Origin of the sequence: Streptomyces sp. KL116D, assembly GCF_030766975.1 — a bacterium.
GTDB classification, from domain to species: Bacteria; Actinomycetota; Actinomycetes; order Streptomycetales; family Streptomycetaceae; genus Streptomyces; species Streptomyces longispororuber_A.
This window is the reverse complement of sequence record NZ_JASERH010000126.1, coordinates 114961-171259: the sequence shown is the minus strand read 5'-3', so window position 1 is coordinate 171259 and position 56299 is coordinate 114961. Positions and strand designations below refer to the sequence as shown.

52 protein-coding genes (2 of these 52 running past the window's edge) are annotated in these 56299 nt (G+C 72.6%); 17 read left to right on the top strand and 35 right to left on the bottom strand.

Features of this window, described 5'->3' with window-relative positions; all coding sequences use genetic code 11:
* Positions 1 to 1107, bottom strand: the 5' portion of a protein-coding gene (locus RBJ77_RS46845) for a M64 family metallopeptidase (protein ID WP_372350551.1). The gene continues 213 nt to the left of window position 1, outside the view; only the first 1107 of its 1320 coding nucleotides appear in the window; its start codon is at positions 1105 to 1107; its stop codon lies off the left edge, out of view.
* A 134-nt stretch (positions 1108 to 1241) separates the two neighbouring features.
* Here RBJ77_RS46845 and RBJ77_RS46840 point away from each other — a divergent pair, with 134 nt between their 5' ends.
* Entirely contained in the window at positions 1242 to 2600 is a 1359-nt protein-coding gene (locus tag RBJ77_RS46840) for a tetratricopeptide repeat protein (protein ID WP_372350550.1), read from the top strand.
* 261 nt (positions 2601 to 2861) lie between these two features.
* Here RBJ77_RS46840 and RBJ77_RS46835 read toward each other — a convergent pair whose 3' ends face one another.
* Entirely contained in the window at positions 2862 to 3023 is a 162-nt protein-coding gene (locus RBJ77_RS46835) for a hypothetical protein (RefSeq protein WP_255975000.1), read from the bottom strand.
* Between the two features lie 117 nt (positions 3024 to 3140).
* Here RBJ77_RS46835 and RBJ77_RS46830 point away from each other — a divergent pair, with 117 nt between their 5' ends.
* Both RBJ77_RS46830 and RBJ77_RS46825 read left to right on the top strand, forming a co-directional pair.
* The gene (locus tag RBJ77_RS46830; protein ID WP_372350549.1) at positions 3141 to 4949 is read left to right on the top strand and encodes a prolyl oligopeptidase family serine peptidase; all 1809 of its coding nucleotides are present in this window, start codon (positions 3141 to 3143) and stop codon (positions 4947 to 4949) included.
* Between the two features lie 59 nt (positions 4950 to 5008).
* Positions 5009 to 5779 carry an SURF1 family protein gene (locus tag RBJ77_RS46825; RefSeq protein WP_372350548.1) on the top strand — a complete coding sequence of 257 codons (771 nt, stop codon included), beginning with the start codon at positions 5009 to 5011 and terminating at the stop codon, positions 5777 to 5779.
* A gap of 3 nt (positions 5780 to 5782) precedes the next feature.
* Here the strand turns inward: RBJ77_RS46825 and RBJ77_RS46820 are convergent, their stop codons facing one another.
* The 7 genes from RBJ77_RS46820 to RBJ77_RS46790 form a co-directional block, all read right to left on the bottom strand.
* Positions 5783 to 6949: a hypothetical protein gene (locus tag RBJ77_RS46820; RefSeq protein ID WP_372350547.1), complete on the bottom strand. Its 1167-nt coding sequence runs from the start codon at positions 6947 to 6949 to the stop codon at positions 5783 to 5785.
* Positions 6946 to 7521 carry a SigE family RNA polymerase sigma factor gene (locus RBJ77_RS46815; protein WP_305128086.1) on the bottom strand — a complete coding sequence of 192 codons (576 nt, stop codon included), beginning with the start codon at positions 7519 to 7521 and terminating at the stop codon, positions 6946 to 6948. Before RBJ77_RS46815 ends, RBJ77_RS46820 begins: the two co-directional genes overlap by 4 nt.
* Before the next feature lie 471 nt (positions 7522 to 7992).
* Positions 7993 to 9072: an aspartate-semialdehyde dehydrogenase gene (locus RBJ77_RS46810; RefSeq protein WP_372350546.1), complete on the bottom strand. Its 1080-nt coding sequence runs from the start codon at positions 9070 to 9072 to the stop codon at positions 7993 to 7995.
* Entirely contained in the window at positions 9072 to 10355 is a 1284-nt protein-coding gene (locus RBJ77_RS46805) for an aspartate kinase (protein ID WP_255974994.1), read from the bottom strand. The genes RBJ77_RS46810 and RBJ77_RS46805 overlap by 1 nt, the downstream gene beginning before the upstream one ends.
* A gap of 222 nt (positions 10356 to 10577) precedes the next feature.
* Positions 10578 to 11300: a DUF5063 domain-containing protein gene (locus tag RBJ77_RS46800; RefSeq protein WP_372350545.1), complete on the bottom strand. Its 723-nt coding sequence runs from the start codon at positions 11298 to 11300 to the stop codon at positions 10578 to 10580.
* On the bottom strand, positions 11293 to 11892 hold the full coding sequence (gene recR, locus RBJ77_RS46795; RefSeq protein WP_255974992.1) for a recombination mediator RecR: 600 nt from the start codon (positions 11890 to 11892) through the stop codon (positions 11293 to 11295). Before recR ends, RBJ77_RS46800 begins: the two co-directional genes overlap by 8 nt.
* A gap of 62 nt (positions 11893 to 11954) precedes the next feature.
* On the bottom strand, positions 11955 to 12299 hold the full coding sequence (locus tag RBJ77_RS46790) for a YbaB/EbfC family nucleoid-associated protein (RefSeq protein WP_372350544.1): 345 nt from the start codon (positions 12297 to 12299) through the stop codon (positions 11955 to 11957).
* A gap of 230 nt (positions 12300 to 12529) precedes the next feature.
* Here RBJ77_RS46790 and RBJ77_RS46785 point away from each other — a divergent pair, with 230 nt between their 5' ends.
* From RBJ77_RS46785 to RBJ77_RS46775, 3 genes are all read left to right on the top strand, one after another.
* Positions 12530 to 13288, top strand: a complete 759-nt coding sequence (locus RBJ77_RS46785) for an SLATT domain-containing protein (protein ID WP_372350543.1) — start codon at positions 12530 to 12532, stop codon at positions 13286 to 13288.
* A gap of 362 nt (positions 13289 to 13650) precedes the next feature.
* The gene (locus RBJ77_RS46780; RefSeq protein WP_372350542.1) at positions 13651 to 14334 is read left to right on the top strand and encodes a GntR family transcriptional regulator; all 684 of its coding nucleotides are present in this window, start codon (positions 13651 to 13653) and stop codon (positions 14332 to 14334) included.
* A 115-nt stretch (positions 14335 to 14449) separates the two neighbouring features.
* Positions 14450 to 15100: a hypothetical protein gene (locus tag RBJ77_RS46775; RefSeq protein WP_372350541.1), complete on the top strand. Its 651-nt coding sequence runs from the start codon at positions 14450 to 14452 to the stop codon at positions 15098 to 15100.
* Between the two features lie 54 nt (positions 15101 to 15154).
* Here RBJ77_RS46775 and RBJ77_RS46770 read toward each other — a convergent pair whose 3' ends face one another.
* Positions 15155 to 16510: an aspartate aminotransferase family protein gene (locus RBJ77_RS46770; protein ID WP_372350540.1), complete on the bottom strand. Its 1356-nt coding sequence runs from the start codon at positions 16508 to 16510 to the stop codon at positions 15155 to 15157.
* 269 nt (positions 16511 to 16779) lie between these two features.
* Between RBJ77_RS46770 and RBJ77_RS46765 the strand changes: the two genes are divergently transcribed.
* Entirely contained in the window at positions 16780 to 18624 is a 1845-nt protein-coding gene (locus tag RBJ77_RS46765; protein ID WP_372350539.1) for a serine/threonine-protein kinase, read from the top strand.
* Positions 18625 to 18777: 153 nt separating this feature from the next.
* Here RBJ77_RS46765 and RBJ77_RS46760 read toward each other — a convergent pair whose 3' ends face one another.
* Entirely contained in the window at positions 18778 to 20061 is a 1284-nt protein-coding gene (locus tag RBJ77_RS46760; protein ID WP_255982442.1) for an adenylosuccinate synthase, read from the bottom strand.
* A 182-nt stretch (positions 20062 to 20243) separates the two neighbouring features.
* Here RBJ77_RS46760 and RBJ77_RS46755 point away from each other — a divergent pair, with 182 nt between their 5' ends.
* Complete coding sequence (locus RBJ77_RS46755; protein ID WP_372350538.1) at positions 20244 to 21098, top strand: diacylglycerol kinase; 855 nt, start codon at positions 20244 to 20246, stop codon at positions 21096 to 21098.
* Positions 21099 to 21177: 79 nt separating this feature from the next.
* Here RBJ77_RS46755 and RBJ77_RS46750 read toward each other — a convergent pair whose 3' ends face one another.
* The 3 genes from RBJ77_RS46750 to RBJ77_RS46740 form a co-directional block, all read right to left on the bottom strand.
* Positions 21178 to 23610, bottom strand: a complete 2433-nt coding sequence (locus tag RBJ77_RS46750) for a hypothetical protein (RefSeq protein WP_372350537.1) — start codon at positions 23608 to 23610, stop codon at positions 21178 to 21180.
* A gap of 159 nt (positions 23611 to 23769) precedes the next feature.
* Positions 23770 to 24189, bottom strand: a complete 420-nt coding sequence (locus RBJ77_RS46745; RefSeq protein ID WP_255979582.1) for a MarR family winged helix-turn-helix transcriptional regulator — start codon at positions 24187 to 24189, stop codon at positions 23770 to 23772.
* A 119-nt stretch (positions 24190 to 24308) separates the two neighbouring features.
* Positions 24309 to 24821 carry a GbsR/MarR family transcriptional regulator gene (locus tag RBJ77_RS46740; RefSeq protein WP_255979544.1) on the bottom strand — a complete coding sequence of 171 codons (513 nt, stop codon included), beginning with the start codon at positions 24819 to 24821 and terminating at the stop codon, positions 24309 to 24311.
* A gap of 101 nt (positions 24822 to 24922) precedes the next feature.
* On the opposite strand from RBJ77_RS46740, the gene RBJ77_RS46735 reads away from it, so the two are divergent.
* Both RBJ77_RS46735 and RBJ77_RS46730 read left to right on the top strand, forming a co-directional pair.
* Positions 24923 to 25888 carry an ATP-binding cassette domain-containing protein gene (locus RBJ77_RS46735; RefSeq protein WP_372350536.1) on the top strand — a complete coding sequence of 322 codons (966 nt, stop codon included), beginning with the start codon at positions 24923 to 24925 and terminating at the stop codon, positions 25886 to 25888.
* Positions 25885 to 27495 (top strand): ABC transporter permease, encoded by a 1611-nt coding sequence (locus tag RBJ77_RS46730; protein ID WP_372350535.1) that lies wholly within the window; start codon positions 25885 to 25887, stop codon positions 27493 to 27495. The genes RBJ77_RS46735 and RBJ77_RS46730 overlap by 4 nt, the downstream gene beginning before the upstream one ends.
* A gap of 11 nt (positions 27496 to 27506) precedes the next feature.
* Here RBJ77_RS46730 and RBJ77_RS46725 read toward each other — a convergent pair whose 3' ends face one another.
* The 8 genes from RBJ77_RS46725 to RBJ77_RS46690 all read right to left on the bottom strand — a co-directional run bounded on the left by RBJ77_RS46725 (position 27507) and on the right by RBJ77_RS46690 (position 36222).
* Positions 27507 to 28721, bottom strand: coding sequence for a cytochrome P450 (locus RBJ77_RS46725; protein ID WP_372350534.1), 1215 nt, complete (start codon positions 28719 to 28721; stop codon positions 27507 to 27509).
* A gap of 19 nt (positions 28722 to 28740) precedes the next feature.
* Positions 28741 to 29430, bottom strand: a complete 690-nt coding sequence (locus RBJ77_RS46720) for a response regulator (protein WP_372350533.1) — start codon at positions 29428 to 29430, stop codon at positions 28741 to 28743.
* Positions 29427 to 30764 (bottom strand): sensor histidine kinase, encoded by a 1338-nt coding sequence (locus tag RBJ77_RS46715; protein ID WP_372350532.1) that lies wholly within the window; start codon positions 30762 to 30764, stop codon positions 29427 to 29429. The genes RBJ77_RS46720 and RBJ77_RS46715 overlap by 4 nt, the downstream gene beginning before the upstream one ends.
* 94 nt (positions 30765 to 30858) lie before the next feature.
* Entirely contained in the window at positions 30859 to 31596 is a 738-nt protein-coding gene (locus tag RBJ77_RS46710; RefSeq protein WP_372350531.1) for a response regulator, read from the bottom strand.
* Positions 31596 to 32957, bottom strand: coding sequence for a sensor histidine kinase (locus RBJ77_RS46705; RefSeq protein ID WP_372350530.1), 1362 nt, complete (start codon positions 32955 to 32957; stop codon positions 31596 to 31598). Before RBJ77_RS46705 ends, RBJ77_RS46710 begins: the two co-directional genes overlap by 1 nt.
* Positions 32958 to 33054: 97 nt before the next feature.
* Positions 33055 to 34245 (bottom strand): acyltransferase, encoded by a 1191-nt coding sequence (locus RBJ77_RS46700; RefSeq protein ID WP_372350529.1) that lies wholly within the window; start codon positions 34243 to 34245, stop codon positions 33055 to 33057.
* Positions 34238 to 35194, bottom strand: coding sequence for an alpha/beta hydrolase (locus RBJ77_RS46695; RefSeq protein ID WP_372350528.1), 957 nt, complete (start codon positions 35192 to 35194; stop codon positions 34238 to 34240). Before RBJ77_RS46695 ends, RBJ77_RS46700 begins: the two co-directional genes overlap by 8 nt.
* 140 nt (positions 35195 to 35334) lie before the next feature.
* Entirely contained in the window at positions 35335 to 36222 is an 888-nt protein-coding gene (locus tag RBJ77_RS46690; RefSeq protein ID WP_372350527.1) for an alpha/beta hydrolase, read from the bottom strand.
* A gap of 167 nt (positions 36223 to 36389) precedes the next feature.
* Between RBJ77_RS46690 and RBJ77_RS46685 the strand changes: the two genes are divergently transcribed.
* Positions 36390 to 37025 carry a TetR/AcrR family transcriptional regulator gene (locus RBJ77_RS46685; RefSeq protein WP_372350526.1) on the top strand — a complete coding sequence of 212 codons (636 nt, stop codon included), beginning with the start codon at positions 36390 to 36392 and terminating at the stop codon, positions 37023 to 37025.
* Here RBJ77_RS46685 and kynU read toward each other — a convergent pair.
* The 10 genes from kynU to RBJ77_RS46635 all read right to left on the bottom strand — a co-directional run bounded on the left by kynU (position 37018) and on the right by RBJ77_RS46635 (position 46938).
* Positions 37018 to 38217: a kynureninase gene (kynU, locus tag RBJ77_RS46680; protein ID WP_372350525.1), complete on the bottom strand. Its 1200-nt coding sequence runs from the start codon at positions 38215 to 38217 to the stop codon at positions 37018 to 37020. The two genes, RBJ77_RS46685 and kynU, sit on opposite strands and share 8 nt — an antisense overlap.
* Positions 38210 to 39034 (bottom strand): tryptophan 2,3-dioxygenase family protein, encoded by an 825-nt coding sequence (locus RBJ77_RS46675; protein ID WP_372350524.1) that lies wholly within the window; start codon positions 39032 to 39034, stop codon positions 38210 to 38212. Before RBJ77_RS46675 ends, kynU begins: the two co-directional genes overlap by 8 nt.
* Positions 39035 to 39202: 168 nt before the next feature.
* Complete coding sequence (locus RBJ77_RS46670; protein WP_372350523.1) at positions 39203 to 39616, bottom strand: DUF3151 domain-containing protein; 414 nt, start codon at positions 39614 to 39616, stop codon at positions 39203 to 39205.
* Positions 39617 to 39646: 30 nt separating this feature from the next.
* Positions 39647 to 40831 (bottom strand): MalY/PatB family protein, encoded by a 1185-nt coding sequence (locus RBJ77_RS46665; RefSeq protein ID WP_372350522.1) that lies wholly within the window; start codon positions 40829 to 40831, stop codon positions 39647 to 39649.
* 55 nt (positions 40832 to 40886) lie between these two features.
* Positions 40887 to 41918, bottom strand: coding sequence for a class II fructose-bisphosphate aldolase (fbaA, locus tag RBJ77_RS46660; RefSeq protein ID WP_372350521.1), 1032 nt, complete (start codon positions 41916 to 41918; stop codon positions 40887 to 40889).
* 176 nt (positions 41919 to 42094) lie between these two features.
* Complete coding sequence (pyrE, locus tag RBJ77_RS46655) at positions 42095 to 42649, bottom strand: orotate phosphoribosyltransferase (protein ID WP_255979576.1); 555 nt, start codon at positions 42647 to 42649, stop codon at positions 42095 to 42097.
* A 24-nt stretch (positions 42650 to 42673) separates the two neighbouring features.
* Positions 42674 to 43468: an aldose 1-epimerase gene (locus tag RBJ77_RS46650; RefSeq protein ID WP_372350520.1), complete on the bottom strand. Its 795-nt coding sequence runs from the start codon at positions 43466 to 43468 to the stop codon at positions 42674 to 42676.
* Between the two features lie 26 nt (positions 43469 to 43494).
* On the bottom strand, positions 43495 to 44334 hold the full coding sequence (locus RBJ77_RS46645) for an SRPBCC domain-containing protein (protein ID WP_372350519.1): 840 nt from the start codon (positions 44332 to 44334) through the stop codon (positions 43495 to 43497).
* Between the two features lie 453 nt (positions 44335 to 44787).
* Positions 44788 to 46326 (bottom strand): polyamine aminopropyltransferase, encoded by a 1539-nt coding sequence (locus RBJ77_RS46640; protein ID WP_372350518.1) that lies wholly within the window; start codon positions 46324 to 46326, stop codon positions 44788 to 44790.
* 90 nt (positions 46327 to 46416) lie between these two features.
* Positions 46417 to 46938 (bottom strand): DUF2617 family protein, encoded by a 522-nt coding sequence (locus tag RBJ77_RS46635; RefSeq protein ID WP_372350517.1) that lies wholly within the window; start codon positions 46936 to 46938, stop codon positions 46417 to 46419.
* Between the two features lie 471 nt (positions 46939 to 47409).
* Between RBJ77_RS46635 and RBJ77_RS46630 the strand changes: the two genes are divergently transcribed.
* The 3 genes from RBJ77_RS46630 to RBJ77_RS46620 all read left to right on the top strand — a co-directional run bounded on the left by RBJ77_RS46630 (position 47410) and on the right by RBJ77_RS46620 (position 50206).
* Positions 47410 to 47691, top strand: coding sequence for a hypothetical protein (locus tag RBJ77_RS46630; protein WP_372350516.1), 282 nt, complete (start codon positions 47410 to 47412; stop codon positions 47689 to 47691).
* A 64-nt stretch (positions 47692 to 47755) separates the two neighbouring features.
* A complete protein-coding gene (locus tag RBJ77_RS46625; RefSeq protein ID WP_372350515.1) occupies positions 47756 to 48943 on the top strand; it encodes a pyridoxal phosphate-dependent aminotransferase in 1188 nt (395 codons plus the stop codon).
* A 72-nt stretch (positions 48944 to 49015) separates the two neighbouring features.
* Positions 49016 to 50206 (top strand): hypothetical protein, encoded by a 1191-nt coding sequence (locus RBJ77_RS46620; protein WP_372350514.1) that lies wholly within the window; start codon positions 49016 to 49018, stop codon positions 50204 to 50206.
* A 16-nt stretch (positions 50207 to 50222) separates the two neighbouring features.
* Here the strand turns inward: RBJ77_RS46620 and RBJ77_RS46615 are convergent, their stop codons facing one another.
* Positions 50223 to 50762 (bottom strand): YbjN domain-containing protein, encoded by a 540-nt coding sequence (locus RBJ77_RS46615; protein WP_255978132.1) that lies wholly within the window; start codon positions 50760 to 50762, stop codon positions 50223 to 50225.
* A 377-nt stretch (positions 50763 to 51139) separates the two neighbouring features.
* On the bottom strand, positions 51140 to 53737 hold the full coding sequence (gene clpB / locus RBJ77_RS46610) for an ATP-dependent chaperone ClpB (RefSeq protein WP_372350513.1): 2598 nt from the start codon (positions 53735 to 53737) through the stop codon (positions 51140 to 51142).
* 117 nt (positions 53738 to 53854) lie between these two features.
* Between clpB and RBJ77_RS46605 the strand changes: the two genes are divergently transcribed.
* Positions 53855 to 54274: a pyridoxamine 5'-phosphate oxidase family protein gene (locus RBJ77_RS46605; RefSeq protein ID WP_372350512.1), complete on the top strand. Its 420-nt coding sequence runs from the start codon at positions 53855 to 53857 to the stop codon at positions 54272 to 54274.
* A 134-nt stretch (positions 54275 to 54408) separates the two neighbouring features.
* Here the strand turns inward: RBJ77_RS46605 and RBJ77_RS46600 are convergent, their stop codons facing one another.
* Positions 54409 to 54759: a hypothetical protein gene (locus tag RBJ77_RS46600; RefSeq protein WP_372350511.1), complete on the bottom strand. Its 351-nt coding sequence runs from the start codon at positions 54757 to 54759 to the stop codon at positions 54409 to 54411.
* A gap of 340 nt (positions 54760 to 55099) precedes the next feature.
* On the opposite strand from RBJ77_RS46600, the gene RBJ77_RS46595 reads away from it, so the two are divergent.
* Both RBJ77_RS46595 and RBJ77_RS46590 read left to right on the top strand, forming a co-directional pair.
* A complete protein-coding gene (locus RBJ77_RS46595; RefSeq protein WP_372350510.1) occupies positions 55100 to 56125 on the top strand; it encodes a helix-turn-helix transcriptional regulator in 1026 nt (341 codons plus the stop codon).
* 47 nt (positions 56126 to 56172) lie between these two features.
* Positions 56173 to 56299 carry the 5' portion of a LuxR C-terminal-related transcriptional regulator gene (locus tag RBJ77_RS46590; protein ID WP_372350509.1) on the top strand. Its footprint extends 821 nt past the window's final position, so the window shows 127 of its 948 coding nt (coding positions 1–127); it begins with the start codon at positions 56173 to 56175; the stop codon falls past the right edge of the window.

Here is a 56299-nt window from a genome sequence, read left to right as displayed (position 1 = left end):
GCGGCTCAGCGGCGCGAGGTCGACGCGGAGCACGTCGGTCGCGCGCAGGGTGCGGTTCGTGGCGGTGCGGGCGGTGAGCAGGTCGGCGTCGCGGTAGAAGCCGGCGATCATCGCCTCCCGGCCGGGGAGGTTGAACTTGTCGGTGTCCAGGGCCCGCATGATGTTGTTCTGGGTGGGCCGGTAGATGCCGTACTCGTAGTAGCCGCCGCCCTCGTACGCGCCGACGGTGCCGCCCGACGGGTCGCTCTCGCCGAGCCAGCGGTACCACTTGGTCTTCGTGTTCAGCATGCCCTCGGCGGTCTGCTGCGTCGTGTTGGGCTCGACGGGCTCGGGGCCCGGGTAGGTGCCGTAGCCCGCGTACTGGTACTCGTCCGCCAACAGGCCTATGGAGTGGCCGAGTTCGTGGGCGCCTATCAGGTACGAGCGGTCGTTGTCGGACGACATGGTGGCGATGCCCGTGTGTCCGGCGGTGGAGGTCAGTCCGCTGTAGCCCGCGCCGCCGTACTTGGTGGAGTTCGAGACGACGAAGACGATGTCGGAGTCCGGGGCCTGCTGGGCGTACGCGTCGACCTTCTTCTCGTCGACGCAGACCAGCCGCTCGATGTCGTCGCAGAAGAAGTAGCTGCTGACGGCGGTGTCCTTGACGACGTCCTCGGTCGGGTCGCCGGAGACGCCCGATTCGTTCGAGACGGCGTCCACCAGCCAGAAGTTGAAGAGGCCCTGGTAGCTCTTGTACGGCTCGATGGCGAAGATCGCGTCCAGCTTGGACCGGGCGTCCGCCTGGAAGTCGGCCTGCTGGTCCGCGGTGTAGCCGTCGCCGATGATCACCAGGTCGAGGCGGCCGTCGGAGGGGCCGGTCCGCTGGAGCGGGGTGACGATGGTGGCGCCGGGCGTCTTCGCCGGGGCCTCCTTGGCGCGGGCGATCTTCGCCGGTACGGCGGCGGGCACCTGGGTGTGCCGGCCCTCGCCGCGGGAGTCGGGGAAGTACTCGACCGTGCGCCTGCCCTCGTCGGCGGCCGCGTGGGTCGCGGAGCCCGCGGCGCCGAGTGCGGCGATCGCGAGGGAGCCCGCGGCTATGGCGGTGAACAAGGGTGTGCGGACGCGCACGGGTACCTCGCAGTAAGTTGACGGTTAAGCGGACTTAACTTGCCTTAACTCGTCGCACAACCTAGGGGGTTGGCGGGACACGGGGCAAGAGGTGAAGATTTTGGGACCCCGTGCGAAAGGCGGCACCCCGCGCCATGCCAGACGAACCACCGGACGGATCCGCGGAGCCCGTCGGACGCCGCGTCCTGCGACTGCGCACCGAACGCGGCCTCACCCAGCGCCAGGTGGCCGAGCCCGCCTACACCCCGGCGTACATCTCGACGCTGGAGGCGGGCCGGGTACGGCCCTCCGAGGCGGCCCTGCGGCACATCGCCGAACGGCTCGGCGTCTCCTACGAGGAGCTGGCCACCGGCCGCCCCGCCCGCCTGGCCACGGACGTCCGGCTCCGGCTCACCGAGGCGCAGCGCTCCCTCGCCACCGGCGCGGCCGCCGAAGCGGCGCTGCTCTACGCCGAGCTGGCCGCGGAGGCGGAGCGGCTCGGGCTCGGCGCGGAGCGGGCCGCGGCCGAACTGGGCCTGGGCGAGTGCGCCCTGGAGACCGGCGAACTGCCCGTGGCCCGGGAGCACTTCGACAGGGCCGACGCGCTGCTCGTCGAGGCGGGCGCGCCGCTCCCCCAGCGGGCCCCGGTGATCCGCGCCCGGGCCGTGGCCCACTACCTGTCGGGATCCCTGCGGTACGCCTGCTACCTGCTGGAGACCGCGCTCGACGAGCTCAACACCGGCGGCCTGCACGACCCGGACGCGCTCGTGCTGCTGTACACCGCGTCCATCGCCCCCTACATGGACATGGGCGCCCACGCGCGCGCCGCGCAGGCCGCCGAGCTGGCGCTCGCGCTCGCGCCGCGCGTCGCGGACCCGGCGCTGGTCGCCCAGATGCACCGGTCGGTGGCGCGCACCCTGCTCGCCGAGGGCCGGGTGGCGGAGGCCGACGCCTCGCTCGCGAAGGCGGCCGAGCTCTACCAACACCTCCAGATCCGCACGGAATTGGCGCACTGCCACTGGATGCGCGGCTACGTCCACGCGCAGGCCGGGCGGCTCGCCGACGCGGAGACCGAGCTGCGGACGGCGCGCGACATGCTCTCCGCCAAGCGGGCCGCCCTGTACACGCAGCAGGTCGAGGTCGAGCTCGCGGACGTCCTGCGCCGGCTGGGCCGCGCGCAGGAGGCCGCCGCACTGCTGCGGTCACTGCTGGGGTCCATCGGGCCCGACCGCGGCGCCGTGCACGCGGCCGGCGCGCACCGCCTCCTCGGCCTCATCGCGCAGGAGCTGGGCGCCGCGGAGGAGGCGGAGGAGCACTACGTCCAGGCCCTCAGCCTGCTCGAACGGGCGGGCGCCGCGGGCGACTTGGCGGACCTGTGCCGACTCCTCGGCGACCTGTACCGGCGCACCGGACGCATCGAAGCGGCCCTCGACACCTACCGCACGGGCCTCGGCCACCGGGCGGCGCCGGGTACGACGACGCTGGGGCCGGCCCCGGCGCGGCCCCCTCTGTGACAGATATATGCACCGGGTATTCCGGGGCGGGCCTCAGAGGCGTAGATTCCCCACACCGTCCCCGCATGCGGGGACGGACCGGATGAGCGGTGTCGGCGCTGTTCATCCGACACCCGCCGCGCCGCCGTCGGCACAGGCAGGCGCAGTGCAGCGGGAGCACCTACGAGGGTCTGTTCCAGGCCCTGTTGAGGCGGGCCCGGCCGCTCCCCTCGGACGAAACGACCGGCCGGGTCACGCCGCACCACCGCCTGACGTGCGGCGTCAGCGGTTGCCCTGCCTGCGGGCCTGCGCCTTCTGCTGCATGCCGCGGGTCTTCGCCGCGATCGAGTCGATGCTCCGCTTGGCCTGCTGCGCGTGCTGCTGGGCCGCGTCGTTGCGGGCCCGCTGGGACTCTTCGCGCGGGTTCTTGGCGTGCTTGGCCATGACCGTCACTCCTCCTCGGGTGCCGGAAGACGGACCACTCCACTCTGCGCCCGCCCCGGCGGATCGGCATCCGGGGCGGCCGGACCGCTGTCGGTGCGGGCGGGCACTATGGGGCCTATGACTGAGAGCAACCGGGGCACGACACCGGCCGTGCCCGACTGGGAGAAGCGATTCCGGGCACCGCGGGTGTCCCTGCCCGACTGGGCGGAGGACGCACCGGACCGCTCCCTGTTCGTGTCGAACGCGACGGGGACGTACGAGCTGTACGCATGGGACAGGGCCACCGGCGAGCAGCGCCAGGCGACGGACCGGGCGAACGGGACGACGGACGGCGTGCTCTCCCCCGACGGCGACTGGATCTGGTGGTTCAGCGACAAGGACGGGGACGAGTTCGGGGTCTGGCTGCGCCAGCCCTTCGCGGGCGGCGAGGACGTCGAGGCCGTGCCCGGCCTCGACCCCTCGTACCCGGCCGGGCTGGCCCTGGGCCGGGACGGGCACACGGCGGTCGTCGGCCGCTCCACGGACGACGACGGCACGACGATCCACGTCGTGCGGCCGGGCTCCGACGCCCCCGCGGAGATCTACCGGCACCGGGAGTCGGCCGGGGTCGGCGACCTCAGCCACGACGGCACGCTGATCGCGATCGAGCACACCGAGCACGGCGACGCGATGCACTCGGCGCTGCGCGTGGTCCGCCTGGACGGGACGACGGTCGCCGAGCTGGACGACACGAAGGGCGGCGAGGAGGAGCTGGGCCTGGAGGTCCTCGGCTTCGCCCCGGTCGAGGGCGACACCCGGCTGCTCGTCGGGCACCAGCGGCGCGGCCGCTGGGAGCCGATGGTCTGGGACGTCGCGTCCGGCGCGGAGACCGATCTGGTCCTCGACCTGCCGGGCGACGTGTCGGCGGAGTGGTACCCGGACGGGTCGGCGCTGCTGGTCGCCCACGAGTTCGAGGCCCGCGGCGACCTGTGGCGCTACGAGTTCGCGACGGGCGCGCTGACCAAGGTCGACACCCCGCTCGGCACGGTCTCCGGCGCCTCGGCCCGGCCCGACGGCAGCATCGAGTACCTGTGGTCGTCGGCCGCGGAGCCCCCGGTCGTCCGCTCGACCACCGGCGCCGTCGTGCTGGACCCGCCGGGGGCGAAGGCGCCCGGGTCCGTGCCCGTCGAGGACGTGTGGGTGGAGGGCCCCGGCGGCCGCGTCCACGCCCTCGTCCAGAAGCCGGCCGGGGCGACGGGCCCGCTGCCCACCGTCTTCGAGATCCACGGCGGCCCCACCTGGCACGACTCGGACTCCTTCGCGGCCGGCCCGGCGGCCTGGGTCGACCACGGCTTCGCGGTGGTCCGGGTCAACTACCGGGGCTCGACGGGGTACGGCCGGGAGTGGACCGACGCCCTCAAGCACCGGGTCGGCCTGATCGAGCTGGAGGACATCGCGGCCGTCCGCGAGTGGGCCGTGGCCTCCGGCCTCGCCGACCCGGACCGGCTCGTCCTGGCGGGCGGCTCCTGGGGCGGCTATCTGACGCTGCTCGGCGTGGGCACGCAGCCCGGCGCGTGGGCGGTGGGCCTGGCCGCGGTGCCGGTCGCCGACTACGTGACCGCGTACGAGGACGAGATGGAGGCCCTCAAGGCCCTGGACCGCACGCTCTTCGGCGGCTCCCCCGAGGAGGTCCCCGACCGCTTCCACGTCTCCTCGCCGCTCACCTACGTCGACGACGTGAAGGCCCCGGTGTACATCTCGGCGGGGGTGAACGACCCGCGCTGCCCGATCCGCCAGATCGACCACTACGTGGACCGGCTCGCCGCCCGCGACGCGGTGCACGAGGTGTACCGGTACGACGCCGGGCACGGCTCGCTCGTCGTGGAGGAGCGCATCAAGCAGGTCGCGCTCGAACTGGACTTCGCGAAGCGGCATTTGCCGAGCTGACCGCGTCCAGGGCGGGGCCGCGGTACGGGTCCTTATATCGGACCCGTACCGTGGAAGGCGTGTACCGGTTCCTGCTGACTCCCCGCTGGTGGGGGATCAACATCTTCGTCCTCGTCGCGATCCCCGTCTGCATCTTCATGGGTTCGTGGCAGCTCAGCCGTTTCGAGGACCGGGTGCAGGACCACCGGTCCGCGTCCGAGCAGATCGAGACGAACGAGAAGACGGCCGCCGAGCCGCTCGCCGGCCTGCTGCCCGTCGACCAGGAAACCTCCGGCAGGCGGACCACGGCGACCGGTCACTACGCCAAGCAGTTCCTGGTCCCTGACCGCGACGTCGACGACCGCACCGGCTTCTACGTCGTGACGCTCCTGAAGGTCGACGGCGCCGGCAAGGCGCTCCCCGTGGTGCGCGGCTGGCTGCCCGGCACGGCGTCCGCCACGAAGGCCCCGGCGCCGCCGAAGGGCGAGGTCACGATCACCGGCACGCTCCAGGCGTCCGAGTCCCAGGGGTCGAACGGGGTGACCGCCGCGGGCGGCCTGCCCTCGGGACAGGTCGGCATGATCAGCGCGGCGTCCCTGGTGAACCTGGTGCCGTACGACGTCTACGACGCATGGGTCACGCTCGACAAGGCGGACTCCCGGATGACGGCGGTCCCCGCGTCCACGCCGCAGGGCAGCGGCCTGGACCTCAAGGCGTTCCAGAACCTCGGCTACACCGGTGAGTGGTTCGTCTTCGCGGGCTTCGTGGTCTTCATGTGGTTCCGCCTGGTGCGCCGCGAGGCCGAGGCCCTGCGGGACGCGGAGCTCGGCCTGGCGGAGGAGACCGCCTGACGGCTACGAGGCCGGCAGCACACCCGTCCGGTACACGGTCCCGGCGCACGCGTCGGGGATGACGGTCGTCGCGCTGGGCGCGCCCGGCTCCGCCGTGTGGGAGACGCTGACGCTGCCGTCGCCGGTGCCCTCGGAGCCGAGCTGCGCCGACAGCCCGGAGTCCGCGGTGGCCTCGCCCGAGTCGCCGGTCGCGTTCTCCGACGGGGTCGGGGAGGGGGACACCTCGCCCCCGCCGTTGCCGCCGTTGCCCCCGGTACCGCCGGTGCCGCCGCTCGGGGTGCACTGCCCGGACGGCACCCAGGCGAACTTCACCTCGTACGCCATCCCCGGTTCCAGGATCAGCTGGCTCTGCTCGGCCGACGGGTCGGGCAGCCCCGAGCCGTCGCCCGACGTGTGGTCGAGGACGCCGACCTTGGTGGGGTCGGCCGCGCCCTGCGCGACGGTCAGGACGCTGCCGCCGCCGTCCACCGTGCAGTTGCCGTCCGAGACGTTCGACACGCGGAAGCTGCCGTAGACCTTGCCGCTGCCGTCGGGGGCGCCGACGCTGGCCACCGCCGACAGCTCGTTCGCCGCGCAGAGCGGGGAGCTGGCGGCGGCCGTGGAGCCGGGGCCCGGGCCACCGGTGGCGCCGCTGGTCGCGCCCTTCCCCTGGTCGCCCTTCTTGCCCTTCTCGCCGTCCTTGCCCTTGCCCTTGTCCTTGGACTGGGAGGGCGAACCGCCGGAGTCCCGGCCGGCCCCGCCGTCCTTCCCGGCGGCGACACCGCTGTGCGTGTTCTGGCTGTTGCCCGCCATGGCGGGGTCCGCCGACGACCCGGAGTTCGTGACGTGGAGCACCGCGGGCACCGCCATCGCGACGAACACCCCGGCGGCGATGGCGCCGACGGCGGCCTGCCGCTTGCGCGCCCGGCGCGCGGGCACGGCCCGGCGCAGGTGCTCGAGGGCGACGTCGGACGGCTCGATCTCCGCGACGGCGGTGCGCATCATGCGCCGCAGCGCCAGCTCGTCGTCGCCGAGTCCGGTGCCGCCGAGGGTGTCGGGTCCACTCGCGTCGTCGGCCGCCGCATCGGCCGGACGGCGGGGTCCGTCGTTCACAGTTGCGTTCCCAGCGTGCTCGTCCTGCTCGTGCTTCCTGAACCGCTTGTCCGGCCCGCGGCCTGTCGTGGGGCTCATGCCGGCGCCTCCATGGCCACGCGCAGAGCCGCGATGCCGCGAGAACCGTACGCCTTCACGGACCCCAGGGATATCCCGAGCGCCTCGGCCACCTGGGCCTCGGTCATGTCCGCGAAGTAGCGCATCACGAGGACCTCGCGCTGACGCCGCTGGAGCCCCTTCAGGGCCTTCTTCAGGGCGTCCCGCTCCAGCAGGTCGTACGCGCCCTCCTCGGCGCTCGCCATGTCGGGCATCGGCTTGGTGAGCAGCTTCAGCCCGAGGATGCGGCGGCGCAGCGTGGACCGCGAGAGGTTGACGACGGTCTGGCGCAGGTACGCCAGCGTCTTCTCGGGGTCACGGACGCGTTTTCGCGCGGAGTGGACGCGGATGAACGCCTCCTGCACGACGTCCTCGCAGGAGGCCGTGTCGTCCAGGAGCAGCGCCGCGAGTCCGAGCAGGGAGCGGTAGTGGGCGCGGTACGTCTCGGTCAGGTGATCGACTGTGGTGCCGGTCGCCATCGCGTCGTCAGCGCCCTGCGCCTGCGCCGGAATGCGCGCCGGGCGCGCTGCTGGCATGGGGGCGATCACCGGCATGCCGCCGGAAGTGCCCCCACGGGAACGGCGCGTCCCGAGGGGTGCGAGGGGTGGGCGCAGGGCCGCGCCCCTCGCCTGTACCGCTGTGAAGTCGAGTACCTCTGCCACGCCTGTTGGACACGCTTCCCCCCGTCAGGGTTGTACGCGTCCGGCGCCCCATTTGCGACAGACTTCGTCATCCCCACCGATGACTCCGCCTCAGATGCCGACATGCGTACCTGCTCTTCCCCTATGCCCCAATTGTCCTGTGCGATACGACACCCCCGAGAGCGACCGCCCCCCTAAGGGCTATCGCAAGGACGCTCCCCGCCCCGCAAGCGGTTGCGGGACGGGGAGGAAATCTTCGAACGCTCAGAAGTTCCGGTTCAAGTGGTTCAGACCACCGTCATCACAGAACTTACACAGATCCTACGAGTGGATCCGGATATGGGAAGGGGCCGACCGTAAAGCGGACGGCAGGAGAGGCGCACATCACGCGCCGGTGAACTCCCCGGCGACCAGCTCGGCGATCTGCGCCGTGTTCAGCGCGGCGCCCTTGCGCAGGTTGTCCCCGCACACGAAGAGTTCGAGCCCGGCCGGATCGTCGAGCGAGCGCCGCACGCGCCCGACCCACGTCGGGTCGGTGCCCACCGCGTCGGCGGGCGTCGGGAACTCGCCGGCCGCCGGATTGTCGAAGAGCACGACGCCCGGCGCGGTCGCCAGGATCTCCCGCGCCCGGTCCACGGTGACCTCGCTCTGGAAGCGGGCGTGGACGGTGAGGGAGTGCGTCGTCACCACCGGCACCTGCACACAGGTCACGGCCACCTTCAGACCGGGCAGCCCGAGGATCTTGCGGGACTCGTCCCGCACCTTCATCTCCTCCGACGACCAGCCGTCCTCGCGCAGCGCCCCGGCCCACGGCACCACGTTCAGCGCGACCGGCTCGGGGAACGGGCCGGTCCGGTCGCCCACCACCCGCCGCACGTCACCGGGGCTGGTGCCCAGCTCCGTACCGGCGACCAGGGCCAGCTGCTCGCGCAGCGTCTCGACCCCGGCCCGCCCGGCGCCGCTGACGGCCTGGTAGCTGGAGACCACCAGCTCCCGCAGGCCGAACTCGGCGTGCAGCGCGCCGACCGCCACGATCATCGAGAGCGTCGTGCAGTTCGGATTGGCGATGATGCCGCGCGGCCGCACGCGCGCGGCGTGCGGATTGATCTCCGGGACGACGAGCGGGACGTCCGCGTCCATCCGGAAGGCGGGCGAGTTGTCGACGACGACGGCGCCCTTGGCGGCCGCGATCGGCGCCCACCGGGCGGCCACGTCGTCGGGCACGTCGAACATGGCGACGTCGACCCCGTCGAAGACGGACTCCTCCAGGGCGACGACCTCGACCTCCTCGCCGCGCAGCGTGAGCTTGCGCCCCGCCGAGCGCGCCGAGGCGACCAGCCGGATCTCCCCCCAGATGTCCGCGTGCTGCGACAGGATCTGCAGAAGAACGGCGCCGACGCTCCCGGTCGCTCCCACGACCGCGAGCGTCGGACGCCGCACGGGTTCCCCGGCTGGACGGGCCATCAGCGGCCGGTGCCTCCGTAGACCACGGCCTCGTCGGAGTCCGAGTCGAGTCCGAAGGCGGAGTGCACGGCGCGCACCGCCTCGTTCACGTCGTCGGCCCGCGTGACGACCGAGATCCGGATCTCCGAGGTCGAGATCAGCTCGATGTTCACGCCCGCGTCGGTGAGCGCCTCGAAGAACCCGGCCGTCACACCCGGGTTCGTCTTCATACCGGCGCCCACGAGCGAGATCTTGGCGATCTGGTCGTCGTAGCGCAGCGACTCGAAGCCGACGTTGGCCTTCTGCTTCTCCAGGGCGTCGATGGCCTTGCGGCCCTCGGTCTTGGGCAGCGTGAAGGAGATGTCGGTCAGACCGGTGGAGGCGGCCGAGACGTTCTGGACGATCATGTCCAGGTTGATCTCGGCGTCCGCGACGGCCCGGAAGATCTTCGCGGCCTCGCCCGGCTTGTCCGGAACGCCGACGACGGTGACCTTCGCCTCGGAGGTGTCGTGCGCGACACCGGAGATGATCGCCTGCTCCACGGACTCTGCCCCTTGCTTCTTCACGAGCGGTTCGTTGCTGACCCAGGTCCCCTGCAGTCCGCTGAAGCTGGACCGCACGTGGATCGGGATGTTGTAACGACGGGCGTACTCCACGCAGCGGTGGAGCAGCACCTTCGACCCGGAGCTGGCCAGCTCCAGCATGTCCTCGAAGGAGATCCAGTCGATCTTCCGCGCCTTCTTCACGACGCGCGGGTCGGCGGTGAACACGCCGTCGACGTCCGTGTAGATCTCGCAGACCTCGGCGTCGAGCGCGGCGGCCAGCGCCACGGCCGTGGTGTCGGAGCCACCGCGCCCGAGCGTGGTGATGTCCTTCTTGTCCTGCGAGACGCCCTGGAACCCGGCGACGATCGCGATGTTGCCCTTGTCGAGCGACTCACGGATCCGGCCCGGCGTCACATCGATGATGCGGGCTTTGTTGTGGACCGAGTCGGTGATGACGCCGGCCTGACTGCCCGTGAACGACTGGGCCTCGTGGCCCAGGTTTTTGATCGCCATGGCCAGCAGGGCCATGGAGATCCGCTCTCCGGCGGTCAGCAGCATGTCGAACTCTCGTCCGGCAGGGATCGGGGATACCTGCTCGGCGAGATCGATCAACTCATCCGTCGTGTCGCCCATCGCGGACACCACGACAACCACCTGGTTGCCGTTCTTCTTGGCGTCGACGATGCGCTTGGCGACCCGCTTGATGCCCTCGGCATCGGCTACGGAGGAGCCTCCGTACTTCTGCACGACAAGGCCCACGTGCGCTCCTCGCTCAGTCCGTCTGTCACCGCATGTACGTACGCGTACTGCGGTCGGCTCAGTCTAACGAGCGGCCGAAATCCGCCCCGGTCATATCGCATCGTGAGATGTCCCGCTCACGACGTGATCTCCGGGGTTTTTCGGTCGGCATCCGGCCGCTCCGAACGAGCGCATGCCCAGGCCCGCCGGGCGCAACCGGAAAGGTGGCCCTGCTCACACCGGCTACTTGACGGGGCGCAGGCCGAGCGGGCCCGCGATCTCCTCCGCCATGACCTTGCCGGCCTCCTCCTCCAGGGTCCCCTCGGCCGTCGACAGGTCCTCGTCGGTGTCCAGGCCGTCGAGGTCGTCGAGCGGCTGGTTCAGCCGGACGTGGGCGACCAGGGACTGCAGGGCGCGCAGGGTGGCGGAGGCGGTGGAGCCCCAGTTGGAGAAGTACGAGAACTGCCACCACCACAGCGCCTCGGTGACGCGGCCCGCGCGGTAGTGGGCCATGCCGTGGCGCAGATCGGTGACGACGTCGGCCAGGTCGTCCGAGATCCGGGCCGCCACCGGTGCCTTGCGCGGCTCGTACGGGTCGAAGACCTCCGAGTAGACGTCGACCGGGTCGAGCATCCGCGCCAGGCTCTGGCGCAGCTCGTCGGCGTCGTCCGCGTCCCGCTCCGAGCCCAGGTCCGGCTCGTACCGCTCGTCCGGGACGATGTCCTCGTGCGCGCCCAGCCGGCCGCCCGCGAGCAGCAGCTGGGACACCTCCAGGAGCAGGAACGGGACCGCCGAGTCCGGCTCGTCGCCCTTGGCGATCTCGGTCACCGCGACGATGAACGACTCGATCTGGTCGGAGATCTGGACCGCGAAGTCATCGGGATTCTGGGTGGCCGCGTGCAGCGTCGCGTCGCCGGACGCCTTGGCGGCGCCCGCCGTGGCGGCGGTGTTCGTCGTCTCAGACATCTAGGAGTCGTCTCCCCTCGAAGGCCCGGCCGAGGGTGACCTCGTCCGCGTACTCCAGGTCGCCCCCGACGGGGAGGCCGCTGGCCAGGCGGGTGACCTTCAGGCCCATGGGCTTGATCATGCGGGCGAGGTACGTCGCCGTGGCCTCGCCCTCCAGGTTCGGATCGGTGGCCAGGATCAGCTCCGTGACCGTCCCGTCGGCCAACCGCGCGAGAAGTTCTCGTATACGCAGGTCGTCGGGACCGACCCCCTCGATGGGGCTGATGGCGCCGCCGAGCACGTGGTACTTCCCGCGGAACTCACGGGTGCGCTCGATCGCGACGACGTCCTTGGGCTCCTCGACCACGCAGATGACGGTCGGGTCGCGGCGCGTGTCCCGGCAGATGTTGCACAGCTCCTCCTGCGCGACGTTGCCGCACGTCGCGCAGAACCGGACCTTCGCCTTGACCTCCATCAGCGCCTGCGCGAGCCGCCGTACGTCGGTGGGTTCGGCCTGCAGGATGTGGAAGGCGATCCGCTGCGCGCTCTTGGGACCGACGCCGGGCAGCCTGCCCAGCTCGTCGATGAGGTCCTGGACCACGCCTTCGTACACGGATTGCCTTCGCCTTCAGGTCGTCTGGTGCGTCTTGATACGTACGGTAGTTGGCGCCGGGCCTAGAAGGGGAGGCCCGGGATGCCGCTGCCGCCGCCGAGTCCCTGGGCGAGCGGGCCGAGCTTCTGCTGCTGCAGCGTCTGCGCGTTCTCGTTCGCCGCCTGGACCGCCGCGACCACCAGGTCGGCGAGGGTCTCGGTGTCCTCCGGGTCCACGGCCTTCGGGTCGATGACGAGGCCGCGCAGTTCGCCGGAGCCGGTCACCGTCGCCTTGACGAGGCCGCCGCCCGCCTGGCCCTCGACCTCGGTCCGTGCCAGCTCCTCCTGAGCCAGCGCGAGGTCCTGCTGCATCTTCTGGGCCTGCTGGAGCAGCTGCTGCATGTTGGGCTGGCCACCACCGGGGATCACGATCAGCTCCTGTCTCTGGGTCGCTTGGGTTCGAGCCTACGTGGTTCGGGGTGCGCCCGCCCCGGCACCTCGCACTGCACTCTTTCGAGTGAGATGGGCTGCTTTCCTATACCTGATGAAGGCCCACTTCTGAGCGGAAAACCCGCGAAAACGGGACCTTGGCCACCCATTGGGCGGTAGGAAGATGCTGCACATTCAGCCCCAGCCGTAACCAGTCGAGGGAGTGCCGGGTGAGTCAGCCGGAGATGCAGCCCGAAGGACCGCCCCAGGAGGGCCAGGGTGAGGGCGGCCGGGGCGTATCGGACGGCGGCCCCCGCTCCGGCGACCTCACGGGGCGGACGCTTCCGCTCGGCGACTGGGGCGAGCCCGCGGAGCGGCTCGACGAGCTGTACCGGTGGGTCGAGCAGGGCGCCCTGCGGACCGCCGGCTGGTACCTGGCCGACCGGGTGTGGAAGCGGCGGGGAGCGCGGGCCCTGCGGGGCGGGGCGGCGCTCGGTGCGGTGGCCGGGGGCGCGCTGCCGCTGCTCGATCTGACCGGGGTGGTGGGCGGCGTCGCTCCCTGGGGGTATCTGACGCTGCTGCTCGCGGTGGCCTGCGTCGCCTGCGACCGGTACTTCGGGCTCACGTCGGGGTGGATAAGGGACGTCGCCACCGCGCAGGCCGTGCAGCGGCGGCTGCAGGTGCTCCAGTTCGACTGGGCGTCGGAGAGCGTGCGGGAGGTGCTCGGGCCGACGGAGGGTACGGCGAGCGAGGCGGCGGAGCGGTGCCTCGCGGTGCTGCGCCGCTTCACGGAGGACGTGACGGAGCTGGTGCGGTCCGAGACGGCGGACTGGATGGTGGAGTTCCGGTCGGGGCCGGCGCCGCTGGTGATGCAGTCCTCCGTCCCCGGCACCACGCCCCGCGGCCCGGACCCCGCCCCCGGCCGCTTCCCCCTCCCCCCGGGCACCCGCCCGAACATGCCCCGCCAACGCCCCCCGGAGCCCCGCTAGCCCCTGCGGGGCGCCACCGGACCAACGACTACGCCGCACCGGGGTGCCACCCAGCCCGACGGCGACGCCGCACCGGGGCCGCCTTGCCCACCCTGCCGCCCCGGGCGGCAGACCGCCCAAGGCGGTGGGCGGCCCTGAAGGCTGCGCGGAGCGCAGGCCTTTCAGGGGCGCGGGGAACTGCGCGACCAGCCCCCACCGGCCCGCGGCCGGGAACGAAGCGGCGCTCAAGAAGGCCGCGCGGAGCGCGCCTCTCAGGCCCGCAGCCGGGCGTGGGGGGAAGTGGGAACGGTGAGCAGGGGGAAGCGGCCGACTAGGGTGGTCCGGACCAGCGGAACCGATGCGCCAGCCGAACCGGGGGAACCGTGCCCGTATCCGACGGCCCCGCCGTCACCCGCAGCACCCTGCGCCAGCAGATCGCCGACGCGCTCCGCGACGAGATCCTGGGCGGCCGCCTCACCCCGGGCCAGGAGTTCACGGTCAAGGAGATCGCCGAGGGATACGGGGTGTCGGCCACCCCGGTCCGCGAGGCCCTCGTCGACCTCACCGCCCAGGGCCTGCTCGACTCCGCCCAGCACCGCGGCTTCCGCGTCCACGAGTACTCCCTGGCCGACTACCGCGCGATGATCGAGGCCCGCAGCCTCGTCGCCGACGGAATCTTCCGCGGCCTCGCCGAGAACCCGCCCCAGGACCCCCGCACCCCGGACGCCCTCGCGGGAGTCCGCCGCCGCGGCGAGGAGGCGGCCCGCGCCGCGGGCGCCGGCGACCTCAACGTCCTCATCGGCTACGACCTGCGCTTCTGGCGAGAGCTCTCCGCCCTCTTCGGCAACGCCTACCTCTCCGACTTCTTCCACCGCCTGCGCGTCCAGTCCTGGATGTGCGCGGTCCCGCACCTGCGCCGCGCCGGCGACCTCAAGGGCCGCCTGTGGTCCGGCCACTGCGACCTGGTGGACGCCCTGGTCCGCCGGGACGCCACGGGCGCGCACGCGATCATCGCCGGGTACAACGCCGACTCGCTCGCGCTCATCGAGCAGCTGGCCGGGGATTGAGGCTCGGACCGACCGGGGAGCGGGTACCTGCAAGACAGGGCTGTCGCAGTGCGCCGCCGACTACCCTGGCGTACGCCCGGCCGTGCGCCGCCGAACACGTCCTAAGGAGCCCTTCTTGGCCTGTGATCTGTGGCTCGTCCCCCTCGTCGACGTGCTGTGCCACAGCCCCGACAACCCCTTCGCCGAGGAACTCGCGCTGTACGACAAGGCGTTGACCGAGGCAGGGCTGCCGACGGTACCGGTCTACTCGTACATGCCGGGACTCTCCGGCGACGTCGCACCGGTCGCGGGGTTCGACTACGACGCGCTGCACTTCCTGCGCCGCGCCTATCTGCTCCAGCTGTGCGGCCTCGCGGTGACACCGGTCGACGAACTCGGCGGTGACTACGAGCAGTTGCTGGAGATGTTCGAGTCGACGGCGCAGGGTTCCCACCTGGTGTGGCACTACGACCACGCGGGCGCGTACGTCCCCGTGGACTTCGCGACACCGCTGTCGAACGACGAACTCCTCGCCGGTGGCGGCCCGTTGGGCTCGTCCCACGCACTGCTGCGCGAACTGGAGTACGTGGCTCCGTCGATCGGCATCGACCCGGCGAACCCGCCGGTGCCGCCCGCCCCGCCGACGGCGCCCACCGCCCTGGAGGAACCGGCGGCCCCGGTGCCGCCGGACGACAGCCCGTTCGCCCGGGAACGGCACGTCTGGCTGGGCCTGCACCAGGCGGCCACGCGCAGCCTGGCCCAGGGATCGATGATCATCTTCAGCTGAGCGGGACACGGCACGGGGCGCCGCCGGCCGGCGGCGCCCCCCGGAAGGCTCCGGCTACGCCACGTGCTCGTCCGCCGCGGACAGCGCCACGTCCAGGGCGGCGAGGCCCTCCTTGGCCTCCGCCTCCGTGATGTTCAGCGGCGGCACGACGTGCGTGCGGTTCATGTTGATGAAGGGCCACAGGCCGTTCTTCTTGGCGGCGGCGCCGAACGCGGCCATCGGCGCGTTCGCCTCGCCGGCCGCGTTGTACGGCACCAGCGGCTCGCGGGTCTCCCGGTCCCTGACCAGGTCGAGCGCCCAGAACATGCCGGTGCCGCGCACCTCGCCCACCGACGGGTGCCGCTCGGCGAGCTCCCGCAGCCCCGGCTCGATGACCTCGGCGCCGAGCTTCGCCGCGTGGGCGACGATGCCCTCCTCCTCCATCACGTTGATGGTGGCGACGGCGGCGGCGCAGGCCAGCGGGTGCCCCGAGTAGGTGAGACCGCCCGGGTAGGGGCGCTTGGCGAACGTCTCGGCGATGGCGCCGGAGATCGCCACGCCGCCCAGCGGGACGTACCCCGAGTTCACGCCCTTCGCGAAGGTCATCAGGTCCGGCGTGACGTCGTACAGGTCGGCGGCGAACCACTGGCCCGTACGGCCGAAGCCCGCCATGACCTCGTCGAGGACGAGGACGATGCCGTACGTGTCGCAGAGCGCGCGGACCCCCGCGAGGTAGCCGGGCGGCGGCGTCATGATGCCGGCGGTGCCCGGGATCGTCTCCAGGATGATCGCGGCGATGGTCGCCGGACCCTCGAACTGGATCGTCGTCTCCAGGTGCTCCAGCGCGCGCTCGCACTCCTGCGCCTCGGTCTCCGCGTAGAAGCGCGAGCGGTACAGGAACGGCGCCCAGAAGTGGACGACGCCCGCCGTGCCGCGGTCGCTGGCCCAGCGGCGCGGGTCACCGGTGACGTTGATCGCCTGCTCGGTGCCGCCGTGGTACGAGCGGTAGGTGGAGAGCACCTTCGGGCGGCCCGTGTGCAGGCGGGCCATCCGCAGGGCGTGCTCGACGGCGTCCGCGCCGCCGTTCGTGAAGAAGATCTTGTCGAGGTCGCCGGGGGTGCGCTCGGCGATGAGGCGTGCGGCCTCGGAGCGCGACTCGATGGCGAACGCGGGCGCGAAGGTCGTCATCTTCGCGGCCTGCTCCTGGATCGCCGCGACGACCTTCGGGTGCTGGTACCCGATGTTCGTGTAGACGAGCCCCGAGGTGAAGTCGAGGTAGCGGTTGCCGTCGTAGTCCCAGAAGTACGAGCCTTCGGCACCGGCGACGGCGAGCGGATCGATGAGCTCCTGTGCGGACCAGGAGTGGAACACGTGCTTGCGGTCCGCGGCCTTGACGGCGGCGCCGACCTGGGGATTCGGCTGAGGGGTCATGGGGCCGAGGGTAGATGTCCGGTCCGTGGACACACCATCGGCGTCCTGTCTGCGCGCGGGCGGCGAACACGACAGTCTGTCCAGGGATCCCAGGCGCCCCGAAAGCAGGCCCTGACGCCGGTCCGACCGCCGCTCCGAACGCCGGTCCGATCGTCCTGTGCCGCGCGCTGTGTCCCGTTACGGAACCGTAGAAGCCGCTCCTGTCCTCTATGTCGTATGCCCGCACTATTCTCAATTTGTTGCACACATACGGGGGAGGGTGGCGCGACATGGAGAGGCTCGAGTCACTGGTGTCGGGGGACCCGCAGCGCATCGGCGCGTACCGGCTGATCGGCCGGCTCGGCGCGGGCGGCATGGGGCAGGTGTACCTCGCGCGCTCGGAGCGCGGGCGGACCGTCGCCGTGAAGCTGGTGCGCCAGGAGCTCGCCGAGCAGGAGGAGTTCAGGCACAGGTTCCGGCAGGAGGTGCAGGCCGCGCGGCGGGTCGGCGGCGCGTGGACGGCGCCCGTCCTCGACGCGGACACCGACGCCGCGATCCCGTGGCTGGCGACCGGATACGTGGCGGGGCCCGCGCTCCAGCAGGTCGTCTCGCACGACTACGGCGCACTGCCCGAGCGGTCGGTGCGCATCCTCGCGGCCGGGCTCACGCACGCGCTCAAGGACATCCACGACGCCGGCATCGTCCACCGCGACCTCAAGCCGTCGAACGTGCTGGTCACCATCGACGGCCCGCGCGTCATCGACTTCGGCATCGCGCGGGCCCTGGAGACCGTCACCGACGGTGGTCTGACGCGGACGGGCGCGCTCGTCGGGTCGCCCGGGTTCATGGCGCCCGAGCAGGTGCGCGGCGACCGGATCACCCCGGCGTGCGACGTGTTCTGCCTGGGCTCGGTCCTCGCGTACGCGGCGACGGGCGCCCTGCCCTTCGGCACGTCGAACAGCGGCGTGCACGCGATGATGTTCCGCATCGCCCAGGAGGAGCCCGACCTGGCCGACCTCCCCGAGGGCCTGCAGGATCTCGTACGGGACTGTCTGCGCAAGCAGCCAGCGGACCGGCCCACGCTCGACGAGCTCCTGGAGCGGACCGGCGCCGAGGACACGCTGGGCGACGGGGGCCGCACCCGCGACCCCTGGCTGCCGGGCGCGCTCGTGGCCCAACTCGGGCGGCACGCCGTGCAGTTGCTGGACTCGGAGGACCCCGAGCAGGCGGCGTCAGGACCGCCGCCGGTGCCGCCGCCCCCGGCCGATCCGCCCGCCGAACCGCAGGCCGAGCCGGACGCTCCGCCGCCGCCCGGCAGGCCCGGCGCCGTCCAGCTGAACCACCTGCCCACGATGGTGGTCGGCCAGGACACCCCGACGCCCGCGCCCGCCCCGCCCGCGTACGGCCACCCGCACCAGCCGCAGCCCCAGCCGCCCGCGTACGGCTATCCGCCCGCGGCACAAGGGAGTTGGGGCCACACCCCGCCCTACGGACCAGGGGTCCTGCCCCTGGGCTCCCCGCAGCAGGAGCCGCCGCGGCGCGGCCGCTCCACGGCGGCGCTGCTCGCGGTCGCCCTGATCGTGGCGATCGGCGCGGGCGGCTCCGTGTACGCCCTGATGAAGGACGACGGCTCGTCGCCCACCGCGCAGGAGAACGAGCAGTCCCCCGCGTCCGCCTCCGCGCCCGCCTCGCCCGCCCCGTCCAGCCAGGGCCAGGATCCGTCCACGCCCGAGACGTCCAGCAGCCCCGCCGAGACGCCGCAGTCGGCCGCGGGCGAGATACCGGCGAAGTTCCTCGGCACGTGGTCGGGCGCGATCGACAACGCGACCGGGCACCATCCGCGGCAGATCACCATCCAGCAGGGCGAGCCGGGCGACACGGTCCTGTCGATGACGGCCGACGGCCCGCAGAAGGACGGGCAGCCCTACCACTGCCTGTTCGAGGGCGAGTTGACGTCGGCGACGGACTCCACGCTGCGGATCGGCGGCACCGACCCGGTGATCGCCGAGCCCGCCTCGGCCTGCACCCCCGGCAAGCCGAGCACGGTCACGATCCTGCCGTCGGGCCAGCTGCGCCGGGTCATGACGGGCCTGGACGGAAAGCAGCAGACCCTGACGTACGACCGGTCGGGCTGAGCCCGGCGACCACGGCAGCGCCATGGTGACCGGTACCGAGACCGTCCGGGGCGGTGAGTGCCTCTGGTCGCGGACCGGCGACCACCCGCGCTGACGCACCGGTGCCCCGGCCCGCCGAGGCGGGCCGGGGCACCGGGTGATCCGTTCGCTCCCTTACAGGAACGAGTTGACCTCGATCGTCTCGGTGCGGCCGGGGCCGACGCCGATCGCCGAGATCGGGGCGCCGGACATGTCCTCCAGCGCCTTCACGTACGCCTGCGCGTTCTTGGGGAGGTCCGCGAAGGTCTTGGCCTTCGTGATGTCCTCGGACCAGCCCGGCAGCATCTCGTAGACCGGCTTCGCGTGGTGGAAGTCGGACTGCGAGTAGGGCAGCTCCTCGACGCGCTTGCCGTCGATCTCGTAGGCCACGCAGACCGGGATCTGCTCCCAGCCGGTGAGGACGTCGAGCTTGGTGAGGAAGAAGTCCGTCAGGCCGTTCACGCGGGTCGCGTAGCGGGCGATGACGGCGTCGAACCAGCCGCAGCGGCGGTCACGGCCGGTGGTGACACCGCGCTCGCCGCCGATGCGGCGCAGCGCCTCGCCGTCCTCGTCGAACAGCTCCGTCGGGAACGGGCCCGCGCCGACACGCGTGGTGTAGGCCTTGAGGATGCCGATGACGCGGCTGATCTTCGTCGGACCGACGCCGGCCCCGGTGCAGGCGCCGCCCGCGGTCGGGTTCGACGAGGTGACGAAGGGGTACGTGCCGTGGTCGATGTCGAGGAGCGTGCCCTGGCCGCCCTCGAACAGCACGACCTTGTCCTCGTCGAGCGCGTTGTTCAGGATCAGGGTCGTGTCGGCGACGTAGCCCTTGATCTGGTCCGCGTAGCCGAGGAGCTCCTCGACGACCCGCTCCGCCTCGATGGCGCGGCGGTTGAAGACCTTGGTGAGCAGCTGGTTCTTGCCCTCGAGAGCCGCCTCGACCTTCTGGGTGAGGATCGACTCGTCGTAGAGGTCCTGGACGCGGATGCCGACCCGGTTGATCTTGTCCGCGTACGTCGGGCCGATGCCGCGGCCCGTGGTGCCGATCTTGCGCTTGCCGAGGAAGCGCTCGGTCACCTTGTCCACCGTCACGTTGTACGGCGTGATGATGTGGGCGTTGCCGCTGAGCAGGAGCTTGGACGTGTCGACGCCGCGCTCGTTCAGACCGCTCAGCTCGGAGAGCAGGACCGACGGGTCGACGACGACACCGTTTCCGATGACTGGCGTGCACTCCGGGGAGAGGATTCCGGAAGGGAGGAGATGCAGCGCGTACTTCTGGTCGCCTACGACGACCGTGTGACCGGCGTTGTTGCCGCCCTGGTAGCGCACCACATAGTCCACGGATCCACCGAGCAGGTCGGTGGCCTTTCCCTTGCCTTCGTCACCCCACTGAGCACCGAGCAGCACAAGTGCGGGCACAGGCGTACACCCCTTCCGGGCGGGGCATGTCCAAGGTCAAGGGGCCGGCGCCGCGTCGGTGCGGCGGGCCTTCGTGAGCCTTGGGGTGCCCCGGAATAGACCAAGCCCCTGGCGCAATAGCGCAAGGGGCTCTTGCACAAAGATGCTACCCGAGGAAGCGAGGCAGGGCCGAGGTGGCGGCTTTGGATCATGAGAGCCATCCGTCCGACCGTGGCGGTGAGGTCCCGCTGTCCCGGCAGTTGCTGGTGATCGTCGACCCCCTCGCGCGGCGCGCGGACGGGGAGTCGGTCCGCATCGCCAAGGACGTGCTGTGCGCGGGCGCCACCGCCAAGGTGTGTCTGCCCGAGGGGCCGGAGGAATTCGCGAAAGCGCTGGCCAAGCGGGGTGCGCGGCGGCCCGTGGTGGTCGGTGACGACCGGGCGCTGCTGCGTGCGGTGTCCCTGCTGCACCGGGAGCGGGAGCTGTCGGGGGCGGTGTTCTCCATGGTGCCGGTGGGGGCGGCCGTCTCGCTGGCGCGCTCGCTGGGGGTGCCGACGGGCACGGTGGCCGCGGCACGCGTGGCGCTGGACGGCCGGGAGCGGCGGCTCGATCTGCTGGTGGACGACAGCGACGGGGTGGTGCTCGGGGACCTGCGCATCCCGCCGGTGGCGGAGCCGGGGACCGGGGGCCGGCCCTGGCTGCGGACGTGCAGGTCGCTGGTGCGCACCCTCGCGGCGCGTCCGGTGCGGCCCGCGGCGCCGGACTCCGGTGGCCCCGCGCGGCTGCGGGTCGAGGCGGACGGGGTGACGCTCGTCGACCTCGACCAGCCGGTGGAGGGGGTCTCGGTGGGGCCCGCCACCGGCACCGGTCTGGCCCGGGTGGAGGTGCGGCCCGTGGCGGTGGACGCGGCGGCCCCGCCGCTGACCGCCCGGGCGCGGACGATCACCGTGACCGGCGCCGACTTCCGCTACCGGGCGGACTCGGTGACGATCGGCGGCCCGGTGCGCAGACGCACGTGGACGGTGCGCACCGGGGCGTGGGGGCTGGCGCTCCCCTGAGGACGTACTCGGCCTTGCGCTCGGTGCGGCGAGAGCACGCACCAGGCGTCGCGGGGCAGGAGGATCCGGGGGACAGGCTCTAGATGCGGCGGCGCATCGCCGTCACCGTGAGGGTGCCGAGGGCCACGGCGAGGGCTCCCGCGCAGGCCACCCAGAGCGCGGTGGTGGAGCCGCCGGTGTCGGCCAGGTGGTCGCCGGGCGGCCCGGGCGGAACGGAGGGGCCGCCGCTCGGGCCCGGGGTGGGCGCCGTGGGAGTGGGCGTGGCCGGGGACGTGGCGGTCGGGGTGGGCGTGGGGGTCGCCGTCGTCGTGGGGGGCGGGGACGTCGGCGGTTCGGTCGCGAACGCGTTGGTGATCTCGACGGTGGCCGACTCCCCGGCCCGGACCGGGAACGGATCACCGAGGGTGATCGTCGTCGGTGGGCCGCCGTCCACGGACAGGGTCGCCGTCGTCGTCACGTCGACCCCGTCGCCCGCGCCGGTCTCCGGCTCGGTGAGCGTGCACGTGGTGTCGGTGGCGAAGGTGCGCCGGGGGAGCTGCGCGGACGTCGTGCCCGAGGCCACGGCCAGCGTGTCGATGGTGCCGTCGGCGCAGGTCAGGGTCAGCTCGGCGCCGTCGGGGCGCAGCCCGGTGTCGCCGGTGGTGTGCTTGGTGACGTCGAGGGTGCCGACGGGGACGAAGCGGTTGGTGAAGCGGCAGGTGGGGCGGGGCTGGTCGGCGGTCAGGGTGAGCGTCGCGGTCGCGCTGTCGGTGTCGACGCGGGCGTCCGTCTCACCGCAGTCCACACCGGTCAGCTCCCAGTGCCCGCCCGCGGTGGGCGGCGGCATGAACTCCTGGATCTGGTACTGGAGTTGGGGGTCCACGGTGAGCTCGTCGGCGGCCGGGGCCGTGGGGTCGTCCTCGGGGTGCGCGGTGACCGGGTCGCCCTCGACGACGGTGGTGGCGGTGGACCGGTCGGTGCGCGCCACGGCGGTGCTGCGGCCGCGCGGGTGCGAGGTGACGTTGTAGGAGAAGGTTCCGGTGCCGCCCTCGGTGACCTTCTCGATGTTGATGGCGCCGCCGGGCGTGAATCTGTTGGTGAGCAGGCAGCGCGCGTCGTCCACGGAGGCCACGTCGTAGGCGGCGTGCCAACTGCCGTTCGGGTTCTGCTCGTCGGGGGCCTCCTGCGTGATCGGCACGTCGGTGCCGTTGCAGTTCGCGCCGACCAGCTCCCAGGTGCCGGTGCCGTCCGGCGCCGGGATGCTCTCGGAGATCTCGTAGCGGCCGGGGGTCGCGCCGTCGGGGGCCTCGGCGACGGTGACCGGGACGCCCTCGCGTTCGGTGGTGACCGGCGAGACGTTCACCGGCGGGGAGGCCGATGGCGGCTGCAGGTCGATGTCGAAGGTGCCGGTGCCGCCGACGGACTCCTTCTCCAGGAGCGCCTGCCCGGAGGCACGGGTGTTGGTGTACGTGCAGGTCACGGTGTCACCGGCGGCCAGTACGACACTGACGGCGCCGGCCGAGTCCCGGACGACCTCACTGGTGCCCTCACCGCCGTCGGCCGCGACGATGGTGCAGTCCGGCATCGTCGGCGGGGACCAGCCGCTGCCGGCCGGGATCTCTTCCTTGAACGTCCACGGGGTGCTGCCCGCCGCCCGCACGAACGTCATCGAATCCTGCTTCTGCGCCGAGGCGGTGAGCACGAAGTCGTTGGTGCCGTCGCCGTTCGTGTCGCCGTAGGACACGTTGCCGTCGAAGCGGAAGTCGCCCTCGCCGGGGCTGTCGGGCGCGATCTCCTTGACGACCTTGATGGTGCCGGCGTCCGGTGGCGGGGTGATCGCGTAGTAGTAGCAGAAGACGTGCCGGGCGCCGGACGGGAAGGTCACGTACTCGACGTTGTCGCCGTTGACCGCGTCCTGGGCGCAGCGCAGCGCGGCGAACCCGTACTGCTCCTGCACGCCGTTCAGCGTCGCGGACTTGGTGCCGCCCTGCACCACGAGGCCCGAAGAGGCGCTGATCTCGGCCGAGTTGAGCGGCACGGTGACCGCGCCCTCCAGCTGCCGCCCGGTCGGGTTGCCCTGGGCGTCGAGTTCCGGGGTGGACGCGCCGGTGGTGATGTTCTGCCGGATCGGGGTGGTCACCGTGGACAGGTTGAGCGTGGCGTCGGACTTGTTGCTGATGCCTCGGCCGGTGGAGAACGTCCAGCCGGGCAGCGCCTCGCACGGCGGCAGCGGGGTGCCGGCCGCCTCCTTGGCCGCGGAGACGGTCTCGTTGGAGGCGTAGTTGGAGTCGGGGCCGAGGTCGCGCAGCGACTCCTGGATGTTGTTGCGGGCCTTGTTGGCCATCACGTCGCTGTACTGCGGGCAGGAGCGGGCGACGAAGGTCACCGACAGCGGGTTCTGCGGGGCGGCAGCGGCGGCCGCCGCCCGTCCGCCGGGCCTGCCCGCCGTGCCGACGAGCACGGCGAGGACGGCCAGTGCGACGAGGGCCGGACCTCCCCACCGTGCGACCGGGGACCACCGTGGCCAGCGCATCTTCGATCCACCCACCCTCTGGGTTCCTACGATTTACCTACTCGGACGGCATGTCGGCGTAGGCAACCACGGTGGGTGGGGCGGGTGCGGGCGGTGCGGGGTGGGCTCGCCGTGCGGACCCCTGGATGGCGGACAGCGGGCCGCCGTCCGGGCGGTGCGTCAGGGCCGGGGCCAGGGCCGCCCGTCGAGGCGCTCGATCGCCCGGTTCAGACGCTGCAGGCTCGCCGCGAACTCGGTGACCTCCGCCTCCGTCCAGTCGTCGAGGAGGCCGTCCAGGATGCCGAGGTAGCGGGCCCGGTCGTCGTTCAGGGACTTCTCGCCCTCCCGCGTGATCCGGAACTTGCGGGCGATCCCGCCCTCGGGGTCCGGGATCCGCTCGACGACACCGGCCCGCATCATGGCGGCGGTCTGCCGGTTGAGCGTGGAGGCGTCGAGCCCGAACGCGTCACTGAGCTGCCCGATCGACATCGGGCCCTCCATCTGGATGCGGCTGAGCAGGATGTACGCGCTGCGGTCGAGGTGCCAGTCGGCGGTTCTGGCGCGCGAGCCGAAGAGATAGCCGTGCCGGCTCAGCAGCATGGTCTCGAACTCGACCTGCCGCGTGCCCCTGTCCTCGACGGCTTCGTCCGCCCCGACGGCCTCGACAGCCTCGGCGGCCTCGTCCACCTCGTACGCCTCGTCCACGTACGCCACCTCTCTCAGTCCAGGCCGAGCGTCTTGCGGTGCTCCCGCCAGCGGTCCATCATCCCGCCCAGCTCGCTCTGCACGAACTCGAAGAAGGCCAGCGTCTCGCCGACGCGGCGGCCGGCGGGGGTGTCGGCGCCCAGGCTCTCGACGCCCTCCCGCAGCGCGTCCTCCCAGTGCTTGAGAACGCTGTCGCGGCTGGTGAGCGCCTCGTACCACTGGTTGTCGTGCACCCGGAACAAATCGCGCCGCGTCCCGGGCTCGCGCTCGCGGCTGACCATGTGCTGCTGGGTCAGATAGCGCACCGCCCCGGAGACGGCCGCGGGGCTGACCTTCAGCTGCTCGCCGAGCTGGGCGGAGGTGAGCGCGCCCGAGTCGGAGGCGAGCAGGGCCGCGAAGATCCGTGCGGGCATCCGGGTCATGCCGGCCTCCACGAGCTGGCCGGCGAACCGCTCGACGAAGCGGGAGCGGGCGACCGCCGCCGCGTCGTCGTCCGCCGCTCGTGTGCGTCCTTCTTCCTGGCTCATGTCCCGATCATCTCCCCTTGCCCGGCCCGCCCGGCCTCGGTACAGAGTTTATACGCTTCCTTAACTTCACAAGTTTGTGAAAGAAGCGTACGTTCAGAAACATGACGAAGGCAATCACGGTCTCCGGACTGCACAAGTCGTTCGGCAGGACGCATGCGCTCGACGGTCTCGACCTGGACGTCGAGTCCGGTGAGGTGCACGGCTTCCTCGGCCCGAACGGCGCGGGGAAGTCCACCACCATCCGGGTGCTGCTCGGCCTGCTGCGCGCCGACTCCGGCGCCGTGCAGATGCTGGGCCGCGACCCCTGGACCGACGCGGTCGAACTGCACCGCAAGGTCGCCTACGTGCCCGGTGACGTGACCCTGTGGCGCAACCTCAGCGGCGGCGAGGTCATCGACCTGTACGGGCGGCTGCGCGGCGGGCTCGACAAGAAGCGCCGGGCCGACCTCCTGGAGCGGTTCGAGCTCGACCCGACCAAGAAGGGCCGCACGTACTCCAAGGGCAACCGGCAGAAGGTCGCGCTCGTCGCCGCCTTCGCCGCGTCCGACGTCGACCTGCTCATCCTCGACGAGCCCACCTCCGGGCTCGACCCGCTGATGGAGGAGGTCTTCCAGTCGTACGTCGAGGAGGCCGCGCGGGAGCGCGGGCAGACGGTGCTGCTGTCCTCGCACATCCTCAGCGAGGTCGAGGAGCTCTGCGACCGGGTCAGCATCATCCGCAAGGGCGCGACCGTCGAGACCGGTTCGCTGGCCCAGCTGCGGCACCTGACCAGGACCAGCATCACCGCCGAACTCGCCGGTGTCGCGCACGGCCTGGCCGAACTGCCCGGCGTGCACGACCTCGACGTCCAGGGACACCGGGTCAAGCTCCAGGTCGACACCGACAAGCTCGACGCGGTACTGCGCGCGCTGACCGCCTCGGGCGTGCGGTCGCTGACGTCGACGCCGCCCACCCTGGAGGAGCTGTTCCTGCGGCACTACCAGGACGACACGGCCGACACGGCAGACACGGACGGCACGAACGGCACGGGCGGCGCGGCCGCGCCGGAGTCGGCGGTGACCCGATGACCGCGCTCGGCTCCACGTACGCGCCCCGGGCCGGCGGCAGCCGCCAACTCGCCGGCACCGGCACCCTGTTGCGGCTGGCGCTGCGCCGCGACCGGGTGATGATGCCCGTCTGGATCGCCGTCATCGCCCTGATGGTGCTGTCCATGCCGGGCTCGCTGAAGAGCGTGTACGGCACGGCGGCCGAGCGCGCCGACGTCATGCACTCGATGAACACGAACAGTTCGATGCGCGCGATGTACGGGCCGGTCTTCGACGACTCGCTCGGCGCGCTGACGGCGTGGCGCATCGGGACGTTCGCGGCGGTGTTCGCCGCCGTGCTGAGCCTGCTGATCGTGGTCCGGCACACCCGGGACGAGGAGGAGAGCGGGCGCCAGGAGCTGGTGTCGTCGGCGATGGTGGGGCGGCGCGCGCCGCTGACCGCCGCGCTGCTCACGGCGCTGGTGGCGAACGGGGTGCTGGCGCTGCTGATCGCGGGCGGGCTCGCCGCCCAAGGGGGCGCCGGGGCGCTCGCGTTCGGGCTCGCGATCGGCGGGGCGGGCATGGTGTTCGCCACGATGGCGGCGATCGTCGCCCAGTTCACGGAGAGCGCCCGGCTGGCCCGCGGGCTGACGTCGGCGGTGCTCGGGATCGCGTTCGTGCTGCGGGCGGCCGGTGACTCGGGGAACGACGGCGGCTCCTCGCCGCTGACCTGGATCTCGCCCATCGGCTGGGTGGAGAACGTCCGGGCCTTCGCCGGTGAGCGGTGGTGGGTGCTGCTGCTGTTCGTCGCGGCCGTCGCGGCGCAGGGCGTGGTGGCCTACCAGCTGGCCGGGCGGCGCGACATCGGCATGAGCTTCCTGCCGAGCCGCCCGGGTCCTGCCGAGGGGCGACTGGGTTCGGCGGGCGCGCTGGCCTGGCGGCTGCAGCGGGGCAGCGTGCTCGGCTGGTCGATCGGCTTCCTCGCCGCCGGCGTCGTCTTCGGCGGCATGACCGAGGGCGCCGCCGACCTGGTCGGCGACAACCAGAACACCATCGACATCATCGAGCGGATGGGCGGCCAGTCCGGGATCACGAACGCCTTCCTCGCCACCATGGTCGGCATGCTCGGGATGGTCGCCGCGCTGTACGTCGTCCAGGCGGTGCTGCGCCTCCAGGGCGAGGAGACCTCGCAGCGGGCCGAGCCGGTGCTGGCGACCGCGGTGGGGCGGCTGACCTGGGCGGGCGGCCACCTGGTGATCGCGTTCGGGGGCGCCGCGCTGATCATGGTCCTCGGCGGACTCGGTCTCGCGCTCGGCTACGGCCACGACGCCGGCCCGATCCTCGGCGCCTGCCTGGTCCAGCTCCCCGCCGTGTGGACGCTGGGCGGCGTGGCCGTCCTGCTGCACGGGGTCGCGTCCCGGTGGGCCGTGGGCGCGTGGGGCGTCGCGGGCGCGGCGCTGCTGCTCGGCTGGATCGGGCCCGCGCTGAAGGTCCCGCAGTCCGTGATGGACCTGTCGCCGTTCGGGCACCTGCCGAAGCTGCCGGGCGGGGAGATGCAGTGGACGCCGGTGCTGGTCCTGACGGCGCTGGCCGCGGTGTTCGTGGGAGCGGGCCTCGCGGGGCTGCGGCGGCGGGACGTCACCGGCTGAGCCCCGCGACGTCACGGCTCGACCCGCAGCTCCTCGAGACCCCGGATCACGAAGTTCGGCTTGCGGGTGGGCTCCGCCGCAAGCCGCAGCGTCGGCGCCCGGGTGAGCAACGCCCGCATGGACGCCGCCAGTTCGATCCGGGCCAGCGGCGCGCCGATGCAGTAGTGGATGCCCGCGGAGAACGAGATGTGGGGGTTGTCCCGGCGGGTCAGGTCGAGGCCCGCCGGGTCCGCGAAGACCGCCGGGTCGTGGTTGGCCGAGCCGAACAGGAGGGCCACCTCCGAGCCGACCGGGATCGTGGTGCCCGCCACCTCGATCTCGTCGAGCACCCAGCGTTCGAAGAGCTGGAGCGGGGTGTCGTGGCGCATCAGCTCCTCGACCGCGGACGGGACCAGGGAGTGGTCCGCGCGCAGCGCCGCCAGCTGGTCCGGGTGGCGGAACAGCGCCCACCAGCCGTTGACCGTCGCGTTCACGGTGGCCTCGTGGCCCGCGTTGAGGAGCAGCACGCAGGTCGAGATCATCTCCTGCTCGGTGAGCCGGTCGCCCTCGTCGTGCGCCGCGATGAGGGCGGAGACCAGGTCGTCGCCCGGCCGGGCGCGCCGCTCGGCGATCAACTCCCGCAGGTAGTCGGTGAATTCGACCGACGCACGGACCGCCGCGCGCGCCGTCTCCTCCGGCGGATTCAGCTCGTACATGCCGCAGATCGCCGCCGACCACGGGCGCAGCGGCGCGCGGTCCGCCTCCGGGACGCCGAGCATCTCGGCGATGACCGCCACGGGCAACGGTTCGGCGACCCGGGCGAGCAGATCGCCGCCGCCGTCCGCGACGAGGCCGTCGACCAGTTCGCCCGCCAGCTTCTCGACGTACGGCTTGAGCCGCTCCACGGTGCGTGGCGTGAACGCCTTGGAGACCAGGCGCCGGATCCGGGTGTGGTCCGGCGGTTCGAGGTCGAGCATGCCCTGGTCGTTGAGGGTGTGGAACGGCTCGTGCTCGGGCGGCGGCGCCGTGCGCCCGAAGTCCTCGTGCGCGTAACGGTGTTGATAGGTGCGGCCGAGACGGCGGTCGCGCAGCAGCGCCGACACGTCGGCGTGGTGCGGGATCAGGTACTGGTTCGTCGGCTCGTAGTAGTGGACCCGGCCCGCCTCGCGCAGACCCGCGTACGCGGGGTACGGGTCGGCCAGGAAGGTCGGGGACCACGGGTCGAACGGCGCGTCGGTGGCTTCCATGCGGGGACGTTAGTCCTGGTCACCCCGGCGTGACCAGACGTGCCTCGTAGGCGAACACGGCGGCCTGCGTGCGGTCGCGCAGGCCGAGTTTGACCAGCACCCGGCTGACGTGGGTCTTGATCGTCGACTCGGCGACGACGAGCCGCTCGGCGATCTCCACGTTCGACAGGCCCTGCGCGATCAGCACGAGCACCTCCGTCTCGCGCTCGGTCAGCTCGCCGTACCCGCCGGCCCCCGCCGGGGACGCCGACCGGTACAGCTCCACCCCGGGCAGCTTCGGGACCTCCGCGAGCTTCGAGAACTCCGTGATCAGCCGGCGCGTCACGGACGGCGCGAGCAGCGCGTCGCCGCTCGCCACCACTCGTACGCCGTCGGCGAGCTGGCGGGCGGAGGCGTCCTTGAGGAGGAAGCCGGAGGCACCGGCCCGCAGCGCCTGGTACACGTACTCGTCCAGGTCGAACGTGGTCAGGACGAGGACCTTCGCGCCCTCGTCCACCGCGACGATCGCCCGGGTCGCCTCGATGCCGTTCAGCTCCGGCATGCGGATGTCCATCAGGACGACGTCGGGGCGGAGTTCACGGGTCTTGGCGATCGCCTCCAGACCGTTGACCGCCTCGCCGACGACCTCGATGTCGGGCATCGCGCCGAGCAGCACCGAGAAGCCCTCGCGGACCATCATCTGGTCGTCGGCGATCAGGACCTTGATCACGCGTCGTCCTCCGTCCCGGTGCCGCCGCCGGTAGCGGCGACCGGGATGAAGACGGCGACCTCGTAGCCGCCGTCCGGCGTCGCGCCCGCGGTCATCTCGCCGCCCAGCATCGATACCCGCTCCCGCATCCCCGTGAGGCCGTGCCCCGCGCCGGGGCTGGGCTTCACCAGGCCGGTGCCGGGCCCGTTGACGACGCGCAGGCCCAGGCCGCCGAGGACGTACGCCACCTCGACCACAGCATCGGCCCCCGGGGCGTGCCGCAGCGCGTTGCTGAGCGCCTCCTGCACGATCCGGTACGCCGACAGCTCGACGCCCTGCGGCAGTTCGCGGACCGCGCCGGTCACCGTCTTCGTGGCGGTCAGGCCGGTGTCCCGGACGTTCTCCAGGAGCCGGTCGAGGTCGGCGAGCGTGGGCTGCGGCGCGTCGGGCGCCTCGTAGTCCTCGGCCCGGACGACGCCCAGGACCCGGCGCAGTTCGGTGAGCGCCGCCACCGCGTTCTCCCGGATCGTGACGAAGGCCTGCTCCAGCTCGGGCGGCGGGTTCTCGACGCGGTAGGGCGCGGCCTCCGCCTGGATCGCCACGACCGACATGTGGTGCGCGACGACGTCGTGCAGTTCCCGCGCGATGTTCGTGCGCTCCTCCAGGAGCGTGCGCTTGTCCCGCTCCACGGCGGTGACCGTGCGCTCCTGGACGACCTGGCGCTGGGTGGTGCGGTTGATCTGGACGAGGGTGACGATCGCGACCGCGATGCCGGAGAACACCAGCATCGGGACGGTGACGCCGCCGTCGAGGCCGCCGAAGATCTGCCCGGCGAGCACCGAGTACAGCGCGGTCAGCGCCCACATCCAGCCCGCCGTGCGCGGCCGGGTGCGGGCCGCGACCACCATCATCACGACGGTGTGGCCGAGGATGCTGCCGCCCGACCAGGGGTAGAGGCCGTCGCCGGTCAGCCAGACCAGGACGGGGGCCGCCGCGAGCGACAGCCACCACGCGAGGACCGGCCGCAGCAGCGTCAGCGCCACCGGCACGGCCGCCATCAGGCCGGCCACGAGGGCGACGAACCCGTCGTCGAGGGCGCCGTAGCTCGCCATGCCCAGGATCAGCGTGAACGCGGCCAGGGTCAGCACGACGGCGTGCGGCAGGAGTTCCAGGTGCCTGCGTATCCGGGCGGGGAACAGCTGGGCCCACGGCCCGTCCGCGGCCGCCCTGGGCAGCGGGCGGTACGCCCGTACGTCCCGGAACAGGTCCTCGCGCAGGCCCTGCAGCGCCGACTGGGCGAGGCTGAACTCGGGGCTCCGGCCCCGGGGGGCCGCGGTGGGGGTCGTCTCGGTCATGCCCTTGACCGTACGGGTCCGGGGTGCCCGGGTCGTCCCCTGTGAGGTGGGTCCGCCGGGTCCGTCGTGAGTACTACGGCGGCCCGTTCCCCGGTCACGGCGCTCTGCCCGGACCCCGCTCCTCAGTCGCCGGAGGGGCCTGAGGAGCCCGGGCCGGAGCGGAGCCCGGCCGGACGAGACCCGACTCGTACGCGAAGACCGCCGCCTGCGTCCGGTCCCGCAGCCCCAGCTTCACCAGGATCCGGCCCACGTGCGTCTTCACCGTCTGCTCCGCCACCACCAGGCGTCCCGCTATCTCGGCGTTCGACAGGCCCCGCGCGATGTGGACCAGCACCTCCGTCTCCCGTCCGGTCAGCTCGGTCACCTTCGCCCCCGGCGGTCCTGCCGGTCGGCCGGGGGCGCCGTCCGCGAGCCGCGCGTACTCCGCGATGAGGCGGCGGGTGACCGTCGGGGCGAGCAGCGCCTCGCCGGACGCCACCACCCGCACCGCGTCGGCCAGCTGGTCCGCCGAGGCGTCCTTGAGCAGGAACCCGGAGGCGCCCGCGCGCAGCGCCTCGTACACGTACTCGTCCAGGTCGAACGTGGTCAGGACCAGGACCCGGGCCGCCGCGCCGGACGCGGTGAGCCGGCGGGTCGCCTCGATGCCGCTGAGCGCGGGCATGCGGATGTCCATCAGGACGACGTCGGGGGCGAGCCCGGCGACCTGCTCCAGCGCGTCGAGTCCGTCGACCGCCTGGCCGACCACCTCGATGTCGGGCTGGGTGTTCAGCAGCACGGTGAAGCCCTGGCGGACCATCACCTGGTCGTCGGCGATCAGCACCCGGATCGGCATCAGTCGTCTCCTGGGAGGTCGGCCCTGACGGGCAGGAAGGCGCGTATCTCGTAACCGCCGGTGTCCGGCACCGGACCCGCGTCCAGCGTGCCGCCGAGCATCGCGACGCGCTCCCGCATGCCGAGCAGCCCGTGGCCCGCGCCGGGCGAGACCGGCGCGGGCGCGGTGGGCGCCGTGTTCGTGACGCGGACCCGCAGCCCGTCCGGGACGTGGTCGACGCCCACCTCCACGGCCGAACCGGGCGCGTGCCGCAGCGCGTTGCTCAGCGCCTCCTGCACGATCCGGTACGCCGACAGCTCCACGCCCGGCGGCAGCGCCCGCCGCTCCCCCGTGACGAGGGAGGTGACGGTGAGCCCGGCGGACCGGGTGCCCGCGACGAGCGCGTCGAGCCGGTCGAGGGTGGGCTGGGGGCGCTGCGGGGCGGCGGCCGTGCCGGGGTCGGCGTCGGCCGGCTCCCACCGGTCGGCCGGCCCGGCGGGCTCCTCCTCGCGCAGGACGCCGAGGACGCGGCGCAGCTCGGTCAGCGCCTCCAGCGCGTTGTCCCGGATGCCCGCCAGGTTCTCCCGCAGCGCGTCCGGCGGGTCCTCGACCAGGTGCGGGGCGACCTGCGCCTGGATGGAGATGACGGACATGTGGTGGGCCACCACGTCGTGGAGCTCGCGGGCGATGCGGCTGCGCTCCTCCAGGACGGTCCGCCTGGCCCGCTCCTCGGCGGTGATCTCCTCCTGCGCGACGAGCTGCGTACGGGCCTCGCTGCGGCCGCGCAGGGCGATGCCGACGAGGCCGACGACGGCGAACCCGACCGCTCCCGTCGGGACGGTCGACGCGTACCGGGCGACGCCGCTGACCGTCTCCTGCATCAGCGATCCGGCGGCCGCGCTCAGCCCCGCCGCGACCACCACGGCCCGGGGCGGCGACCGCAGGGCGAACAGCAGCAGCACCGTGGAGTGCGCGACCATCGAGGGCCCGCCCCAGGGCCACTCGGTGGTGCCGGGCGCGGCCTGCGTCGCCAGCCAGGGCTTCGCGAGCTGCGCGATCAGCACCATGACGGCGAGCGACAGCCAGTACGCGGGCACCGGTCGCCACAGGGCGAGGAGCATCGCGGCGCCCTGGGCCAGGGCGAGCACCATCCCGAGGGGGACGCCCAGCTCGTAGCGGATGCCGATCTGGTCGACGTTCGACAGCGTCGCGCCGACCGTGACCACCGCGACCAGCACGTGCGGTGCCCGGCGCAGCCACCACGGCCGGGGCAGCGGCGGCAGCGGCATCGGGGCGAGCGTCCACAGGTCGTGCCGCAGGACCCGGCCGAGCAGCCGGAACACGGCGCCGAAGTCCTCGCCCTCACCCCGTCCCCCGGCCACGCGCTCCACCCTAGGGCCTGTCGTCAAACTCCCGTCTGCCCCGCGGGCGACGACGGGAGTTTGCCGACAGGCCCTAGGACGCCGCCCCTTCCGCCCTCTAGCCATGGCGCACCGGCCGGACCGTCCGGGGCCGGCCGGACGCCGCCACCCGGCTCCCGCCCCGGCGGGCCCGCCGCCCGCCCTGCTCGTACGTGCGGAACGCCGCCCAGCACACCCCGAGCGCGAGGACGAACACCGGCAGCCAGGCAGCCCGCGCCGCCACCCAGGTCAGGGAGTCGGGGGCCGTGTGCAGGCCGGGGAGCGGGCCCGCGGTCAGGCCGAGCGCGGTGACCGCCATCAGCGCCGTCTGGTGCCACAGGAAGACCGTCATCGCGGAGAGGTTGACCACGGCCACCGCAGCCCAGGCCGCCGGGCGCCGCATCCAGGCCGCCAGCCGGTCGCGGAGCAGCAGCGCGAGGCCGCACTGGGCGAGGCCGAAGGCGACGGCGGCGAGCGTCGGCGGGTTCAGGTTCGAGACGGGGGCGCCGGGCACGCCGACCATCGACGCCGGGTAGCCGGCGCCGGCCACGAGCACGGCCGCCGCGAGGGCCCCGCCGGCCAGCAGGACGCGGGCCGAGCGCCGGGTCAGCTCGCCGCGCGCCCAGGCGGCGCCCAGCGTGTACGGGACGAGCCAGCCCGCCGCCACGTTCACCCAGCCCGTCCACGCCGGGCCGTCGCACCCGAACCGCACGAGGTCGACGTGGAGGACGACGGCCAGCGGCCACAGCGGGTTCAGCCGGGCCACCAGCGGGGTCGCCGCGGTCAGGGCCGCGAAGACCAGCAGGAACCAGAGCGGGGAGAGCGCCAGCTTGGTCAGGGTGTGCACGGTGGTGAAGGGGACGCCGGCGAGGAGCATCCCGGCGGCCGCCGCCGTCCACAGCGCGAGCACCGCGGCGACCGGCCGGAAGAGCCGGCCGAGCCGGGCCCGCAGCCACCGCCCGTACGTCTCGCCGCGATCCCGCGCCGCCCCGTACGACACCGTCGCCACCTGCCCGCCGACCAGGAAGAACACGGCGAGCGTCTGGAAGAGCCAGGAGATGGGGGCGAGCCACGGCAGGTCTCTGAGGGGGCTGGCCGTGCGCAGGGCACCGTCGCCGCCGGGCACCAGGGCCGTGACGAACCAGTGGCCGAGGACGACGCCGAGGATCGCGAGGGCGCGCAGCGCGTCGACCGCGCGGTCCCGGTGGGCGGGCGTCGCCGCGTCGACCCGGCGGACGAACGACCGCGCCCTGAGCGTGAGTTCAGACATGGGTGACCTCCGCGTCCTGGCCCAGGACGATCCGGGTGATGTTGGCGAGGGAAGGGGAGCCGGACCTGAAGTAGTCGCTGTGGCCGCCGCCGCCCGCGGCGAAGACCCGCGCGCCGAAGGAGCCGGAGACCGGGTCGGTGCCGAAGCCGACCGTGGTGCCGAGGACGTCCGCCTTCGTGTGCGGCACGCCGGCGATCCAGTCGTCGGCGCCGCGCGCCGCCCACACCGTGGCCCGGGTGCCGAGCGCGGCGGCGGTGTCGGCGCCGGTGCCGGGGCTGCCGAGGAGCACCAGGTCGCAGACGGCCGCGCGCCCGGTGAGGCCGGGTGCGGCACGGGCGCACACCACCGACCCGTACGAGTGACAGAGCAGCGTCACCGAGGATCCGGGGGCCACCGTCCGCAGCGCCCTGACGAACGCGGTCAGCGCGGGCGCGGCGGCCTCGGCGCGGCCCGTCGTGGTGACGGCCGGGCCGATCGTGGTCGGCGTCCCGTACCCGAGCCAGGCCACCACGGCGGCGCGGGCGCCGAGCCGGTCGTGCAGGGCGAGGGCGCCCGCGCGGAACCGGCCGTACGTGTCGAGGGAGGTGTCGGAGCCGGGCACGAGGACGGCGATCCGGTCCGCGTGCGCCAGGTCGCCGAGGACCTCGGCGGCCCGGCCCGCGCCGCGCGCGTCGAACGTCAGGAACGTGCGGTCCCGCGCGGCGATCGCCCGCAGCGCGCGGGCCCGGCCGAGGAATCCGGCCGCGTCCGCCATGTCCGCGGCCCGGGCCGCCGTCGCCCGGTTCCGCTCGTAGGCCCGCTCCAGCGTGGCCGCCGTGACCGTACCGAGCCGGGCCGGTGCGGGGGCCGGGACGTCGGGGTGGGCGGCGGCGGAGACGGGCACCACCACCGCGCCCGTCACGAACAGCGCGAGCAGTGCCCGGCGCACGCGTCCCGGCCAGTTCCCCATGAGCCCTCCCCGTCCAGTCGGTGTCTCTGGAAAGGAAGTTAGGGATCACGGGGCGTAGTCGGCATCACGCCACGGAGCCAACTGTGCGGGTAGCTCCCGGGTATCACGTCCTCATACCCGGGTAGGGGGTCGGCGCCCGGTCACCAGGCGAGCTGGGCGATCTCCTCCGCCACCACGGCGCAGGCGTCCGCCGCCGGATCGATCAGCGGGAAGTGGCCGACCTCCTCCAGGAACGTGACGCCCACGACCTCGCCCGCCTTCGCCGCCGCGTCGGCGTACGCCTCGGCCACCGCGAACGGCACCGTCGTGTCCGCCCGCCCCTGCACCAGGGTCGTCGCGATCCCGGTCGGCAGCAGCCCGGCCGGATCGGCGTACGGCCGCCGCCGGTCGAACAGGTCCCTTTCGCCGCCGAGCAGTTGGCCACTGGCGCCGCCGCACACCCCGAGCTCCTCGGCGAGCGCGAGGTCCGCGATCGGGGCCAGCGCCACCACGCCGCGCAGCGCGGGCGGCGCCGGGGTGCGCCACGACGCGTCGGCCGGCAGCACGTGCCGGGCCGCCAGCCACAGCGCGAGCTGGCCGCCCGCCGAGTGCCCGGTGAGCACGGTGCGCCGGGCGTCCGCCGTCGGCACGTGCTCGGCGACCAGCGCGGGCAGCGCGTCGAACGCGGCCGCCACGTCGTCGAACGTCTCCGGCCAGCGCCCCGCCACCGGCCCGTCGACGCCCTGGTGCGGCACGGAACTGCCGCGCCGGTACTCGACGTTGGCGACGGCGAAACCGCGGCGCGCGAGGAAGTCGCAGAACGGGCTCAGATGCACCCGGTCGTAGGGCGCCCGCCACGCGCCGCCGTGCAGGGCCACGACGAGCGGGGCGGCCGTCGAGCCGTCCCGTGGCGCGTAGAAGTCGACGATCTGGTCCGGGTGATCCCCGTACGCGGCGGTGACGTCCGGCGGTGCGGCGGGGTGCGAGAAGGCGGATGCCTCCTCGGCCTCGTCCCGGGCAGCGGCGGCTGCCTCATCGGGGTCAGGCATGCTCCAACCTCTCGGCGTCGCAGGTGAATTGAGTCGCGGATGAACGCGGGTGAATGGGCGAGAACGGCAAGGTAAGCGGACGCTACCAGGCCGGTGACGTGCGTCGACACGCACCGTGACCGGATAAACGGTCCTGCTGTTCCGTTACCTCGGTTACGCTGGGCGGCATGTCCCACCCTGAGGCAGACGCGAAGGCAGCAGACCCCGCGGAACCCGGCACGCTCCGTCCCGGCGGCCGCACCGCCCGGGTCCGCGCGGCCGTCCTCGCCGCCGCCGGCGACGTGCTGGCCGAGGAGGGCTTCGACCGGCTCGACCTGGCCGACGTCGCCCGCCGCGCCGAGGTCGGCAAGACGACCGTGTACCGCCGCTGGACCTCGCCCACCGGTCTGGTCGCCGACCTGCTGGCGGAGATGGCCGAGGAGTCGCTGCCCCGCTCGGCGACCGGCTCGCTGCGCGGCGACCTGACGGCCAACGCCGACCTGGTGCGGCGGACCCTCGCCGACCCGCGGCAGGGCCCGCTGTTCCGGGCCGTGATCGCGGCCGCGACCTGCGACCCGCGGACCGCGGAGGCGCTCGCCCGGTTCTACGCGGTCCGGGTCGCCGAGTGGGCCCCGGTCGTCGAGGAGGCCGTCGACCGCGGCGAACTGCCCGCGGGCACGGACGCGGCGGAGGTCGTCCGGGCCGTGTCCGCGCCCCTGTACTACCGGCTGCTCACGACGGGGACCGCGCCCACCGAGGCGGACGCGGCCCGCGCCGTCGAGGCCGTGCTCGCCGCGGCCGGCGCCGGCGTCTACGTCAGCTGAGCTCCCGGGCGAGGACCCGCGCGGCCCGCTCCACCTCGGCGAACCCCAGGTACAGCGGGGTGAAGCCGAACCGCAGCACGTCCGGGGCCCGGAAGTCCCCGACGACACCCGCCGCGATGAGCCGCCCCATCACCTCGCCCGCGTCGGCGCAGCGCAGCGCGACCTGGCTGCCGCGCGCCGCGTGCTCGCGCGGCGTCACGACCTCGACCCGGCCCTCGGGCACGTAGGCGGCGACGCACTCCAGGAAGAAGTCCGTCAGGGCGAGGGACTTGGCGCGCACCGCGCCGACCGACACGTCCGGCCGCGACCACACCTCAAGGGCCGCCTCCAGGGCCAGCATCGACAGGATGTCCGGCGTCCCGACCCGGCCCCGCACGGCACCGTCCGCGGCCTCGTACTCCGGCCGCATCCCGAACGGCTCGGCGTGCGAGTTCCAGCCGGGCAGCGGCGAGTCGAAGGCGTCCTGGTGCGCGCGCCGCACGTACAGGTACGCGGGTGAACCCGGGCCCCCGTTCAGGAACTTGTACGTGCAGCCGACCGCGAGGTCGACGCCGTGCTCGTCGAGCCCGACCGGCAGCGCGCCCGCGCTGTGGCACAGGTCCCACACCGAAACCGCCCCCGCGGCGCGGATCGACGCGGTCAGCGCCGGCAGGTCGTGCTGCCGTCCGCTGCGGTAGTCGACGTGGTTCAGCAGCACGGCCGCCGTGCGGGGGCCCAGCGCGGCCGGCACCTCGTCCGGCCGCACCGCCCGCACCTGGCAGCCCGTCATGCGCGCCGCGGACGCGGCGATGTAGCCGTCGGTCGGGAACGTCGCGGCGTCGACGAGGATCTCGTCCCGTCCGGCGTCGGGACCGCCCGCCAGCCGTACGGCACCCACCAGCGCCTTGAAGACGTTGACGCTCGTGGAGTCGCCGACCACGATCTGCCCGGGTGCCGCGCCCACCAGCGGGGCGATCAGGTCGCCGATCCGCTCGGGCGCCGTCCACCAGCCCGACTCGGTCCACGACCGGATGCGCAGCTCGCCCCACTGACGGCGCACGACGTCCTCGACCCGGCCCGGCACGTTCACGGGCAGCGCGCCCAGCGAGTTCCCGTCCAGGTACACCACGTCGTCCAGGACGAAGTCGCCCCGCACACCGGCCAGTCGGTCGGCGGCGTCCAGTTCGGCCGCGCGCTCCTGCAGGTCAGACATGGGACCTCGCCGTCCACAGCTCGGGGAACACGTTCTTCTGCGCGCGCTTCTCCAGCCACGCCACCCCGGCGCTGCCGCCGGTCCCGGTCTTGGCGCCCATCGCCCGCCGCGTCGCCACCAGATGGTCGTTGCGCCAGCGCCACACCAGCTCGGCGACATCGGTCAACGCCTCGCCGAGGCGGGCCAGTTCGGCACTCTCGTCGCCCGAGTACAGCGCCGTCCACACGGCCTCCACCTCCGGCGACGGCTCGTAGCGCTGCGACACGTCACGGTGCAGGACGGCGCGCGGCACGTCGTGCCCGCGCCGGGCGAGCAGCCGCAGCACCTCGTCGTAGAGGCTCGGCTCGTGCAGCGCCTTCTCCAGCTCGGCGTGGACGCGCGGCGCGCCGCGGTGCGGCACCAGCATCGACGCGGACTTCTCGCCGAGCAGGAACTCCATGCGCCGGTACATCGCCGACTGGAAGCCGGAGCCCTCGCCGAGGGCGGCCCGGTAGGAGTTGAACTGGGCGGGGGTGAGCTGCGCCAGCGGTCGCCAGGACGCGTTCAGCGCCTCCAGCTCGCGCAGCGACCGCTTCAGCGCGGCCACCGCGGTGGGGACGTCGTCGTCGGCGAGGGCCCGGGCCGCGGTCTCCCACTCGTGCACGATGACGGTGAACCACAGCTCCATGACCTGGGTGGTGACCAGGAAGACCATCTCGCCGGGATCGTCCGAGCGGAGGTGCTGGAGGTGGGTGAGGACATCGGCCTGGACGTAGTCCTCGTAAGGCGTGGTGCCCGCGAAGTCGAGATGCGGTGTTGCGTCCGCGTCGTGGGACATCGCTGTCTCCTGATATGTACTCCGGGTAGCGGTCCGCCCTGCCGTTACCGGCACGGGGCCCCGGTCCCCACGTGCATCCTCCGCAATCGTCCCCCGAAACGGCAAGGCCCGCCTGATCACACCAGGCGGGCCCGCCGCAAAAGGGACGAACGGCGAAATGACGCCGGACTAGCCGAGCGTCCGCGCGGCCGCCTCCGACGAGTCCTTGAGGAACTGCGAGCAGCGCTCGTACTCCTCCTGCTCACCGATGGCGCCCGCGGCGCGCGCCAGGGCGTGCAGGGCACGCAGGAAGCCGCGGTTGGGCTCGTGCTCCCACGGCACCGGGCCGTGCCCCTTCCAGCCGCTGCGGCGCAGGGCGTCGAGGCCCCGGTGGTAGCCGGTGCGGGCGTACGCGTACGACTCGACGACGCTGCCCCGCTCGAACGCCTCGTCGGCGAGCTGCGCCCAGGCGAGCGAGGAGGTGGGGTACTTCGCGGCGACGTCCGCCGGGGCGGTGCCGCCGGCGAGCAGCTCGCGCGGCTCCGGGTCGTCGGGCAGGTGGGTGGGGGCCGGTCCCCCGAGGAGGTTCTCGTGAAGGCTCATGGGTTCCAGTGTGCCGCCTCCCCCGACGGCCTAGGCCGCCACCTGCCGGACCGCCCTGACCAGGGCGTCGATCCCGGCCTCCGCCTTGGCCCGCGGACAGCCCACGTTGAGCCGCACGAAGCCCGGCGCCCCGTACGTGCCGCCGGGCATGATCGCGACCCGTTCCCGCTCGACGAGCACCCGCTGCAACTCCTCGTCCGCCCGGATCCCCAGCGGCCGCAGATCGATCCAGGCCAGGTACCCGGCGTCCGGCACCCGCCAGCCGAGCCCGGGGAAGGCGTCCGCGAGCCGCTCCTCGACCATCCGCAGCGTCTCGTACGTGTACGCCCGCAGGCCGTCCAGCCAGGCGCCGCCCTCCCGGTAGGCGGCGATGTGCGCGGTCAGCGCGAGCACGGCCGGGGACTCCAGGCCCTCGTCGTGGCCCATCCGGCGGACGAACTCGGCATGGTCGCCCGGGTCCCCGACGAACCCGTAACTCCCGCTCAGTGCGGGGAAGTTGAAGGACTTGCTGCCGGAGGTGACGAGCGCCCAGCGCAGCCCGTCCGCATAGCCGGTGAACGGCCGGTGGGTGTGCCCGTCGTGCACGAGGTCCGAGTGGATCTCGTCGCTGATCACCGCGACGTCATGGGCCCGCGCGAGGTCGGCGACGCGGCGCAGCTCGGCGTCCGTCCACACGTACCCGGTCGGATTGTGCGGCGAGCACAGCACGAACACCCGGGTGTCCGGCCGCGCCAGCTCCCGCTCCAGACCCGCCCAGTCGTCCACCGCCACGGTCCGCATGTCCCGGCCGAGTCCGAGCACCGCCTTGCGGAAGCCGTCGTACGTCGGGGTGTGCAGCACGACGCCGTCGCCGGGCCGCGTCCACATGCGCAGCAGCTGCGCGATCTGGTTCAGGACCGACGGGGCGTACACCAGCTTCTCGACGTCGACCTCGGTCGCGTACCGCTCCCGGTACCAGTCGCGGATCGCCCCGCGGAAGTCGTCGTTGCGCCAGTCCGAGTACCCGAACACCCCGTGCGCGATACGGGAGTTGAGCGCCGCGAGCACCTCGGGCGGCGAGGTGAAGTCCATGTCGGAGATGGTGAACGGCAGCAGGTCGGGGACCGGGAAGCGGTCCGTGATGCCGTCCCACTGCACGCACCAGGTGCCCCGCCGGTCCACCGGGGTGTCGAAGTCGTAGCGCACGGTCGTCTGCTCCCTGATCTGTGAGGACATGCCACGGGCCCGGCACTCGCGGGGAGCGCCGGGCCCGGACACGGGCTGGAACGGGTTACTTGATGCGGGTACCCGTCGAGCGCAGGCTCTCGCAGGCCTCGACGATGCGGGCGGTCATGCCCGACTCGGCCTTCTTGCCCCACACGCGCGGGTCGTACGTCTTCTTGTTGCCGACCTCGCCGTCGACCTTCAGGACGCCGTCGTAGTTCTCGAACATGTGGCCCGCGATCGGCCGCGTGAAGGCGTACTGGGTGTCGGTGTCGAGGTTCATCTTCACGACGCCGTTCTCCAGCGCGGTGCGGATCTCCTCCAGGGTGGAGCCCGAGCCGCCGTGGAAGACGAAGTCGAACGGCTTGGAGCCGGCCGGCTTGCCGTACTTCGCGGCGATGCCCTCGTTCAGGTCGGCGAGCAGGTCGGGGCGGAGCACGACGTTGCCCGGCTTGTACACGCCGTGCACGTTGCCGAACGAGGCGGCCAGCAGGTAGCGGCCCTTCTCGCCCAGGCCGAGCGCCTCGACGGTGCGCACCGCGTCGTCGACCGTGGTGTAGAGGTTGTCGTTGATCTCGTGCGAGACGCCGTCCTCCTCACCACCGGTCGGGGTGATCTCGATCTCCAGGATGATGTTCGCGGCCTTGGCCTTGGCGAGCAGCTCCTGGGCGATCTCCAGGTTGTCGGCGAGCGTCTCGGCCGAGCCGTCCCACATGTGCGACTGGAACAGCGGGTTGCGGCCCTCGGCGACGCGGGCCGCGGAGATGTCGAGCAGCGGGCGCACGTAGCCGTCCAGCTTGCCCTTGGGGCAGTGGTCGGTGTGCAGCGCGATCTTGTTCGGGTAGCGCTCGGCGACGACGTGCGCGAACTCGGCGAGGGCGACGGCGCCCGGCACCATGTCCTTCACACCCTGGCCGGACAGGTACTCGGCACCACCGGTCGAGATCTGGATGATGCCGTCGCTCTCGGCCTCGGCGAAGCCCTGGAGGGCCGCGTTGAGGGTCTGCGAGGACGAGACGTTGATGGCCGGGTAGGCGAACTTCCCCGCCTTGGCCCGGTCGAGCATCTCGTTGTACTGCTCCGGGGTTGCGATGGGCATCTGCCGTCTCCTCGTAAAGCGCGGATTGCGGGTGGGTTGTTCTGGTGTTCAGACCTGGTGGTCCGACCCTCACCAAGCACCAAGGGGTGACATCATCGTCGCCCCCATCTTTCCAGACTTGTGCGGATGCTCCAGTCCGGGGAAGGCCCGGAGCTTCGGGCCTTAGGGCCTGTCGCTCAGTCGAGGCCCAGCTCGTCCTTGGAGAACGCGAACAGGTAGGGCACCCCGGCACCCTCGGTGATCTTCTCGGCGGCGCCCGTGGCCCGGTCCACGATCGTCGCGACGCCGACGACCTCGGCACCGGCCTCGCGCACCGCCTGCACCGCCTCCAGCGGGGAACCGCCGGTGGTGGAGGTGTCCTCGACGACGAGCACGCGACGGCCCTTGATGTCCGGACCCTCGACGCGGCGCTGCATGCCGTGCGCCTTGGCGGCCTTGCGGACGACGAACGCGTCGAGCCGCTCGCCGCGCGCGGCGGAGGCGTGCAGCATCGCACCGGCGACCGGGTCGGCGCCCATGGTGAGACCGCCGACGGCGTCGAACTCCAGGTCCTTGGTCAGGTCCAGCAGCACCTGCCCGACCAGCGGCGCCGCCTCGCCGTCGAGGGTGACGCGGCGCAGGTCGACGTAGTAGTCGGCCTCGATGCCCGAGGAGAGGGTCACCTTGCCGTGCACCACGGCCTTGTCCTTGATCTGCTGGAGCAGCGCGTCGCGCACGTCGTTCGTCGTCATGCCTATGAGCTTAAAGGCCCGGTTTCAGGGCCGCCGCCAGGTCCAGGTGGTGCTCGCCTCCAGCGGCTCGACCGGCGTGACCAGGCGCGGCGCGGTGTTGAGGCCGTTCGGGGGCCCGGTCTGCGGTTCGACGCAGACCGCCGCCTCCTGCTCGTCGTAGACCACGGCCCACGGCTCGCGGCTCGTCACGTTCACCGCCAGCTCGCCGGGCCAGGTCAGGGTCACGTCCACCCCGTCCGGCATCCCGAAGCAGTCGTCCCACGGCTGCGGCCGCACGTCGATCCGGTTGCCGGTGGGCAGGTGGTCGTCGCCGCGCTCCTCCTGCCAGGCGGCGTCGAAGGCGATCCGCACGGGGCTGCCGCCGTCGCGCAGCGTCCGGTTGAACCAGGGGTGCCAGCCGATCTGCGCCGGGAAGGAGTCCCCGTACGTCTCGATGCCGATGCTCAGCGTCAGCGCGTCCTCGGTGAGCGCGACGATCTGCGTGACGCGGCCGGGCCAGGGCCAGGGCTCGGTGAGGTCGTACGTGAACACGGCCTCGGTGTCCGTGACGCGCGCGGTGGTCCACTCGGCGTCGCGGCCGAAGCCGTGGATCGCGTGCGGCGGGGAGTTCAGCGGCATCTGGTACGTCCGGCCGCCGTCCCGGAACCGGCCGTCGCGGATGCGTCCGCACCACGGCACCATCGGGAAGCACCCGTACCGGTCGCCCTGCCGCAGCAGCTCGGTACCGGCGATCTTCAGGCTGCTCACCCGGCAGCCGTTCCCCGGCGCCACGGTCACTTCCGCGTCGCCCGCGGTCAGCGTCGTCTCCTGTGTCGTCACGACCACTGACCCTATGCGGCGTCCGGCTACCGCCGCCTGCGCAGGGCCCTTCCGACGACGATCGCCGAGGCGACCGCGAGGGCGGCGGCGGGTGCGGCCCAGCGCAGGGTGGCGCTCGCGGTGACGCCGTCCGGGGCGGGCACCGGGGCGTACCGGCCGCGCGGCGGGGCGTGGTCGACCTCCTCCGCGCTGCGGCCGATCATGGTGCGGCGGGCGTGCGCGGCGGCCGGTTCGGCGGGCAGGTCCTCGTCGGACTCCTCGTCGTACGCGGCGTCCAGGGACGGCGGCGGCACGTCGGTCTCGTACACGGACAGCGAGGCCACGTCCACGACGTCGTCCACGTCGGCGTCCACTACGTCCGCGGCTCCCGGGGCCTGCGCGGCCTCGTCCTCCCCACCCGCGGGTTCCTCGCTCTCGGGTTCCTCGCTCCCGGGGTCCGAGCCGGGCTCCTGGCCCGCCGCTCCCAGGTTCTCCGCGAAACGGTTCAGCAGCCGGTGGGCCGCCGACGCCACCGCGTCCTGCGGGAGCTCGGCCACCCGGCCGTCGCCCGACGCGGTGCCGGTGAAGGTGAGCGCGGAGCCGCCGTCCGCCGCGGCGACCCGGGCGGTCAGGGCGAACGTCACGCCTCCCGCGCCGCGGGCCTCGGTGCCCTCGCCGCTCACGGCGTAGGAACCGTCGGACGCCTCGGTCACGGTGACGCTGCCGCGGTACGTGATGGCGTGCCCGCCGATGCGTACCTTGAGGCGGCCTCCGTCGCCGGAGGCGTCGCGCTGGAACCCGGGCAGGGCCCTGGCGACGCGGAGGGGGTCGCAGAGCACTCCCCGTAGGGACTCCGCCGGAACCGGAACGAACACCTCATGCTCCATGTCAGCCGAGCGTAGCGACTCCGCCGGGAACGTGGACCCTCTTCGCCGTTGCGGATCGCTCTTTCGTCGGCGGGCGCGGGTCCGGTGGGGGCTGCTCGCGCCCCCAGAAGCACGGCCGCGCGCCGTGACCGCGACTGCTCGTTCGCCGGGTGCGGGTGCGTGGGGCTTCTCGCGCAGTTCCCCGCGCCCCCAAAAGCACGGCCGCGCGCCGTGGCCGCGACTGCTCGTTCGCCGGGTGCGGGACTCGTCGTGGCCGCTCGCGCAGTTCCCCGCGCCCCTGGAGCATGCGGCTTCGCCGCAGCCCCATCGGCGCCCCATGAGACGGCGCACGAAGTGCGCCTCTCAGGGGCGCGGGGAACTGCGCGAGAACCCCCACCGCCCCGCAGACGCAGTCGGCATTTCAGGGGCGCGGGGAACTGCGCGGCCAGCCCGCGCCGGGCGGTCAGGCGGAGGTCAATAGCGGGGATGCACCAGGGTCGACGGGGCGTACCCCGGTTCCGGTCGGAGGGTCCGCCCACCCGTGGGCAAAACCAGTTCGGGAGACCGCCACCCCGCCAGGACGAAACCCGCCCCACCACTCCCCCGGTAGGGCACGACCCGCAACCCGGCCGACCGCACGGTCGCCGCCACCGTCCAGAACCGCCCGGACAGGGCCCCCGCATGCACGACCACCCGCCCCCGCGCCGTCAGCACCCGACCCACGAGCCCGTAGAACTCCTGGGAGTACAGCTTCGTGCTGTCGGTCAGAGCGGGGTCGGGCAGATCGCAGATCACCACGTCGTAGGGGGCAGCGCCGCGCGCCTGCCGGAGCATGGCGAAGACGTCCCGCGTGGTCACCCGGACCCGCGGATCGCTCAGCGCCCGCCCGTTCAGCGCGGTCAGCCCGGGGTCGGTCCTGGCCAGCCGGACGACACCGGGGTCGGTGTCGACGACGTCGACCCGCCGCACCCCGGTCCTGCGGAGCACCTCGCGGACCGCGACCCCGTCACCGCCGCCCAGGACCAGGACGCGGGCGTGCGGCCCACGCATCGCGGGGTCGACGAGCGCGGCCCGGTACCGCTGCGCCTCGCTGCCGCGCACCCGCAGCCGGCCGTCCAGATAGAGGTCGGTGAAGCGGCCCCGCCCGCCGGCCCCCTGGGTCAGCACGACCTCCTGCGCCCCGGTCTGCACGGCGACCCGCACCTGCGCCCCGAACAGGGCGTTGCGCGCGGCCCGTTCGAAGTCGTCGACGAGGACCAGGGCGGTGGCGAGCAGGCCGAGCACCGTGACGTTGGCGACGAGCAGCAGCCAGCGGCCGCGCGGGCTGAGGTCGCGCCGGAACAGGCCGAGCACCAGCGCGCCGCCGGCCATCGCGTTGACCACACCGGTGACGAGGGCGCCGGTCAGCTGGCCGAGCAGCGGCAGGAGCAGGAACGGGAAGGCGAGGCCGCCGACGAGCGCGCCCACGTAGTCCGCGGCGAACAGGTCGGCGACCGCGCCGCCCGGGTCCTGCCGTCTGACGCGCTGGATCAGGACCATGAGCAGCGGTACCTCGGCGCCGATCAGGATGCCGATGGCCAGCGAGAAGGCGACCAGCAGATAGCGCGGGCCGTCGGTCCACGCCCCGCCCCAGTCGCCGGTCCACGCGAACACCGCGTACAGGGCCAGGGCGCTGCACCCGCCGACGAGCGCGAGCACCGCCTCGACCATGCCGAAGCCGGCCGCGGCCCGGTGGCGCAGCCGTTTGGCGGCGAGCGAGCCGAGCCCCATCGCGAACACCATGACGGAGAGCACGACGGAGGCCTGGGTGACCGAGTCACCCATCAAGTACGAGGCGAGCGCCACCAGTTCGAGTTCGTAGACGAGCCCGCAGGCCGCGCAGACGAAGACGCCGGCGAGGACGAGGAACCGTCCGGTGGCCGGCTTCACCGGGAGCGGGGCACGGTCCGGCGCGGCGGAGGGCCGGTGGGTGCCGGGACCTCCGGGCGGTGCGGGCGCGTGCGGATCGATCACCCTGGCACGCTACGTCACCGTTCGACTCCGTCCGGTCACCCACACGTGTGGAACAGATGCCGCACGCGCATACATCCGCCCGGGAGCGCTTCAGAGCGCGGCGGCCGGCACCCGCACGCCCACCCTGCTGCGGGTGGCGACGAGTTGACCGTCCTGCGGGTAGGCGTGCCAGGTGCGCCAGTGCACCTGGCCCTCGTGGCGCTGGGCGAGCATCGCCGTGAAGGCGTGCGGACTGCCCGGGAAGACGCCCGCAAGCCCGTTCGGGTGGTCGGCGACCAGGGCCAGCAACTCCTGGGCGCGACCGGCGAACTGACCTGCCGTCAAATGTTCGACGCGGGCCGCGAATTCGTACTCCCAGTCGCCCACGCGCTTGGCGACGCCGAGCGGGAGCGGGGTGCTGCTGCCGGGGATACAGGCGACGGTCTCCGAGCAGCTGCCGTTCGCCTCTTCGAGGAGTACCTGGTGGGAGGCGCCGAGCAGCCGCAACTGGAGCTTGGCGCCGGCGAGTTCGAGGTCGAGGGTGGCGAGGGCGGGCAGGGGCTCGCGCCCCAGGGTCCAGGCAAGATCGTCCGCACTCGTATCGGTGTAGGCAGTGTTCAGGGTCGTGAGCATGGGTCGGCTCCGCTAGCACGCAAAGGAGGGGGGGCCGGCTACGTCAAAGGGACCGGCTCGTGCCCACGCGAACGCGATGAGTACGTAGTACGAGGGCTGCGTTGACGGTTAAAAGGGAATCATGGGCGACGGCGCCCTCACAGCGTTTTTACCCAACTTCGGAGGGTTTCCATCCCCCCGAGGGCTGCACAGCTCAACTGTTCAACTTCCGCGGCCATCTTTCGCGCCCGGCGCACAACCTCCGGGCGTCATGGAGAACAAGCGTGCGGCCCACGCGGACCGACTGCCCCGTGTCAGTCGTCTCCGCGCGGGCCGCACGCCTTCCGGGCGCGACGTCAGCTGCCGCCGCCGCACCCTCCCCCGCCACCGCACGACGAGCCGCCCCCGCAGGAGCTGCCGCCCCCACCGCAGGAGGAGCTCCCGCCGCACGACGAGTGATGCCCGTGATGACCCGACGAGCCGGTCGAGCAGGTGACGCCCCCCGAGCTCCCGACGCTCCCGCTGCCCCCGGCCGCCCACCAGCTGCTGTCGCTCCGCGACTTCCGCTGCTTCCCCGGCTTCCGTGCGTTCTTGTTCAGCGACGTGCGCGCGGCGCCCCCACTGCGCGAGCGGCCGCTGCCGCCCGCCTTGGCCGTGCCGATCACGATGGCGACGACGACGGCCATGAAGATGACGATGAAGACTGCTTCCATCACAGTCCTCCTCTCTCTTGCCCCCGAATCCCCCGAGGGGCGCCCCGAGCGGGGCGTGTGAGGGGGATGCCCCTGCCCGTACGCGGTCAAAGCAGAGTTGAGGAACTCCAGAGGTTCGGCGCAGGATGGCGCCCATGACCTCCAGCGCGCGCCCTCTCCTCAACCGCCGACTCGCCGAGTTCGGGACCACGATCTTCGCGGAGATGTCCGCGCTGGCCCTCTCCACCGGCTCCATCAACCTGGGCCAGGGCTTCCCCGACACCGACGGCCCCGAGCAGGTGCGCGAGGCGGCGGTGCGGGCGCTGCGCGACGGGCGCGGCAACCAGTACCCGCCGGGCCCCGGCGTCCCCGAGCTGCGCACCGCGATCGCCGGCCACCAGCGGCGGCGCTACGGCATCGAGCTCGACCCGGACCGCGAGGTCCTCGTCACCGCGGGCGCGACGGAGGCCATCGCCGCCTCGCTGCTCGCGCTCGTCGAGCCCGGTGACGAGGTCGTCGCGTTCGAGCCGTACTACGACTCGTACGCGGCGAGCATCGCGCTGGCCGGCGGCACCCGCGTGCCGGTGACGCTGCGCCCGCACGAAGGAAGCTTCCGCCTCGACCTCGACGAGCTGCGCGCCGCGATCACCCCCCGCACCCGCCTGCTGCTCATCAACACCCCGCACAACCCGACCGGCACCGTCCTGACCCGCGCCGAGCTGACGGCGATCGCCGAGCTCGCCGTCGAGCGCGATCTGCTGGTCGTCACCGACGAGGTCTACGAGCACCTCACCTTCGACGACGCCGAGCACGTCCCGCTCGCGACGCTGCCCGGGATGCGGGAGCGGACGGTGACGATCGGCTCGGCCGGCAAGACGTTCTCGTTCACGGGCTGGAAGGTCGGCTGGGTGACGTCGACGCCGGAGCTGGTGACGGCGGTCCGCTCCGCCAAGCAGTTCCTCACGTACGTCTCGTCCGGCCCGTTCCAGTACGCGGTCGCGGAGGCCCTCGCCCTGCCCGACTCCTACTTCGCCGACTTCCGCGCCGACATGACGGCCAAGCGCGACCTGCTCGCGGCGGGCCTCACGGACGCGGGCTTCGAGGTCTTCAAGCCCGCGGGCACCTACTTCATCACCACCGACATCCGCCCGCTCGACCCGTCGGGCGACGGCTTCGCGTTCTGCCGGGCGCTGCCCGAGCGGTGCGGCGTCGTGGCGATCCCGAACGCCGTGTTCTACGACGACAGGGCGGCGGGCGCACCCTTCGTACGGTTCGCGTTCTGCAAGCGGCAGGACGTGCTCGCGGAGGCGGCGGCGCGGCTCAAGTCGATGTAGCCGGCGGGTCCCGGGCCCCCGTCCGGACGCGTCCGACTCGCGCCTGACGAGGCGTCATCGGAGGGTTCGGATGTGACCCAGCCGAGCACCGCCCTCCTCGACGCGCCCACTCCCCCCGCAGCACCCAGGACCCTGTCGCGCCCGCCCGTGGCAGGCGCGGCCCGCGCGCTCGCCCTCTTCGCGGCGGCCCGGCTCACCGGAATGCTCGCCGTCGCCGTCGGCGCCTGGCTGACCGGGCAGAAACCCTTCGCGCTGCTCGGCCGGTCCTGGGACTCGCTCTGGTACGCCGGCATCGCCACGCACGGCTACGGCGCCCGCACCCTGCACTTCGAGGCCGGTGTCGTCCACAGCGACCTGGCGTTCTTCCCGCTGTACCCGGCGCTGATCCGCGCCGTCCACACCGTGCTGCCGATCGGCGCGGGCGGCGCGGCGCTGCTGCTCGCGTGGGCGGCGACGCTCGCCGCGGCCCTCGGCGTCCACCGCATCGGCGAGCACCTGCACGGCCGCACGGTGGCCACGCTCCTCGTCGTCCTGTGGGGCCTGCTCCCGCACTCCGTCGTGCTGTCCATGGCCTACACGGAACCGCTGCTCACCGCGCTCGCCGCCTGGTCGCTGTACGCGGTGCTCACCGGGCGCTGGCTGTGGGCGGGCACCCTCGCCGCGCTCGCCGGGCTGTCCCGGCCGAACGGCTTCGCGGTCGCCGCGGCGGTCCTGGCCACGGCCGCGTACGAGATCGTGCGGCGGCGCGGCCGGGTTCCCCACAGGCTGTGGACGGGCGCCGCGCTCGCGCCGCTCGGCTGGGCCTCGTACGTGCTGTGGGTGGGGATCCGCAAGGGCGATCCGCTCGGCGGCTACTTCGCGGTGCAGCGCGGCTGGGGATCGACGTTCGACTTCGGGGCCGGTTCGGCCCGGTTCATCCGGAAGATGCTGCTCGACGGCGACCGCTTCGTCTTCGCCGTGACCCTGCTGATCGTCGCGGTGGCGGTGCTGCTCTTCGCGCTCCTGGTCCTCGACCGGGCGCCGCTGCCGCTCCTGGTGTTCAGCGGGGTGCTGCTCCTGATCACGGTCGGCGGCTCCGGCTTCTTCGAGTCGAAGCCGCGCTTCCTGCTCCCCGCGTTCCCGCTGCTGCTGCCGCTCGCCTGCGCGCTGGCCCGCACGGCGAGAGCCCGGCCTGCGCACGCCCTCCTGGTGGTGGGCGTACTGGCCGGGCTCTCGGTGACGTACGGGACGTATCTGATCGTGTACGCCCACACGCCGCTGTAGCCGGGGGCGGACGGTCCTACTCGGAGTCGTCGTCCTCGGGCTTCTCGTCGGCGGAGTCGACGTCGGCCTCCAGGCCGAGCTGCTCCACCAGCCAGCGGTCGAACTCGATCGCGGCGCGCACCCAGCTGACGGTCGACGACACGAAGTGCTCCAGCGAGACACCGGTGCCGATCAGCATCTGGGCCTCGCCGATGAGGCGGACCTGGCCGTCGTCGTGGGTGTGGCTGTAGACCTTGGGCCACAGGGTGCGGCGGTTCCAGTCGTCGATCGACTCCAGGAGCTGCGGCTTGATCTCGATGGCGTGCGGCCGGTCGTAGAAGGTCCGCACCGAGAAGACCTGCTGGTCGCCCTCGCCACGGAACATGAAGTAGGTGCGGAACTCCTCCCACGGAGCCGCGAGGTCACCCTCTTCGTCGGTGACGTACTTGAGCTCCATCTGCTCGAGGAGCTGCTTGACCAGATCCTGGTCGGGAATGACGGGGCCCGCCGGTCCCGCCCCCTGCTGCGGCTGGGGCTGTCCCCCGAAATTCGGAATCGAGGACGGGTCGATGCTCACGGTTCTTGGTCCCTTCGTATGGTTCCGGCCCATCCTCTCCCACCGGGCCCCCCGGGGGGCAAGCCCGGAAGCCCGTCTGCCTTGTTTCGACCGGTCGCCGACCGCGGGCCTCGTCGTGGTTGCTCGCGCAGTTCCCCGCGCCCCCAAGATGCGCACCGCGTGCGCCATCTCAGGGGGCGCCCCGGGGCTGCGGCGAAGCCATTCGGCCGGTCACCGGGTGCGGCTCTCGTCGTGGCCGCTCGCGCAGTTCCCCGCGCCCCCAAGATGCGCACCGCGCGCGCCATCTCAGGGGGCGCCCCGGGGCTGCGGCGGAGCCGCATGCTCCAGGGGCGCGGGGAACTGCGCGACCAGCCCCCACCGGCCCGCGGGTGCCCGGCCTACAAGGATTTCCCGGTGGCGGGCCCCACGATCAACCCGTCACCGAACGCATCCACTCGCACCGTGTCCCCGTCCTTCACCTCACCGGACAGGATCTCCTTGGCCAGCCGGTCACCGATGGCCGTCTGGACGAGGCGGCGCAGGGGCCGCGCCCCGTACGCCGGATCGTTGCCCTCGTCCGCGAGCCACGCCAGCGCCGCGTCGGACACGTCGAGCGTGAGACGGCGGTCGGCGAGGCGCTTGGCGAGGCGGTCGAGCTGGAGGCGGGCGATGCGCGCCAGCTCGTCCTTCTCCAGTGCGGAGAAGACGACCAGGTCGTCGAGCCGGTTGAGGAACTCCGGCTTGAAGGAGGCCCGGACGGTCTCCAGGACCTGCTGCTTCTTCGTCTCGGCCGAGGTCGTCGGCTCCACCAGGAACTGGCTGCCCAGGTTCGACGTGAGGATCAGGATCGTGTTGCGGAAGTCGACCGTGCGGCCCTGGCCGTCGGTGAGCCGGCCGTCGTCGAGCACCTGGAGGAGGACGTCGAAGACCTCAGGGTGCGCCTTCTCGACCTCGTCGAGCAGGACCACGCTGTACGGGCGGCGGCGCACCGCCTCGGTGAGCTGGCCGCCCTCCTCGTAGCCGACGTAGCCGGGGGGTGCCCCGACGAGCCGGGCCACGGAGTGCTTCTCGCCGTACTCCGACATGTCGATGCGGATCATGGCCCGCTCGTCGTCGAAGAGGAAGTCCGCGAGGGCCTTGGCCAGCTCGGTCTTGCCGACGCCGGTCGGGCCGAGGAAGAGGAAGGACCCGGTGGGCCGGTCGGGGTCGGCGATCCCGGCGCGGGTGCGGCGGACGGCGTCGGACACGGCCTGCACGGCCTCGCCCTGCCCGATGAGCCGCTTGCCCAGCTCGTCCTCCATCCTGAGCAGCTTCTGCGTCTCGCCCTCCAGGAGGCGGCCGGCCGGGATGCCGGTCCAGGACGCGACGACGTCGGCGATGTCGTCGGGCCCGACCTCCTCCTTGACCATGGTGTCGCGCGCGACCTCCTCCTCGGCCTCGCTCGCGGCCTCCAAGTCCCTTTCCAGCGTGGGGATCTCGCCGTAGAGCAGCTTGGAGGCGGTGTCGAAGTCGCCGTCGCGCTGGGCGCGCTCGGCCTGGCCGCGCAGCTCGTCGAGCTTCTCCTTCAGTTCACCGACCCGGTTGAGGGACTGCTTCTCCTTCTCCCAGCGGGCGGTGAGACCGCGCAGCTCCTCCTCCCTGTCGGCGAGGTCGCGCCGCAGCTTCTCCAGGCGCTGCCGGCTGGCCGGATCGGTCTCCTTGCCGATCGCCAGCTCCTCCATCTTCAACCGGTCGACGGCGCGCTGGAGTTCGTCGATCTCGACGGGCGAGGAGTCGATCTCCATACGGAGCCGGGACGCGGCCTCGTCGACCAGGTCGATGGCCTTGTCGGGCAGGAAGCGGGAGGTGATGTAGCGGTCGGAGAGCGTGGCGGCGGCGACGAGGGCGCTGTCGGCGATCTGGACCTTGTGGTGGGCCTCGTAACGGCCCTTGAGCCCGCGCAGGATCGCGATGGAGTCCTCGACGGTCGGCTCGGCGACCAGCACCTGCTGGAAGCGGCGCTCCAGGGCGGGGTCCTTCTCGATCCGCTCGCGGTACTCGTCCAGCGTGGTCGCGCCCACCATGCGCAGTTCGCCGCGGGCGAGCATCGGCTTCAGCATGTTGCCCGCGTCCATGGCGGAGTCGCCGCCCGCGCCCGCGCCGACGACGGTGTGCAGCTCGTCGATGAACGTGATGATCTGGCCGTCGCTCTCCTTGATCTCGGAGAGGACGGTCTTCAGGCGCTCCTCGAACTCGCCGCGGTACTTCGCACCTGCGACCATCGCGCCGAGGTCGAGCGAGACGAGCCGCTTGTCCTTCAGGGACTCCGGTACGTCGCCCTTCACGATGCGCTGCGCGAGCCCCTCGACGACGGCGGTCTTGCCGACGCCGGGCTCGCCGATCAGCACGGGGTTGTTCTTGGTGCGCCGGGACAGCACCTGCACGACCCGCCGGATCTCCTGGTCACGCCCGATGACGGGGTCGAGCCGGCCCTCGCGGGCGGCCTCGGTGAAATCGGTGCCGAACTTCTCCAGGGCCTTGTACGAACCCTCGGGATCGGGTGTGGTCACCCGGCGCCCTCCCCTGCTCCTCGTGAATGCCTCGGCCAGCTTCTTCGCACTGGCCCCTTCCTTGCCGAGCACCTCACCGGCGGCCCCGCCCTTGGCGGCGATCCCGATGAGCAGGTGCTCCGTGGAGAGGAACTCGTCGCCCAGCTCCTTGGCCCGCTCGGCGGCGTCCGCGATGACGGCGAGCAGCTCGCGGTTGGGCTGCGGGGGCGCGACGGTCGACCCGGTCACGCTGGGCAGCCCGCCGAGCACGCGCTCGGCCCCCACCCTGACCTGCGCCTGGTCGGCGTCGACCGCGGCCAGCAGATCGACGATGTTCTCGTTGTCCTGCCCCTCGAGCAGCGCGAGCAGCAGGTGCGCCGGGGTCAGATCCGGGTGCCCCCCGGACACGGCCCGGCTGCTTGCCGCGTTGATCGCGTCGCGGCTCCGGTTCGTCAGCTCGGCGTCCACGTACCTGTCTCCTCCACGCTCTCGGCCACTATGACTACTACGTCAACTCTGACCTATCCAGCGTACACAAAGTTGAGTCTATTCCACTCAAGGTGGCGGACGGGATAAGTTCCGGGCATGGCCAAACGGATCGACCTGGACAACCCCACCAACGCCTTCCTCGGCTTCTGGCGGGAACGGCACCTGTGCACCCTGACGACGCTGCGCCCCGACGGCACTCCGCACGTCGTGCCGGTCGGCGTGACGTACGACGCCGAGCAGCGGGTGGCCCGCGTCATCACGAACAAGGCCAGCCGCAAGGTCGCCCACCTCGTCGAGGGGCGGACCCCCGCGCGGGTCGCCGTCTGCCAGGTCGACGGCCGGCGGTGGGCGACGCTGGAGGGCCGGGCCACGGTGCACACGGACCCGGAGCGCGTCGCCGACGCCGAGCGCCGCTACGCCGAGCGCTACACGCGGGCGCCCCGGCCCAACCCGGACCGGGTGGTCATCGAGATCGCGGTCGACCGCGGCACGGGCAACGCCGTCTTCGACGAGTAGCCACGAGCGGGCCCCGTACACGGGCCCCGGGCACCCGGACACAAAACTGCAGCGGCGTCACCGTGTTTCAGGTCCACGGTGACGCCGCTGCGGGGGGAAGCACCTGCGCGATCTACAACGACGGGGGAATCGCGTCAGGCACTGCGGGGGGTGGCTGTGGTTCTCTGCGGGGCGCGCGAGGCATCCTCGGGCTCCCCGTCACCGACCAGCTGGTGGTCCCGCTGGTCGAGGTTCACGAAGATCATTCCGTACCGGACGACGGTCCGCACCGGCTGTGGGGCGCCGCGCGGCCGACGCAGACACCGGTACGCCCGGATGTCGTCGTCGTCGTCCCGCACCACGATGATCGGCTCTCCGAAGAGGGTGACCATGAGCGAGTCACCGGCACTCGGAATCGCCGTCACGAGGTCGATCGTGTGCCAACCGGACCGGTAGGCGATCGCCATCTCGCGGCGTAGGGATCTGTCGTCGGGTGGGGTGATCATGCGCTCGCGTCCGTCCTGGCGCACCAGCAGAGATCCGCGGGGGCGACGCCACCCCAGTGCAGATCCGGCGGCGTTGCGGCCTGGACGGCGGATGCGTTCTCCGCAGCCGGCATGCTGCCCCAATGCAGGTCGAGAGTGCTGACCGCACCGAGGGCAATCCCAGCGGAGAAGGCAACAGCAAGTGCCGACCGAAGCATCTTCTTGCGCATAGCGGGCCTCGTCCTCACTTCCAATGGCTACTCTCCCCCGGCACCCATGACGATGGCTCATTCGGTCACGCAAACACCACAGGGGAGATGCATCATGTTCCTGCACGTTCAGGACCCTGGGGGGTGGAGGAATGACGCAAAAAAACCCAATTCAGACACATCCTCATCAGGTGGCTGAACTATGTGATGAAGGAAGGCGCCTTTACGCCAGCGCCCTTCAGTCGGGACGGATCGCGCGCGAGGAGGTCGCGGCGGCTCCCTGCCTCGTGGATTTCGCGCTTCTGCACCCGGATCCCGACGACGCCGACTGGCTCCGGCCCGTTCCGCCCACCGCGGCCCTGGCCCAGCGCCTCCAGCCGATCGAACACGAGATCCTCGAACGCAGGACTCTGGCGGTTCAACTGACCGAAGCGTTTGAGCCATTCATGGCGATCAGTGCGCAGGGGCAGTCCGAGGTCCATTCCATCACTGTCCTGGAAGGCTTCAGCAGGATCAACGCCGCGATCGAACTCGCCACGGCCGAGTGCCAGACCGAGATCCTCACGGTCCAGCCCGGCGGCGGGCGGAGCGAGTACGCGCTGACCGAGGCCATGAAACTCAGCAAGGGTGTCCTGGAGCGCGGCATCGTCATGCGCACCCTCTACCAGCACACGGCCAGGCACAGTCAGGGCACTCTGGAGTACGCGCAGGTCATGGCGCAGGGCAACGTCGAGATACGCACCCTGGAGGAGCTGATCGAGCGGCTGATGATCTTCGACGGGACAGTCGCCTTCATCCCCGCGTCCGACGACCGCGAGATGGGACAGCAGGTCGCCCTCGAACTGCGGCACCCCGGCGTCGTCAGCTACCTCACGCGGGTGTTCGAGCAGCTCTGGCAGCGCGCGGTCCCGATACTCGAGGACGCGGCTCCCTACGCGCCGCCCATCGACGGCATCACCGGCGTCCAGCGCTCCATCGCCAGGCTTCTCGTCGAAGGTCACGTCGACGAGGCGATCGCCCGCCGCCTCGGGATGAACGTGCGCACCTGCCGTGCACATATAGCCAAGATCGCGGCGGCCCTCGGCAGTGGGAGTCGAGCCCAGCTGGGCTTTCTGATAGCCCAGTCAGGAATCCTCCGACAGGAGCCCGCGATGCCGACCAGAGAGAGCGATACGTGACCGGTGAGTCGCACGCACACGGAGCAGCCGACCTGTGCGACGCGGGCATGCGGCTTTACACCCGCGCACTCCGCGAAGGACGCGTGTCGCGTGCCGATGCCGAACCGGCCCCGTGCCTCGAAGCCCATGCGCTGCTCAGGCCGGACCTCGAGGACCAGCAGTGGCTGCGCCCGG

Bases quoted from the DNA above. Each gene is read 5' to 3' on its own strand.
- RBJ77_RS46665 (WP_372350522.1), bottom strand. From the start codon at position 40,831: ATGTCCTCACAGATCAGGGAGCAGACGACCGTGCGCTACGACTTCGAC.
- RBJ77_RS46710 (WP_372350531.1), bottom strand. From the start codon at position 31,596: ATGCCGATCCGGGTGCTGATCGCCGACGACCAGGTGATGGTCCGCCAG.
- RBJ77_RS46600 (WP_372350511.1), bottom strand. From the start codon at position 54,759: ATGATCACCCCACCCGACGACAGATCCCTACGCCGCGAGATGGCGATC.
- RBJ77_RS46685 (WP_372350526.1), top strand. From the start codon at position 36,390: ATGTCCCACCCTGAGGCAGACGCGAAGGCAGCAGACCCCGCGGAACCC.
- pyrE (WP_255979576.1), bottom strand. From the start codon at position 42,649: ATGACGACGAACGACGTGCGCGACGCGCTGCTCCAGCAGATCAAGGAC.
- RBJ77_RS46695 (WP_372350528.1), bottom strand. From the start codon at position 35,194: ATGGGGAACTGGCCGGGACGCGTGCGCCGGGCACTGCTCGCGCTGTTC.
- RBJ77_RS46730 (WP_372350535.1), top strand. From the start codon at position 25,885: ATGACCGCGCTCGGCTCCACGTACGCGCCCCGGGCCGGCGGCAGCCGC.
- RBJ77_RS46595 (WP_372350510.1), top strand. From the start codon at position 55,100: ATGACGCAAAAAAACCCAATTCAGACACATCCTCATCAGGTGGCTGAA.
- RBJ77_RS46815 (WP_305128086.1), bottom strand. From the start codon at position 7,521: ATGCCGGTGATCGCCCCCATGCCAGCAGCGCGCCCGGCGCGCATTCCG.
- RBJ77_RS46770 (WP_372350540.1), bottom strand. From the start codon at position 16,510: ATGACCCCTCAGCCGAATCCCCAGGTCGGCGCCGCCGTCAAGGCCGCG.
- RBJ77_RS46670 (WP_372350523.1), bottom strand. From the start codon at position 39,616: ATGAGCCTTCACGAGAACCTCCTCGGGGGACCGGCCCCCACCCACCTG.
- RBJ77_RS46810 (WP_372350546.1), bottom strand. From the start codon at position 9,072: ATGGCCCGTCCAGCCGGGGAACCCGTGCGGCGTCCGACGCTCGCGGTC.
- RBJ77_RS46740 (WP_255979544.1), bottom strand. From the start codon at position 24,821: ATGAGCCAGGAAGAAGGACGCACACGAGCGGCGGACGACGACGCGGCG.
- RBJ77_RS46625 (WP_372350515.1), top strand. From the start codon at position 47,756: ATGGCGCCCATGACCTCCAGCGCGCGCCCTCTCCTCAACCGCCGACTC.
- RBJ77_RS46605 (WP_372350512.1), top strand. From the start codon at position 53,855: ATGGCCAAACGGATCGACCTGGACAACCCCACCAACGCCTTCCTCGGC.
- RBJ77_RS46800 (WP_372350545.1), bottom strand. From the start codon at position 11,300: ATGTCTGAGACGACGAACACCGCCGCCACGGCGGGCGCCGCCAAGGCG.
- RBJ77_RS46840 (WP_372350550.1), top strand. From the start codon at position 1,242: ATGCCAGACGAACCACCGGACGGATCCGCGGAGCCCGTCGGACGCCGC.
- RBJ77_RS46635 (WP_372350517.1), bottom strand. From the start codon at position 46,938: ATGCTCACGACCCTGAACACTGCCTACACCGATACGAGTGCGGACGAT.
- RBJ77_RS46715 (WP_372350532.1), bottom strand. From the start codon at position 30,764: ATGACCGAGACGACCCCCACCGCGGCCCCCCGGGGCCGGAGCCCCGAG.
- RBJ77_RS46745 (WP_255979582.1), bottom strand. From the start codon at position 24,189: ATGCTGCTGAGCCGGCACGGCTATCTCTTCGGCTCGCGCGCCAGAACC.
- RBJ77_RS46725 (WP_372350534.1), bottom strand. From the start codon at position 28,721: ATGGAAGCCACCGACGCGCCGTTCGACCCGTGGTCCCCGACCTTCCTG.
- RBJ77_RS46820 (WP_372350547.1), bottom strand. From the start codon at position 6,949: ATGAGCCCCACGACAGGCCGCGGGCCGGACAAGCGGTTCAGGAAGCAC.
- RBJ77_RS46765 (WP_372350539.1), top strand. From the start codon at position 16,780: ATGGAGAGGCTCGAGTCACTGGTGTCGGGGGACCCGCAGCGCATCGGC.
- RBJ77_RS46835 (WP_255975000.1), bottom strand. From the start codon at position 3,023: ATGGCCAAGCACGCCAAGAACCCGCGCGAAGAGTCCCAGCGGGCCCGC.
- RBJ77_RS46830 (WP_372350549.1), top strand. From the start codon at position 3,141: ATGACTGAGAGCAACCGGGGCACGACACCGGCCGTGCCCGACTGGGAG.
- RBJ77_RS46735 (WP_372350536.1), top strand. From the start codon at position 24,923: ATGACGAAGGCAATCACGGTCTCCGGACTGCACAAGTCGTTCGGCAGG.
- kynU (WP_372350525.1), bottom strand. From the start codon at position 38,217: ATGTCTGACCTGCAGGAGCGCGCGGCCGAACTGGACGCCGCCGACCGA.
- RBJ77_RS46645 (WP_372350519.1), bottom strand. From the start codon at position 44,334: ATGGAGCATGAGGTGTTCGTTCCGGTTCCGGCGGAGTCCCTACGGGGA.
- RBJ77_RS46690 (WP_372350527.1), bottom strand. From the start codon at position 36,222: ATGCCTGACCCCGATGAGGCAGCCGCCGCTGCCCGGGACGAGGCCGAG.
- RBJ77_RS46750 (WP_372350537.1), bottom strand. From the start codon at position 23,610: ATGCGCTGGCCACGGTGGTCCCCGGTCGCACGGTGGGGAGGTCCGGCC.
- RBJ77_RS46700 (WP_372350529.1), bottom strand. From the start codon at position 34,245: ATGTCTGAACTCACGCTCAGGGCGCGGTCGTTCGTCCGCCGGGTCGAC.
- RBJ77_RS46675 (WP_372350524.1), bottom strand. From the start codon at position 39,034: ATGTCCCACGACGCGGACGCAACACCGCATCTCGACTTCGCGGGCACC.
- fbaA (WP_372350521.1), bottom strand. From the start codon at position 41,918: ATGCCCATCGCAACCCCGGAGCAGTACAACGAGATGCTCGACCGGGCC.